65 protein-coding genes (2 of these 65 only partly in view) are annotated in these 56,366 nt (G+C 35.3%); 46 read left to right on the top strand and 19 right to left on the bottom strand.

All coding sequences use genetic code 11. The features are described 5' to 3' along the window. From ICJ84_RS02570 to ICJ84_RS02595, 6 genes are all read right to left on the bottom strand, one after another. Positions 1-703 carry the beginning of a SusD/RagB family nutrient-binding outer membrane lipoprotein gene (locus tag ICJ84_RS02570; protein ID WP_188214792.1) on the bottom strand. Its footprint begins 866 nt before the window's first position, so only the first 703 of its 1,569 coding nucleotides appear in the window; it begins with the start codon at positions 701-703; the stop codon falls past the left edge of the window. 12 nt (positions 704-715) lie between these two features. Further along, positions 716-3,985, bottom strand: coding sequence for a SusC/RagA family TonB-linked outer membrane protein (locus ICJ84_RS02575; protein WP_188214793.1), 3,270 nt, complete (start codon positions 3,983-3,985; stop codon positions 716-718). Positions 3,986-4,194: 209 nt separating this feature from the next. Further along, entirely contained in the window at positions 4,195-4,401 is a 207-nt protein-coding gene (locus tag ICJ84_RS02580) for a hypothetical protein (RefSeq protein WP_188214794.1), read from the bottom strand. Between the two features lie 210 nt (positions 4,402-4,611). Further along, positions 4,612-6,228, bottom strand: coding sequence for a RagB/SusD family nutrient uptake outer membrane protein (locus tag ICJ84_RS02585; protein ID WP_188214795.1), 1,617 nt, complete (start codon positions 6,226-6,228; stop codon positions 4,612-4,614). Between the two features lie 29 nt (positions 6,229-6,257). Then, positions 6,258-9,386, bottom strand: a complete 3,129-nt coding sequence (locus ICJ84_RS02590) for a SusC/RagA family TonB-linked outer membrane protein (protein WP_188214796.1) — start codon at positions 9,384-9,386, stop codon at positions 6,258-6,260. A gap of 163 nt (positions 9,387-9,549) precedes the next feature. Then, the gene (locus ICJ84_RS02595) at positions 9,550-11,244 is read right to left on the bottom strand and encodes a BamA/TamA family outer membrane protein (protein WP_317173640.1); all 1,695 of its coding nucleotides are present in this window, start codon (positions 11,242-11,244) and stop codon (positions 9,550-9,552) included. A 178-nt stretch (positions 11,245-11,422) separates the two neighbouring features. On the opposite strand from ICJ84_RS02595, the gene rpsL reads away from it, so the two are divergent. From rpsL to ICJ84_RS02775, 36 genes are all read left to right on the top strand, one after another. After that, entirely contained in the window at positions 11,423-11,797 is a 375-nt protein-coding gene (rpsL, locus tag ICJ84_RS02600) for a 30S ribosomal protein S12 (protein WP_188214797.1), read from the top strand. Positions 11,798-11,819: 22 nt separating this feature from the next. Then, positions 11,820-12,296 carry a 30S ribosomal protein S7 gene (rpsG, locus tag ICJ84_RS02605; protein WP_188214798.1) on the top strand — a complete coding sequence of 159 codons (477 nt, stop codon included), beginning with the start codon at positions 11,820-11,822 and terminating at the stop codon, positions 12,294-12,296. A 6-nt stretch (positions 12,297-12,302) separates the two neighbouring features. Further along, positions 12,303-14,429: an elongation factor G gene (fusA, locus tag ICJ84_RS02610; protein ID WP_188214799.1), complete on the top strand. Its 2,127-nt coding sequence runs from the start codon at positions 12,303-12,305 to the stop codon at positions 14,427-14,429. Between the two features lie 11 nt (positions 14,430-14,440). After that, the gene (gene rpsJ, locus ICJ84_RS02615) at positions 14,441-14,746 is read left to right on the top strand and encodes a 30S ribosomal protein S10 (protein ID WP_188214800.1); all 306 of its coding nucleotides are present in this window, start codon (positions 14,441-14,443) and stop codon (positions 14,744-14,746) included. A gap of 128 nt (positions 14,747-14,874) precedes the next feature. Then, on the top strand, positions 14,875-15,492 hold the full coding sequence (rplC, locus tag ICJ84_RS02620) for a 50S ribosomal protein L3 (protein WP_188214801.1): 618 nt from the start codon (positions 14,875-14,877) through the stop codon (positions 15,490-15,492). After that, a complete protein-coding gene (rplD, locus tag ICJ84_RS02625) occupies positions 15,492-16,121 on the top strand; it encodes a 50S ribosomal protein L4 (RefSeq protein ID WP_188214802.1) in 630 nt (209 codons plus the stop codon). Before rplC ends, rplD begins: the two co-directional genes overlap by 1 nt. Positions 16,122-16,126: 5 nt before the next feature. Next, positions 16,127-16,417: a 50S ribosomal protein L23 gene (rplW, locus tag ICJ84_RS02630; RefSeq protein ID WP_188214803.1), complete on the top strand. Its 291-nt coding sequence runs from the start codon at positions 16,127-16,129 to the stop codon at positions 16,415-16,417. Between the two features lie 10 nt (positions 16,418-16,427). Beyond that, positions 16,428-17,252, top strand: coding sequence for a 50S ribosomal protein L2 (rplB, locus tag ICJ84_RS02635; RefSeq protein ID WP_188214804.1), 825 nt, complete (start codon positions 16,428-16,430; stop codon positions 17,250-17,252). 3 nt (positions 17,253-17,255) lie between these two features. Then, positions 17,256-17,534: a 30S ribosomal protein S19 gene (rpsS, locus tag ICJ84_RS02640; RefSeq protein WP_188214805.1), complete on the top strand. Its 279-nt coding sequence runs from the start codon at positions 17,256-17,258 to the stop codon at positions 17,532-17,534. A gap of 6 nt (positions 17,535-17,540) precedes the next feature. Then, a complete protein-coding gene (rplV, locus tag ICJ84_RS02645) occupies positions 17,541-17,948 on the top strand; it encodes a 50S ribosomal protein L22 (RefSeq protein ID WP_188214806.1) in 408 nt (135 codons plus the stop codon). Positions 17,949-17,957: 9 nt separating this feature from the next. Next, complete coding sequence (gene rpsC / locus ICJ84_RS02650; RefSeq protein ID WP_188214807.1) at positions 17,958-18,680, top strand: 30S ribosomal protein S3; 723 nt, start codon at positions 17,958-17,960, stop codon at positions 18,678-18,680. A gap of 21 nt (positions 18,681-18,701) precedes the next feature. Next, positions 18,702-19,121, top strand: a complete 420-nt coding sequence (gene rplP, locus ICJ84_RS02655) for a 50S ribosomal protein L16 (protein ID WP_188214808.1) — start codon at positions 18,702-18,704, stop codon at positions 19,119-19,121. Between the two features lie 13 nt (positions 19,122-19,134). Then, positions 19,135-19,326, top strand: a complete 192-nt coding sequence (gene rpmC, locus ICJ84_RS02660) for a 50S ribosomal protein L29 (protein ID WP_188214809.1) — start codon at positions 19,135-19,137, stop codon at positions 19,324-19,326. Between the two features lie 12 nt (positions 19,327-19,338). Further along, positions 19,339-19,596 (top strand): 30S ribosomal protein S17, encoded by a 258-nt coding sequence (rpsQ, locus tag ICJ84_RS02665; RefSeq protein WP_044637136.1) that lies wholly within the window; start codon positions 19,339-19,341, stop codon positions 19,594-19,596. Between the two features lie 2 nt (positions 19,597-19,598). Continuing rightward, positions 19,599-19,967, top strand: a complete 369-nt coding sequence (gene rplN / locus ICJ84_RS02670) for a 50S ribosomal protein L14 (RefSeq protein WP_188214810.1) — start codon at positions 19,599-19,601, stop codon at positions 19,965-19,967. A gap of 15 nt (positions 19,968-19,982) precedes the next feature. Further along, positions 19,983-20,294 carry a 50S ribosomal protein L24 gene (gene rplX / locus ICJ84_RS02675; RefSeq protein ID WP_188214811.1) on the top strand — a complete coding sequence of 104 codons (312 nt, stop codon included), beginning with the start codon at positions 19,983-19,985 and terminating at the stop codon, positions 20,292-20,294. A gap of 2 nt (positions 20,295-20,296) precedes the next feature. Continuing rightward, positions 20,297-20,848: a 50S ribosomal protein L5 gene (rplE, locus tag ICJ84_RS02680; protein WP_188214812.1), complete on the top strand. Its 552-nt coding sequence runs from the start codon at positions 20,297-20,299 to the stop codon at positions 20,846-20,848. 3 nt (positions 20,849-20,851) lie between these two features. Further along, positions 20,852-21,121, top strand: a complete 270-nt coding sequence (gene rpsN, locus ICJ84_RS02685; protein ID WP_188214813.1) for a 30S ribosomal protein S14 — start codon at positions 20,852-20,854, stop codon at positions 21,119-21,121. Between the two features lie 72 nt (positions 21,122-21,193). Beyond that, on the top strand, positions 21,194-21,592 hold the full coding sequence (rpsH, locus tag ICJ84_RS02690) for a 30S ribosomal protein S8 (RefSeq protein ID WP_188214814.1): 399 nt from the start codon (positions 21,194-21,196) through the stop codon (positions 21,590-21,592). An 11-nt stretch (positions 21,593-21,603) separates the two neighbouring features. Next, positions 21,604-22,146: a 50S ribosomal protein L6 gene (rplF, locus tag ICJ84_RS02695; protein ID WP_188214815.1), complete on the top strand. Its 543-nt coding sequence runs from the start codon at positions 21,604-21,606 to the stop codon at positions 22,144-22,146. Between the two features lie 10 nt (positions 22,147-22,156). Beyond that, positions 22,157-22,513, top strand: a complete 357-nt coding sequence (gene rplR, locus ICJ84_RS02700) for a 50S ribosomal protein L18 (RefSeq protein WP_188214816.1) — start codon at positions 22,157-22,159, stop codon at positions 22,511-22,513. Positions 22,514-22,518: 5 nt separating this feature from the next. Continuing rightward, positions 22,519-23,043: a 30S ribosomal protein S5 gene (gene rpsE, locus ICJ84_RS02705; protein ID WP_188214817.1), complete on the top strand. Its 525-nt coding sequence runs from the start codon at positions 22,519-22,521 to the stop codon at positions 23,041-23,043. A 12-nt stretch (positions 23,044-23,055) separates the two neighbouring features. Then, complete coding sequence (gene rpmD / locus ICJ84_RS02710) at positions 23,056-23,235, top strand: 50S ribosomal protein L30 (RefSeq protein WP_188214818.1); 180 nt, start codon at positions 23,056-23,058, stop codon at positions 23,233-23,235. A gap of 15 nt (positions 23,236-23,250) precedes the next feature. Then, positions 23,251-23,703, top strand: coding sequence for a 50S ribosomal protein L15 (gene rplO, locus ICJ84_RS02715; protein WP_188214819.1), 453 nt, complete (start codon positions 23,251-23,253; stop codon positions 23,701-23,703). Between the two features lie 15 nt (positions 23,704-23,718). Continuing rightward, positions 23,719-25,062: a preprotein translocase subunit SecY gene (gene secY / locus ICJ84_RS02720; protein WP_188214820.1), complete on the top strand. Its 1,344-nt coding sequence runs from the start codon at positions 23,719-23,721 to the stop codon at positions 25,060-25,062. A 10-nt stretch (positions 25,063-25,072) separates the two neighbouring features. Further along, on the top strand, positions 25,073-25,288 hold the full coding sequence (infA, locus tag ICJ84_RS02725) for a translation initiation factor IF-1 (RefSeq protein WP_028289261.1): 216 nt from the start codon (positions 25,073-25,075) through the stop codon (positions 25,286-25,288). A 10-nt stretch (positions 25,289-25,298) separates the two neighbouring features. Next, positions 25,299-25,415, top strand: coding sequence for a type B 50S ribosomal protein L36 (gene ykgO, locus ICJ84_RS02730; protein WP_013305171.1), 117 nt, complete (start codon positions 25,299-25,301; stop codon positions 25,413-25,415). Positions 25,416-25,522: 107 nt separating this feature from the next. After that, positions 25,523-25,897 (top strand): 30S ribosomal protein S13, encoded by a 375-nt coding sequence (rpsM, locus tag ICJ84_RS02735; protein WP_188214821.1) that lies wholly within the window; start codon positions 25,523-25,525, stop codon positions 25,895-25,897. Between the two features lie 99 nt (positions 25,898-25,996). Continuing rightward, the gene (gene rpsK, locus ICJ84_RS02740) at positions 25,997-26,389 is read left to right on the top strand and encodes a 30S ribosomal protein S11 (protein WP_188214822.1); all 393 of its coding nucleotides are present in this window, start codon (positions 25,997-25,999) and stop codon (positions 26,387-26,389) included. A 173-nt stretch (positions 26,390-26,562) separates the two neighbouring features. Then, complete coding sequence (rpsD, locus tag ICJ84_RS02745) at positions 26,563-27,168, top strand: 30S ribosomal protein S4 (RefSeq protein ID WP_188214823.1); 606 nt, start codon at positions 26,563-26,565, stop codon at positions 27,166-27,168. Between the two features lie 108 nt (positions 27,169-27,276). Further along, complete coding sequence (locus tag ICJ84_RS02750) at positions 27,277-28,269, top strand: DNA-directed RNA polymerase subunit alpha (RefSeq protein WP_188214824.1); 993 nt, start codon at positions 27,277-27,279, stop codon at positions 28,267-28,269. A 62-nt stretch (positions 28,270-28,331) separates the two neighbouring features. Further along, positions 28,332-28,805: a 50S ribosomal protein L17 gene (rplQ, locus tag ICJ84_RS02755; RefSeq protein ID WP_188214825.1), complete on the top strand. Its 474-nt coding sequence runs from the start codon at positions 28,332-28,334 to the stop codon at positions 28,803-28,805. A gap of 90 nt (positions 28,806-28,895) precedes the next feature. Next, positions 28,896-30,002 (top strand): glutamine-hydrolyzing carbamoyl-phosphate synthase small subunit, encoded by a 1,107-nt coding sequence (gene carA / locus ICJ84_RS02760; protein ID WP_188214826.1) that lies wholly within the window; start codon positions 28,896-28,898, stop codon positions 30,000-30,002. 152 nt (positions 30,003-30,154) lie between these two features. Further along, entirely contained in the window at positions 30,155-31,444 is a 1,290-nt protein-coding gene (gene eno, locus ICJ84_RS02765) for a phosphopyruvate hydratase (protein WP_188214827.1), read from the top strand. Positions 31,445-31,623: 179 nt separating this feature from the next. Further along, on the top strand, positions 31,624-32,910 hold the full coding sequence (locus ICJ84_RS02770; protein ID WP_188214828.1) for a citrate synthase: 1,287 nt from the start codon (positions 31,624-31,626) through the stop codon (positions 32,908-32,910). A 74-nt stretch (positions 32,911-32,984) separates the two neighbouring features. Further along, positions 32,985-33,899, top strand: coding sequence for a dimethylarginine dimethylaminohydrolase family protein (locus tag ICJ84_RS02775; protein WP_188214829.1), 915 nt, complete (start codon positions 32,985-32,987; stop codon positions 33,897-33,899). On the opposite strand, the gene ICJ84_RS02780 is transcribed toward ICJ84_RS02775, so the two are convergent. Beyond that, the gene (locus ICJ84_RS02780; protein ID WP_188214830.1) at positions 33,889-34,791 is read right to left on the bottom strand and encodes a cation diffusion facilitator family transporter; all 903 of its coding nucleotides are present in this window, start codon (positions 34,789-34,791) and stop codon (positions 33,889-33,891) included. The two genes, ICJ84_RS02775 and ICJ84_RS02780, sit on opposite strands and share 11 nt — an antisense overlap. A 151-nt stretch (positions 34,792-34,942) precedes the next feature. Between ICJ84_RS02780 and ctlX the strand changes: the two genes are divergently transcribed. Beyond that, positions 34,943-35,878 (top strand): citrulline utilization hydrolase CtlX, encoded by a 936-nt coding sequence (gene ctlX / locus ICJ84_RS02785; protein WP_188214831.1) that lies wholly within the window; start codon positions 34,943-34,945, stop codon positions 35,876-35,878. A 5-nt stretch (positions 35,879-35,883) separates the two neighbouring features. On the opposite strand, the gene ICJ84_RS02790 is transcribed toward ctlX, so the two are convergent. Then, positions 35,884-37,953 carry a tetratricopeptide repeat-containing sensor histidine kinase gene (locus ICJ84_RS02790; protein ID WP_188214832.1) on the bottom strand — a complete coding sequence of 690 codons (2,070 nt, stop codon included), beginning with the start codon at positions 37,951-37,953 and terminating at the stop codon, positions 35,884-35,886. Positions 37,954-38,433: 480 nt separating this feature from the next. On the opposite strand from ICJ84_RS02790, the gene argS reads away from it, so the two are divergent. Continuing rightward, positions 38,434-40,218: an arginine--tRNA ligase gene (gene argS, locus ICJ84_RS02795; protein ID WP_188214833.1), complete on the top strand. Its 1,785-nt coding sequence runs from the start codon at positions 38,434-38,436 to the stop codon at positions 40,216-40,218. A gap of 56 nt (positions 40,219-40,274) precedes the next feature. On the opposite strand, the gene ICJ84_RS02800 is transcribed toward argS, so the two are convergent. The 6 genes from ICJ84_RS02800 to rsfS form a co-directional block, all read right to left on the bottom strand. Continuing rightward, positions 40,275-40,544, bottom strand: coding sequence for an acyl-CoA-binding protein (locus ICJ84_RS02800; protein WP_188214834.1), 270 nt, complete (start codon positions 40,542-40,544; stop codon positions 40,275-40,277). After that, positions 40,537-41,193, bottom strand: a complete 657-nt coding sequence (locus ICJ84_RS02805) for a phosphatidylserine decarboxylase family protein (RefSeq protein WP_188214835.1) — start codon at positions 41,191-41,193, stop codon at positions 40,537-40,539. The genes ICJ84_RS02800 and ICJ84_RS02805 overlap by 8 nt, the downstream gene beginning before the upstream one ends. Continuing rightward, entirely contained in the window at positions 41,183-42,001 is an 819-nt protein-coding gene (locus ICJ84_RS02810; protein WP_188214836.1) for a phosphatidate cytidylyltransferase, read from the bottom strand. The genes ICJ84_RS02805 and ICJ84_RS02810 overlap by 11 nt, the downstream gene beginning before the upstream one ends. Before the next feature lies 1 nt (position 42,002). Then, positions 42,003-42,611 carry an LUD domain-containing protein gene (locus tag ICJ84_RS02815; RefSeq protein ID WP_188214837.1) on the bottom strand — a complete coding sequence of 203 codons (609 nt, stop codon included), beginning with the start codon at positions 42,609-42,611 and terminating at the stop codon, positions 42,003-42,005. Positions 42,612-42,729: 118 nt separating this feature from the next. After that, positions 42,730-44,673 (bottom strand): ATP-dependent zinc metalloprotease FtsH, encoded by a 1,944-nt coding sequence (gene ftsH / locus ICJ84_RS02820; protein WP_188214838.1) that lies wholly within the window; start codon positions 44,671-44,673, stop codon positions 42,730-42,732. A 5-nt stretch (positions 44,674-44,678) separates the two neighbouring features. Further along, positions 44,679-45,050, bottom strand: a complete 372-nt coding sequence (gene rsfS, locus ICJ84_RS02825) for a ribosome silencing factor (RefSeq protein ID WP_188214839.1) — start codon at positions 45,048-45,050, stop codon at positions 44,679-44,681. A gap of 94 nt (positions 45,051-45,144) precedes the next feature. Here rsfS and ICJ84_RS02830 point away from each other — a divergent pair, with 94 nt between their 5' ends. Continuing rightward, positions 45,145-45,876, top strand: a complete 732-nt coding sequence (locus ICJ84_RS02830) for a biotin--[acetyl-CoA-carboxylase] ligase (protein WP_188214840.1) — start codon at positions 45,145-45,147, stop codon at positions 45,874-45,876. On the opposite strand, the gene ICJ84_RS02835 is transcribed toward ICJ84_RS02830, so the two are convergent. Further along, complete coding sequence (locus ICJ84_RS02835) at positions 45,873-46,268, bottom strand: SRPBCC family protein (protein ID WP_188214841.1); 396 nt, start codon at positions 46,266-46,268, stop codon at positions 45,873-45,875. The genes ICJ84_RS02830 and ICJ84_RS02835 overlap by 4 nt on opposite strands. Positions 46,269-46,307: 39 nt before the next feature. Continuing rightward, the gene (pyrE, locus tag ICJ84_RS02840) at positions 46,308-46,952 is read right to left on the bottom strand and encodes an orotate phosphoribosyltransferase (protein WP_188214842.1); all 645 of its coding nucleotides are present in this window, start codon (positions 46,950-46,952) and stop codon (positions 46,308-46,310) included. 134 nt (positions 46,953-47,086) lie between these two features. On the opposite strand from pyrE, the gene ICJ84_RS02845 reads away from it, so the two are divergent. The 3 genes from ICJ84_RS02845 (at position 47,087) to ICJ84_RS02855 (ending at position 49,936) form a co-directional block, all read left to right on the top strand. Beyond that, on the top strand, positions 47,087-47,671 hold the full coding sequence (locus ICJ84_RS02845; RefSeq protein ID WP_188214843.1) for an NUDIX hydrolase: 585 nt from the start codon (positions 47,087-47,089) through the stop codon (positions 47,669-47,671). 131 nt (positions 47,672-47,802) lie between these two features. Beyond that, positions 47,803-48,168 (top strand): hypothetical protein, encoded by a 366-nt coding sequence (locus ICJ84_RS02850; protein WP_188214844.1) that lies wholly within the window; start codon positions 47,803-47,805, stop codon positions 48,166-48,168. A 100-nt stretch (positions 48,169-48,268) separates the two neighbouring features. Next, on the top strand, positions 48,269-49,936 hold the full coding sequence (locus tag ICJ84_RS02855) for a SulP family inorganic anion transporter (RefSeq protein ID WP_188214845.1): 1,668 nt from the start codon (positions 48,269-48,271) through the stop codon (positions 49,934-49,936). A 53-nt stretch (positions 49,937-49,989) separates the two neighbouring features. On the opposite strand, the gene ICJ84_RS02860 is transcribed toward ICJ84_RS02855, so the two are convergent. The 3 genes from ICJ84_RS02860 to ICJ84_RS02870 are packed head-to-tail and all read right to left on the bottom strand — an operon-like array spanning position 49,990 to position 53,217. After that, positions 49,990-51,738 carry a M14 family metallopeptidase gene (locus ICJ84_RS02860; protein ID WP_188214846.1) on the bottom strand — a complete coding sequence of 583 codons (1,749 nt, stop codon included), beginning with the start codon at positions 51,736-51,738 and terminating at the stop codon, positions 49,990-49,992. Between the two features lie 17 nt (positions 51,739-51,755). Beyond that, entirely contained in the window at positions 51,756-52,211 is a 456-nt protein-coding gene (gene coaD / locus ICJ84_RS02865; RefSeq protein ID WP_188214847.1) for a pantetheine-phosphate adenylyltransferase, read from the bottom strand. Positions 52,212-52,242: 31 nt separating this feature from the next. Beyond that, on the bottom strand, positions 52,243-53,217 hold the full coding sequence (locus tag ICJ84_RS02870; protein WP_188214848.1) for a D-alanine--D-alanine ligase: 975 nt from the start codon (positions 53,215-53,217) through the stop codon (positions 52,243-52,245). 227 nt (positions 53,218-53,444) lie between these two features. Here ICJ84_RS02870 and ICJ84_RS02875 point away from each other — a divergent pair, with 227 nt between their 5' ends. The 4 genes from ICJ84_RS02875 to ICJ84_RS02890 form a co-directional block, all read left to right on the top strand. Beyond that, positions 53,445-53,999 carry a PASTA domain-containing protein gene (locus tag ICJ84_RS02875; RefSeq protein ID WP_188214849.1) on the top strand — a complete coding sequence of 185 codons (555 nt, stop codon included), beginning with the start codon at positions 53,445-53,447 and terminating at the stop codon, positions 53,997-53,999. 3 nt (positions 54,000-54,002) lie between these two features. Continuing rightward, complete coding sequence (locus ICJ84_RS02880; protein WP_188214850.1) at positions 54,003-55,058, top strand: RluA family pseudouridine synthase; 1,056 nt, start codon at positions 54,003-54,005, stop codon at positions 55,056-55,058. Positions 55,059-55,201: 143 nt separating this feature from the next. Next, positions 55,202-55,960, top strand: a complete 759-nt coding sequence (gene yaaA / locus ICJ84_RS02885) for a peroxide stress protein YaaA (protein WP_188214851.1) — start codon at positions 55,202-55,204, stop codon at positions 55,958-55,960. A 106-nt stretch (positions 55,961-56,066) separates the two neighbouring features. Continuing rightward, on the top strand, positions 56,067-56,366 hold the start of the coding sequence (locus ICJ84_RS02890) for a tetratricopeptide repeat protein (RefSeq protein WP_188214852.1). 429 nt of this gene lie beyond the right edge of the window; only the first 300 of its 729 coding nucleotides appear in the window; the start codon lies at positions 56,067-56,069; its stop codon lies beyond the right edge, outside the window.

Consider the following 56,366-nt stretch of genomic DNA (forward strand, 5'->3'; position numbering starts at 1 on the left):
TGCCTCTAATTTTGATTGCGACACGCAATCTTAAAGAGTTTGCAAATTTTTTCCAAAGTTCCATATCTCCATTGTAAATGTTGTCTCCTTTGACTCCTAATTCATTTATTTCTATCATTGCTTCTGCTTCTTGCAACTCTTTTAAAATATCTGCATAAATTTTTGATTGTTCTGCATATTTAGGGGATAAAATTTCTTCGTTCGAATCTGCTAAATTAAGGGCTTGGAAATCAGGATCATCACTTCCGTAGGAATAGTAGGGTATATCTCCCCATGTATCCGCCATAATATTAAAACTAAAAGAAAGAAGTATCCTGGCCACAGCTATTTGGTTATTGTTTGAACCATATATACTATTGACATCTTTAGAATTTTCGTCTGTATTTAGTTGAATGACCTTTCTAATATTTTCTAAATTTCTATAGAAGTCTTCCCATGTTTCTCTTTGAGATTCACGATATACATATCTGTCTTCATCAGCGTAGGCGGTCTGAGTCCAATATTGAACCCCTACTTGGGTGAATCTTCCCATAAACCATTCATCATAGAGATCGTCCATCATTTTTTTTACGGCATCATTAAGTAGTCCTGATGTTGGTGGATCAACAATTTCGTTCGGATTGTTTTCATAATCAACATCACAAGCAAATAACAAAACTAGTAGAGTGATTATGGAGAAATTTTTTATATCTATATTTTTCATGATTTTCTGTTTTTAAATTCCTATTTGTACTTTAAATCCATAAGTTCTAGTTGTTGGTATAAAACTACCTTCAATTCCTTGTACATTACCAGAACCATTAACGGTAACTTCAGGATCTAAGCCTTTGTAGTCTAAACCAAATGTCCATAAGTTTCTTCCGTATAATGAAAAACGTAATGATTTAATATGTTTTAATTTACTAACATTAAGCTCGTAGCCTAGGGCTAGCTCTCTTAGTTTTATGTAATCTGCATCAAACACACTTTGTGCACTGGGCATTCCGAAACCATGATAATGCCTTGCGGCCCATCCTTGTCCGGAAACATATTTTTCATTTGGAGCTGTATTGGATACGGTATAGGTACCATCGTTATTAAACGTAACATCGCCTGTAACTCCATTCAAACGAATACCTCCATCTTCGCTTACTGGATCTCGAATTTCGTTGCCTTTATCATTTACAGCTGCAGTAGGCGCCCAGATACCTGCATAGTGCCCCCACATATGAGAAACAGAATAGAATTTACCACCTTTCTGTATATCAAATAGAAATGTTAAATCTAAATTTTTGTATTTAAATGAGTTTCTTATACCCATGTTGTAATCAGGAATTACAGATCCAAGGGGTACAAGATTTGGTGTTCTTAACCAATATCCATTATCACCAACTAGTTTATTTCCACTGTCATCGTAAAGAAAATCGTACCCCCAAAGTTGACCATAAGGTTCACCTACACTTGCTCTTAATGTTACCCCATCGAAGGGAGCGCTTCCAAGGTCCATTGCGTCGATTCCCTCTAAAATTTCTTTAACCTCGTTATTTATTTTTGTGTAGTTTATGTTAACATCCCAGCTAAAGTTTTCTGTTTTTAAAGGCGTGCCATTTAATGATATTTCAATACCATTATTTGTAATTTCACCTGCGTTGATAAATTTACCATTGTATCCTGATGCTTTCGAGACTTCTAATGGGATAATTTGATCTGTAGTAATGTTGTTGAAGTAAGTGAAATCTATGCCAAGTCGGTTTTTAAACATTTTAGTTTCGATACCAACCTCCCAAGTTTCAGTTCTTTCAGGCTTTAATTCGCTATTAAGTAAGTCTTCAGGGGTAAAGATTCTTGGAGTACCTTGGAAGGTTCCATCAGTGTTGAATCGATAAGTTGAAATAACGTTGTAAGGATCTGTATCTTTGGCTATACTAGCCCATCCAGCTCTTATTTTTCCATAATTTAACCAAGAGACGTTTAAGGGTTCAGAAAATAAAAAGCTTAAAGATACTGATGGGTAAAAATAGGAATTATTATCATTAGGTAAAGCGGAAGACCAATCGTTTCGAGCAGTTAAATCTAGAAATAGCATATTTTTAAATCCTAAACTTGCACTTCCAAAAATACTGTTGATGTTTTTTTTTGTTGTTTCATCATCCACTAATACGTTTCCAGCGGAATTTAATAAATTATATAATCCAGCAACGACTAGGCCTCCTGAGGTTTCTCCTTTGTTCATATGTAGTCTTTGTTTTAGTTTGTTTACTCCAAATAAGGCTGTCATATGAAAAGTTTCACTTAACTTCTTGTCGAAATTTAATGTGGTTTCAAAATTGTATTCGTAATTATTTCTTACAGTTTCAGAAAAATAAGATTGAGCCTGTGAGCCAACTGCAACACGTTCTCTATTGTAGAATGTATATACGTCTCCACTAACTCTACCTCCTAAAGTTAATCCTTCTGTTAATTCATAACTCAAGCTGAAGTTACCAAACAATCGATCTCTTTCATCGTCACTATAACTTTCATATGCAGCCCAATGATGATTGTCTGAATAGTGAGGTGTTGGGTCGTCCCAAGAATTTCTATTCCATGAGCGTTGTGAACCGTCACTATTTAAATATTTACGTGATCGATGATAGTCTATTTGTCTTTGGGTCCATTGGAATAGGGTTTGTCCTAGTGGGCTACCGTATGGTTGGTTGCTTGCAGGGTATCCTAGCAAAGGTCTACCTAACGCGCTTGTTCTTGCGTAATTCATTGATCCAACTACAGTTAATTTGTTGGATATTTTGGTATTACCATTCAGGGAAATATTATTTTTTAGGATTTCTGAATTTGGTGTTACACCTTCCGTTTTTGTATTTGTATAACTAAACCTCAAACCAGAATTAGAATTTGTTTTTGTTATAGAAAGAGAGTTTACAGTAGATACCCCAGTCTCAAAAAAATCACGAACACCGTGTTTAGGCGCTACCCATGGACGAGGCTTTAAATAATCTTCAGGGTAATCCTCGCTAAATGCGTCCCAGTGTAATACAGAAATGTTGGGATTATATCTAGGTCCCCAACTTTCATCAACCCCATATTGGACAACTTTATAATCTGTGCCATTTATATTTGCGACTTCAAAGCCATCAACTCCTCCATTTGCATCGCTAATAACTGCTCCACCACCGTATTTGTTTTGTAAATCGGGCATAAGGTAAACACTTTCAAAATTTACAGATGAACTAATGTTAATGTTGAAAGAATCAATACCGGCTTTACCTTTCTTAGTATTAATAATGATGACACCATTTGCTGCTCTTGAACCATAAAGTGCGGCCGCTGTACCTTTAAGAACGGAAATGCTTTCAATGTCATCTGGGTTTATATCATTTAAAGTGTTACCATAATCAAATCCTCCACTGCCTTCTTGAGTAGCATCATCATTGAAGTTAGAATTGTCTAACGGAAGTCCGTCTAATACAATAAGTGGTTGGTTTTCACCAAAGAAAGAGCTGGCTCCGCGGATGACTATTCTTTTGGAACCACCCATGTTTGAAGAGGATGTAAGTTGAACACCTGATACACGACCAGCAAGTGAGCTAACGACATCTGTTTGTTGCGACTTATTGAGCTCTTCAGAGTTAACTTCCTGTATGGCATAGCCTAGAGATTTTTTCTCTCTAGATATTCCCAAGGCGGTAACAACTACTTCTTCAAGAGATTCTGCAGATTCAGATAATTTGACATCAATAGTGTTTGATGTTCCAATTTTCAATTCCTGATTTGAATATCCAACATAACTAAAAACCAAGGTTTGACCTTGGTTAGCTGTTATGGAATAGTTACCATCAAAATCTGAGGAAGTACCTGTTGAGGTGCCTTTAATTAGGACTGTTGCTCCTGGTAAAGGCATTCCTGTAGGGTCTGTTATTTTACCTGAAATTGTTTTTTCTTGTGCAAATGTTAATTGCACAATAAACGCTATCAGTAGCGTTAGGATTCCACTGAACTTTGTTTTCATAATAATATTATTTGAATTAGTCAAGTGTAATTTCTTAAAATTTTCTTAAAAAAGCAAATAAAATTGTCTGAAATGCAATATAATCGATTGTTTTTTAGCTTTTTATGGTTAAAAGAGGGCTTGTAAACTTAGGTGTATCTTAGAATTTGAGATTTTAAATACGGTATTCTCATTTTTGCCATTGGCTTAATTTAATTTAAAAGTCCTTCTTATGTAAGAATACCGAATCCGAATCCGTAGAGTTTTTCTTTGGTGTTTGTGATTTGGTTTTGGTAGTGAGTGAAATCTGTAATAGAATGAATGTAAATTGCATTGCTAAATTGATAGCGGTATTCTGTATTTATCACATTGAATAGACTAGCATAAATACTGTTTTCTTCAAAACCTCTAATGGAATTGATAAATCCAAATCGCATGAGCTCGTTTTCAAGCTAGCTAGGTGTTAGAGTTTAGAAGAGTGCTTGTCAATATAAAGAACAGGTAGTTGTATTGGTAGTTGGTTTGTTGTTGTTTAGATTTTTGATAGTTTTAGGATGTCTATATTGATTATTTGGTTAATTATACAAAAAAAAAGGGTTAATCATTAAATTAACCCTTTTTCATATTTCTTTTGTATTAGTTAAACCTTAGTTTTGGTCTGCCTCAGTTAGAAATGGATTTGCATCAAGTTCTTTTTGAGGAATTTTAAAAATCCAATTGTCATTAACAGATGGTTTAGCTTGCATAAAACCATCTTGATACAATACTTGTGCAGCCCCTGAATTTGACTGGTCTAAACCTTCATCCCATCTAATGTTATCGTGGTAGCTAAATCCTTCTCCCCATAACTCTACACGTCTTTGCCATTTAATTTCATCCATAAGTGAAGTTTGTGTTGAAAAGGCTGTTTTATCGAAACCAGAGTCCCTAGCAGAACCTAAGATATCCAATGCGTTTTGTGCTCCATTAATGTCGTTTAACATAGCTTTGGCTTCAGCTTCAATTAAAACCATTTCAGAAGAACGCATGTAAATAACATCATCTGGATCTGTTGATCCAGGGTTTTTTAATTGGAATTTCACATTCATGTAAGGATGTGTGTTGTGAGCAGACGTTGCTCCGTACTCCGCTATGATAGCGGCTTTGGCAGCGGCAAAATCAGCAGCATTGTCATAATTAGGGTCTGTTTCGTAACTGCCTCCCTGATCGTTTGACGCGGCAGGATTTGTGTTGGGAGCCAGTGGTAGCCAGGCTTTGTTTCTATAATCGGTAGCAGGAATTCTGTCGTACAATTCTTTACTGATTAATTTAGGGTTACTTCTGTTCTGGCTTCCATTAAAAGAAAAGGCAACATAGTAAAAGTAAGACTGGAAGAAATTAGATTCGGTATCGATCACTTGAGCTCCCCAAATTACTTCAGATAAATCAACAGTGTTAAAACCAGACATCCATCCACTCTCGTCTAAAAGCGGGTAACCACTTCTGGCTAATGCAGCATTATCAGCAGCTACTTTCCAATCTCCTTTTGATAAAGCAATTCGGGCTTTTATTCCATAAGCAGCATTTAAAGAAATATGAGATTTGTCCTCAGGTGCACTAGCATTTTTTAAATGATTAATAGCCATGTCTATGTCAGTATAAATTTGAGTGTATACATCTTCAACGGTTCCTCTAGGGGCACCTTCGTAAGGCGCACCTTCGTTGAGTATTAGTGGTACACCAGGATCTGTGCTTGGGTCTCCAACCAAATATCCTTTAGAAAAAGTAGTAACTAATCTCCAATAAGACCAAGCACGGTATGCATAAGCTTGACCTACAACATTATTAAGTTTTGCCGTTTCTATGAAATTACCACCAGAAACTCTATTGATAATTGCGTTAGAAACTTCTATAAAATGGTAACGTTGGAACCAAAGATTGAAGTTAGTTGTTGCGTTAGGGTTCACATGAGAAATCCATTGTAAATCTGATCTCATCCATCCATTACCCGGTGAAGAGTGAATAATGTTTCCTCCAACAGCATCAAACATTGGTATAAAGTGACTTTCTCCCGATCGGCTGGATTCACCCCCTGTGAGTTGATTTTGTCCATACATCATCCTATGCAGTCCATTAACAACAAGGTACATGTTGTCTTCATTAGAAAGTGCTGTAGATTCAGAGATTGAATCTGTTGGTGCGGTTTCTAGATACTCCTCTGTACAGCCCACAAAAACCATGGCTACAAAGGCAAGCAGGTATATATATTTTTTATTACGTATCATGTTTGTATGTTTTATTATAAAATTTAAAATTAAAATGCCACATTAACGCCTATAGAAATAACTCTATTAGGGTTGTAATCATTCCCTTCTGGTGTACCCGCTAAGTTATACTGAGGGTTTAAACCTGTTCTTTTGGCAAACATTAGTAAGTTTTCTCCGGTAACGAATAATCTTAATTTATCTACACCTATTTGTTCAGCTGTTGATGAACTTAAGTTGTAAGCTAAATTTACATTTCTTAAAGCTAAGTAAGAAGCATCAGTTAACCATCTCGAAGATAATCTTTGTGCTAAGTTGGTATTACTATTTTCCATTCTTGGAACGTTAGTAATATCTCCTGGGTTTTTCCAGGCATTTAAAGCATCAGGGTGAAGTGATTCTCCGTATGCTCCCTCATGCATCATATCTGCATATCCATAATCTAAAATATCACCTCCAATTTGGTAAGTAAATAAGAAGTTAAGATCTATATTTCCAAATGAGAAGTTGTTTGTAATAGAACCAATTAAGTCAGGAACAGCACTTGCTCCCACATAACCTTTACCTGCTTCAGACCAACTGTTGGTTGTTGCATGCGTTCCGTTTTCGTTTAGAACAGGGATACCTACTTTACCATCTATTTCTTCGTACTTATAGTATAAAGCATCACCGTTGCTAGGGTCAACTCCCGCATAGTCATATAAGAAGAAATCAAATCGAGAACGTCCTTCTTCCCAACGTTTAGACCCGTCAATGAATGGGCTAGGAAGATATGTGATTTCATTTTTAAGTGTTGAAGCATTGATTCCTAGGTTCCATTCAAAGTTTTTAGAATCTACAATTAGACCATTTAATCCAATTTCAAAACCTTGGTTGTATAAGTCTCCTACGTTGTCAGGAGCTTCAACTTGTCCTTCTGAAGGAGGAATAGGTACATTATATAATAAATCTGAAGATACTTTTTTGTAGAATTCAAAAGCACCTGTTAAACGGTTGTTAAACAAACCAAATTCTAAAGCAATGTCCCAGCTAGAGGATGTTTCCCATTGTAGTTCGGCATTACCGGTAGTGTCCCATCTAAGTCCAGGAGTACCTGCGTTAGGATAAATTGCATATAATGGTTGAGAAATGTAATAGTTGCCTAATTGATCGTTACCAACCTCACCATAAGAGCCACGAAGTTTTAAGTTGTTTATAAATGAAACATCTTTCATAAACCCTTCTTGGCTAATTCTCCATGATCCTCCTAAAGAGTAGAAAGTCCCCCACTTGTTATTTGTAAACACAGAAGAGCCGTCTCTTCTAGCTGAAGCGCTTAGGTAATACTTGTTGTTAAAGTTATAGTTAAGTCGACCTAAAAAACCTTCAAGTTTATAATCTGTACTACTTCCGCTAGCATCAAGTACTACAGAGAAGTTGTCTAACTCGTAGATTCCGGAAATGGTTTCTGTACTTTTAAAAGCGCTATTTTCAGTATAATTTCTATCGAAATTCTCGTGACCTAAAGTTAAGTCAAAGTTGTGGTTTCCAAAAGATTTGTTGTAAGTGATTAACTGGTTAAAGTTTTCAACAGTTCTTCTGAATCTAGTATCTTCAAAACGAGCGTTAGGTGCGCCATCACCAACTTCCGCATTTTCATAACTTTTGTTGTAGCTATCCTGAATGTCTTGACCGTAAATTAAGCTTACTTTTAAGCCTTCAATGATGGTGAAGTCAGCATTATATCTAAAGCCATAGTTATTTCTTTTCGTTAATTCTTCATTTAGGATTGCTTCTTCTAAAGCATTACGTCCTACGCTTGTAGGTCTTGAAGAAATTCCAAGGGAAGAAATACTTTCGCCGCGATCCCATCTAATGTTACCTGCTTCATCTCTAATGTAATCTCCTGTTGACGGGTCTAGTAAGTAAGGAGAGTAGATAGATCCCATATTTTTGGCAAATCCAAAAACGTTTGCAATTGAGCTACCTCTAGAAGGCGAACCTTTGAATTTCTCACTAGAGAAATTAATATTACCGCCCATAGATAACCATTTAGTCGCATTGAATGAACCACTTAAACGACCTGTTGTTCTATCATACCCACTTTCAATAACATAACCTTTTTCGCTAAGGTTAGAAGCAGAGAAAAATACTGAATGATTTTCTCCGCCACCAGAAACATTAATAGAGTGGTTTTGTCTGCTTCCAGTACGCTCAAGAGCATCATACCAATTAAGATCTCTTGCAATTAGATTGGCATTTGGATTTAATTTACCATCAGTGCCTACAATTTGATCGTTTGGTACATCAAATGGATTTCTTCCTAATCGGTTGAAAATGGTAGCTGAAGCCTGAGTTGCAGCGGCTGCATCACCTCCTAAAGAGTTTTTGTAAGATTGCCACATTAATTCATAATATTCACCAGGAGAAACTGTATCGTATTCGTCAATGGCTTTGGTGATAACACCAAATTGACTTGTAGCATTTACTGTTATTCCAGATGATTTTTTGCCTTTTTTAGTTGTGATAATAACAACACCATTAGCTGCACGTGAACCGTACAATGATGTAGAAGCAGCATCTTTTAAAACTGTGATAGATTCGATGTCATCCTGATTTAAAGTACTCAGTCCTCCTTGAAATGAAACACCATCAACGATGAAAAGAGGGTCTGTATCTCCATTTAAAGTACCAACACCTCTAATAACGATACTTGGAGATGATCCTGGGGAACCGGAACCTGATAAAAATTGAACCCCTGTAGCATTACCTTCTATGGCAGCAATCGGAGACGTAAGTGGTCTAAGCTCTAAACTTTCAGCTTCTACAACACTTGCCGATCCGGTAAAAGCTTCTTTTGTAGTTGTTCCGAAAGCGACTACAACAACTTCCTCTAAGGCCGCAGCATCTTCCTTCATTGTAACGTTAATGCTATTAGATGCTCCAACTGTAATTTCTTGGGTGGTGTATCCAACAAAGCTAAAGACCAGTACGCTGCCTTGGTTAGCTTTAATGGCATATTTTCCATCAAAGTCTGTTGATGTACCTGAAGTTGTTCCTTTAACAACAACTGTGGCTCCTGGGAGCGCTAATCCAGAATCGTCAGAGACAATACCTGAAATTGTTTTTTCTTGTGCATAACTTAAGTGCACGACAAACGCTAGTAATAGCGTTAGAATTCCACTAAACTTTGTTTTCATTTTATAATTATTTGAATTAGTCGGTGGTAAAAGTGATAAATAAAAGTTAATAAAACAATAAAAATTAGTTAATTATCAATAACGTAAAAAGTGTTGCTTGTACTCTTATTACTGTAGTTTTCAGAATTTTTTTGACGAGGAGTTTTGAGGGGTTATTGTTTTCTTAAAAAGTAGCTACTAAACTTATGTGTATCTTAGAATTTGAGATTTTAAATACGGTATTCTCATTTTTGCCGTTGGCGTAATTTAATTTTAAAAGTCCTGCTTTTGTAAGAAAACCGAATCCGAATCCGAATCCGTAGAGTTTTTCTTTGGTGTTTGTGATTTGGTTTTGGTAGTAAGCGAAATCGGTAATAGAATGAATGTAAATTGCATTGCTAACTTTATAGCGGTATTCTGTATTTATCACATTGAATAGATTAGCGTAAATACTGTTTTCTTCAAAACCTCTAATGGAATTGATGCCTCCAAATCGCATCAGTTCGTTATCTAGGTAGGTGTCAGAGTTTAGAATACTGCTTGTTAATTTAAAGAACAGGCTGTTTTTAAAGTTGATGTTTAAAATTTTAAAGGCTTCAATGTTAAAGAGAGATTGGTGAGTTTTTGTGTTGTTGTGTTCGCGACGACCGAAGTTTGTTTCCAAGTAAAATTTTGTGTTAATCGGAAAAAGCGGATCTTCAGTTTGGTAGCTCATAAACTCATAAGCTATATTGTGGTAGTTGGTTTTGTAATCGGTTAGTGAGATAGAGGTGTTTTCAGAAAGCAAGTTGTTAGATTCTGTAAAAGTAACACCAGTATAAATTTTATGTTTAGGATTGATTTGGTAATGTAATTTGGCAGATTGATTTACGGTGGTGAATGATGAATCTTTTTTGAAAATTCTTAATAACACATCTAAACCAATGGGTGTTTTAAATAAATAAGGTAACGAGGTGTTTACTTCAAATGTTTTTTGTTCGTTTTCATCACTCTTATATAATAGTCTTAAAGTTTCCCCGTAGTTTAGATTGTTAGTTAGATTCAGGTTTAAGTATCCGTCAAATTGCAACTGGTTGGTGTCTTCGTTTGTACCAAAGCCTAAAAATCCATCAAACGCATTGCTTTTGGTTTTTTCTAAGTACAGGTATAAGGTTGTGGAGTCTTTAGAAAATAGTACTTCCGGAGATTTGCTTTCAGAGGCAAATCTTAAATTGTTTAGTCGAGCAGTTTTTTCTTTGGTTTCGTTTAAATTAAATGTTTGTCCTGCTTTTATTTTTAGATAATATTTTAAATAGGATTGAGGAAACTTATCGTAACCTTTAATGATAATATTGTTAATTTCTCTTTTTTGATTTTCAGAAGTAGATAGTAATCTTCCTCTTAAACTGTGTTTGTCAGTTATTCTTATGTTGGAAAGTTGTAGTTGCGCAAAAGGGAAGCCTTTTTCGACTTGTTTGGTGTTGATGTAATTTAAAGTTTGTTCAATGTTTGAGAATTCAATTTTAAAATATTCAGGTGTTATTGTTTTGGATAGTGATTTGAGAATCTCTGAATCAATAGTTGTGTCCTTATAATTTAGGTATATAGATTTATACTGTGTTTTTAAATTGAAAATCGTAGAGAAGGTTGAGTCGTTTAATTTTAGAATATCCTCATACTTATTTTCGATGTACCCGAGTTTGTAAAGTTGGTTTTGAAGGCTGTCAATTTCTTTTTTTACCGATAAAAAGTTAGGATGTGTTTTTATGTAGTTTAATGAATCTATAGTTGTGGTTTCTTTTTCGCTACTCCCTGTAATAGTTAGGTGTAAGTTTTGGCTAATCAGTTTAGTAGCTAAAACAAGGTTAAAAAGAAGTAGAATGATAATTTTTTTTATCACAATTAAAGAAAGCGAATTTTTTATGTAAATCTAATTGAAATGCCACATATAAAAATTAAGATGCTATATTTTTTTAAATTCTGTTGAAAATTAATGATTTAGGATTTGAATTTTAAAATTTAATTTCTACCTTTGCAGCCCTCTTAAAAGAGGATTGAAAAATTTATATAATATTTATATGCCAACAATTCAACAATTAGTACGAATAGGAAGAGCCAAAATAACCAAGAAGAGTAAATCGGCTGCTTTAGATTCGTGTCCACAGAGACGTGGGGTTTGTACGCGTGTTTATACTACAACGCCTAAGAAACCAAACTCAGCAATGCGTAAAGTTGCAAGGGTAAGGTTAACTAACGGTAATGAAGTAAATGCTTACATCCCAGGTGAAGGTCACAATCTACAAGAGCACTCGATAGTATTGGTTAGAGGTGGAAGGGTAAAAGATTTACCAGGAGTTAGATATCACATCGTTCGTGGTGCTTTAGACACAGCAGGTGTGCAAGGTAGAACGCAACGTAGATCTAAGTATGGTGCAAAACGCCCTAAGAAGTAATTTAAAACTTTAAGAAGAAGACATGAGAAAAAGACAAGCGAAAAAAAGACCGCTTTTACCAGATCCACGTTTTAACGATCAGTTAGTAACGCGTTTTGTTAACATGATGATGTGGGATGGAAAGAAGTCTGTAGCTTTTAAAGTGTTCTATGATGCTATTGATATTGTAGAGTCTAAAAAAACTGACGAAGAAAAAACAGCTTTAGAGACTTGGAAAGATGCTTTATCTAATGTGATGCCTCACGTAGAAGTACGTAGCCGTCGTGTTGGTGGTGCAACATTCCAAATTCCAATGCAAATTCGTCCAGATCGTAAAGTATCAACTGCGATGAAATGGTTAATTAGTTATTCTCGCAAGAGAAACGAAAAATCTATGGCGCAGCGTTTAGCTTCAGAAATCTTAGCGGCAGCTAAAGAAGAAGGAGCGGCGGTTAAGAAAAGAGTTGATACTCACAAAATGGCGGAAGCTAACAAAGCATTCTCTCACTTTAGATTTTAATAAGAAATGGCAAGAGATTTAAAATTCACAAGAAATATTGGTATTGCTGCTCACATTGATGCTGGTAAAACAACAACAACTGAGCGTATACTTTATTATACTGGAGTTTCTCACAAGATAGGTGAGGTGCACGATGGTGCTGCAACTATGGACTGGATGGAGCAAGAGCAAGAGCGTGGTATTACTATCACATCTGCTGCTACAACCTGTACATGGAACTTCCCATTAGAGAATGGTCAGCCAACGGATGAAACTAAAGGTTACCACTTTAATATTATCGATACTCCAGGTCACGTTGACTTTACTGTAGAGGTAAATCGTTCTTTACGTGTATTAGATGGTTTAGTATTCTTATTTAGTGCGGTTGATGGTGTTGAGCCACAATCTGAAACTAACTGGAGACTTGCTGATAACTATAAAGTACCACGTATTGGTTTCGTTAACAAGATGGACCGTCAAGGATCTAACTTCTTAGCAGTATGTCAACAAGTGAAAGACATGTTAAAATCTAACGCGGTGCCAATCGTATTAAACATTGGTGACGAAGCAGATTTTAAAGGTATAGTTGATTTAGTTAAGAATAGAGCTATTGTATGGCATGACGAAACTCAAGGGGCAACTTTTGATGTTATCGACATTCCAGAAGATATGAAAGAAGAAGCACGTAAATACCGCGCGCTTTTAATCGAAGAGGTAGCTTCATACGATGAGAACTTATTAGAGAAATTCATGGAAGATGAAGATTCTATTACAGAAGAAGAAGTGCACGCTGCACTTAGAGCTGCTGTAATGGATATGGCTATCATTCCAATGATCTGTGGTTCTTCATTCAAAAATAAAGGAGTACAGTTTTTATTAGATGCTGTATGTCGTTATTTACCTTCTCCATTAGATAGAGATAGTGTAGTAGGAACAAATCCTGAAACAGACAAAGAAGAGAGACGTAAGCCTTCTGTAGATGAGCCATTTGCTGCCTTAGCATTTAAAATTGCTACAGATCCTTTCGTAGGTCGTTTAGCATTCTTCCGTGCTTATTCAGGTCGTTTAGATGCAGGTTCTTATATCTTAAACAACCGTTCTGGTAAAAAAGAGCGTATCTCTCGTATTTACCAAATGCACTCTAATAAACAAAATCCAATCGAGTTTATCGAAGCTGGAGATATTGGTGCAGCTGTAGGATTTAAAGATATCAAGACTGGTGATACTATGTCTGATGAGAAACATCCTATCGTTTTAGAATCTATGAACTTCCCTGATCCGGTAATCGGTATCGCGGTTGAGCCTAAAACTAAGGCTGACGTAGATAAATTAGGTATGGCTTTATCTAAATTAGCTGAAGAAGATCCAACATTTACAGTAAGAACTGATGAAGCTTCAGGACAGACTATTATTTCTGGAATGGGTGAGCTTCACTTAGATATTATTGTTGACCGTCTTAAACGTGAGTTTAAAGTTGAAGTGAATCAAGGTCAGCCACAAGTAGAGTACAAAGAGGCTATTACTAAACGTGCAGAACACAGAGAAGTTTACAAGAAACAATCTGGTGGACGTGGTAAATTTGCTGATATCGTATTTACACTTGAGCCAGCTGAAGAAGGTAAAATTGGTTTAGAATTCGTTTCAGAAATTAAGGGTGGTAACGTTCCTAAAGAATTTATCCCTTCAATCGAGAAAGGATTCAAAATGGCTATGGTAAATGGTCCATTAGCAGGATACGAAGTTGATGCTATGAAAGTAACATTAACAGATGGTTCTTACCACGATGTGGATTCGGATCAGTTATCATTCGAATTAGCTGCTAAGTTAGGATTTAAAGCTGCTGCTAAAGCTGCTAAAGCTGTAATCATGGAGCCAATCATGAAACTTGAGGTAATTACTCCTGAAGAAAACATGGGTGACATTGTAGGAGATTTAAATAGAAGAAGAGGTCAAGTAAGTGACATGGGGGATAGAGCTGGTGCAAAAACTGTAAAAGCTACTGTACCATTATCAGAAATGTTTGGTTATGTAACTACATTAAGAACATTATCTTCTGGTCGTGCAACATCAACTATGGAATTTTCACACTACGCTGAAACTCCTTCAAACATATCTGAAGAGGTAATTAAAGCAGCTAAAGGCGTTGAAGCTTAAAATCTAAGAAAATGAGTCAAAAAATTAGAATAAAATTAAAATCGTACGATCACAATTTAGTAGACAAGTCTGCTGATAAGATTGTAAAGACAGTAAAAAATACTGGCGCTGTAGTTACTGGACCAATTCCATTACCTACTAACAAAAAAATCTTTACTGTTTTACGTTCTCCACACGTAAACAAGAAGTCTAGAGAGCAGTTCCAATTAAGTTCTTACAAGAGATTAATGGATATCTACTCTTCGTCTTCTAAAACAATTGATGCTTTAATGAAGCTTGAATTACCAAGTGGCGTTGAAGTAGAGATTAAAGTTTAAGTAGAACAATCGACATGTCCTTAACGACTGGTTAAGGAAAAACGGAAAAATACAATTCAAGGCTGAAACGTATTTTTGGCCTTGAGTTTTTTTAATAACAAATAGTAATAATTAATAAATAATTTAATATGTCTGGGTTAATTGGAAAAAAAATCGGTATGACCAGCATTTTCGATGAAAATGGGAAAAACATTCCTTGTACAGTAATCGAAGCAGGTCCATGTATCGTTACCCAAGTCAGAACCACTGAAGTTGACGGCTATGAAGCTATTCAATTAGGTTTCGATGACGCGACAGAAAAAAGCGCAACTAAAGCTGACTTAGGTCATGCTAAAAAGGCTGGAACTTCTGTAAAGCGTAAAACTGTTGAGTTCAAAGGTTTTGGTGAGGAGTACAAATTAGGTGATGCAATCACTGTAGATCATTTTGTTGAAGGAGAGTTCGTTGATATTTCAGGAACTTCTAAAGGTAAAGGATTCCAAGGGGTTGTAAAACGTCACGGTTTTGGTGGTGTAGGTCAAGCGACTCACGGTCAGCACAACCGTTTAAGAGCTCCAGGTTCTATTGGTGCGGCTTCATATCCTGCAAGAGTATTTAAAGGAATGAAAATGGCCGGAAGAATGGGTAATGATCAAGTGAAAGTTGAAAATTTAAGAGTTTTAAAAGTAGTTCCAGAAAAGAACCTACTTGTGGTTAAAGGATGTGTTCCTGGACACAAAAACGCTTATGTAATTATTAGAAAGTAATGGAAGTAGCAGTTTTAGATATAAACGGAAAAGATACTGGAAGAAAGGCGAACCTTTCTAATGAAGTATTTGCTATTGAGCCTAATAATCATGCAGTATATTTGGATGTTAAACAATATTTAGCAAACCAAAGACAAGGAACTCACAAATCTAAAGAAAGAGCTGAGATTTCTGGAAGTACTCGCAAGATTAAAAAGCAAAAAGGAACAGGTACTGCTAGAGCGGGTAGCATTAAGTCTGGAGTGTTTAAAGGTGGTGGACGTATGTTTGGTCCAAGACCAAGAAACTATAGCTTCAAACTTAACAAAAACGTTAAACGTTTAGCACGTAAATCAGCGTTAAGTATTAAAGCAGGAGAGCAATCAATAGTTGTGTTAGAAGATTTCAACTTTGAAACTCCAAAAACTAAGAACTTCACAGCGGTGCTAAAAGCCTTAAACTTAGAGAATAAAAAATCTTTATTCGTGTTGGGTGCGTCAAATAATAATGTATATTTGTCGTCACGCAATTTACAAGGGTCTGAAGTTATAACTGCTTCAGAATTAAACACTTACAAGATTTTAAATGCAAGTCAGGTAGTTGTTTTAGAAGGCGCTTTAGAAGGAATTGAAACAAATTTAAGTAAATAGAAACCATGAGTATCTTAATTAAACCTATAATCACAGAGAAAGCGACTGCAGATAGCGAGTTAAGAAACTGCTATACTTTCGCAGTGAACACTAAGGCGAACAAGATAGAAATCAAGAAAGCGGTAGAAGCTGCTTACGGTGTTTCTGTTGAAAAAGTTCGTACTATAAATGTCCGTCCAGAAAGAAGAACGCGTTATACAAAAACAGGTCTTCAACATGGTAAAACAAATGCTGTTAAAAAAGCAATTGTACAACTGGCGGAAGGTGAAATGATTGATTTATACAGTAACATGTAATTAAAGACAAATGTCAGTAAGAAAATTAAAACCAATCACACCAGGGCAGCGTTTTAGAGTAGTTAATGGTTATGACGCCATTACTACTGATAAGCCGGAGAAAAGTTTATTAGCTCCGAAAAAAAGGTCTGGTGGTAGAAACAGTCAAGGAAAAATGACCATGCGTTATATCGGTGGTGGTCATAAAAAGAAGTATCGTATTATCGATTTCAAACGTAACAAAGCTGGAATCCCTGCTGAAGTTAAGTCTATCGAGTACGATCCAAACAGAACCGCTTTTATCGCATTATTGAATTATCAAGATGGCGAGAAGAGATATATCATTGCTCAAAACGGTTTACAAGTAGGTCAAACTGTAGTTTCAGGAGAGAACATCGCTCCAGAAATTGGAAATGCAATGCCTTTAAGTCAAATTCCTTTAGGAACAATTATTTCTTGTGTTGAGTTACGTCCTGGTCAAGGAGCTGTTATGGCTCGTAGTGCTGGTGCTTTTGCTCAGTTAATGGCAAGAGATGGTAAATTTGCAACTGTAAAATTACCTTCAGGCGAAACAAGATTAGTTTTAGTAAACTGTTTAGCAACTGTTGGAGCCGTGTCTAACTCAGATCACCAATTGTTAGTATCAGGTAAAGCTGGTAGAACAAGATGGTTGGGTAGAAGACCACGTACTAGACCAGTAGTTATGAACCCGGTTGATCACCCAATGGGTGGTGGTGAAGGACGTGCTTCAGGTGGACACCCACGTTCTAGAAACGGCGTTCCAGCTAAGGGTTACAGAACACGTTCTAAAAAGAACCCAACAAATAAGTATATTGTAGAACGTAGAAAGAAATAAGACATGGCAAGATCATTAAAAAAAGGACCTTACGTTCATTATAAATTAGAGAAAAAAGTAGCTGCTAATGTTGAAACTGGCAAAAAAACAGTAATCAAAACTTGGTCTCGTGCTAGTATGATTACTCCAGATTTCGTTGGTCAAACAATTGCAGTGCACAATGGCCGTCAATTCGTGCCAGTATATGTTACTGAAAACATGGTAGGTCATAAATTAGGAGAATTTTCACCAACACGTTCATTCCGTGGACATGCAGGTGCTAAAAACAAAGGTAAAAAGTAGTAAGCTATGGGAAGTCGTAAAAAACAAATGGCAGACGCTATTAAGGAAGAGAAAAAGCAAGTTGCTTTTGCTAAGCTTAATAATTGTCCTACGTCACCAAGAAAAATGCGCTTAGTAGCCGATTTAGTAAGAGGTGAAAAAGTTGAGAAAGCACTAAACATATTAAAATTTAGCCAAAAAGAAGCTTCAGGACGTTTAGAGAAATTGTTATTGTCTGCAATCGCAAACTGGCAATCTAAAAACGAAGATGCAAGCATCGAAGACGCTGAATTATTTGTAAAAGAGATTAGAGTAGATGGTGGATCTATGTTAAAGAGATTACGTCCAGCTCCTCAAGGTCGTGCACACAGAATAAGAAAACGTTCTAACCACGTAACTATCGTTGTTGGAGCTAACAATAACACACAAAGCTAAGATAGAAGTATGGGACAAAAAACAAATCCAATCGGAAATCGCTTAGGTATTATCAGAGGATGGGAATCTAACTGGTACGGAGGTAATGATTATGGAGATAAGCTTGCCGAAGACGATAAAATTAGAAAATACGTTCACGCGCGTTTATCTAAAGCTAGTGTAAGTAGAGTAATTATCGAGCGTACTCTAAAACTTGTAACCGTTACTATCACTACTGCTAGACCTGGTATTATTATCGGTAAAGGTGGACAAGAGGTAGACAAGTTAAAAGAAGAGCTTAAGAAAATTACTGGAAAAGAAGTTCAGATTAACATCTTTGAAATTAAAAGACCTGAACTTGACGCATTTTTAGTAGGATCTAGTATTGCTCGTCAAATTGAAAACAGAATTTCATACCGTCGTGCAATCAAGATGGCTATCGCTGCTACAATGCGTATGAACGCTGAAGGAATTAAAATCGAGATTAGTGGTCGTTTAAACGGAGCTGAGATGGCACGTTCTGAGCACTACAAAGAAGGTCGTATTCCTTTATCAACCTTTAGAGCCGATATTGATTATGCTTTAGTTGAGGCACACACTACTTATGGTAGATTAGGTGTTAAAGTATGGATCATGAAAGGTGAAGTATATGGTAAAAGAGAGCTTTCTCCGCTTGTTGGATTATCTAAGAAGCAAGGAAAAGGTGGAGCGCCAGGACGTGGTGGAAATTCAAAACCTCGTCGTAGAAAGTAATTTTTTATAAAGTAAAGAAAAATGTTACAGCCTAAAAGAACAAAATTTCGTAAGCAACAAAAAGGACGTATGAAAGGTCTTTCTCAAAGAGGACACCAACTTTCAAACGGAACTTTTGGAATAAAAGCATTAGACTCTGTGTTTATCACGTCTCGTCAAATAGAAGCTGCACGTATTGCTGCTACTCGTTACATGAAGAGAGAGGGGCAACTTTGGATTAAAATATTTCCAGACAAGCCTATCACTAAAAAGCCTCTTGAGGTACGTATGGGTAAAGGTAAAGGTGCTGTAGAATATTGGGTAGCAGTAGTTAAACCAGGAAGAGTATTATTTGAAATTGGAGGTGTGCCATTAGACGTAGCTCAAGAAGCATTACGTTTAGCAGCTCAAAAACTTCCAGTAAAAACTAAGTTTTTAATCGCTCGCGATTACGAAGCATAATTTATTTGATATTATGAAACAATCAGAAATTAAAGAATTATCAGTAGCCGAGTTACAAGAGAAACTTGGTGAAACAAAAAAGAGTTATTCAGACCTAACATTAGCTCATGCAATATCTCCTTTAGAGAATCCAATTCAATTACGTTCATTAAGAAGAACCGTAGCTAGAATTGCGACAGAATTAACTAAAAGAGAATTACAATAATTCTGCTAAAAGATGGAAACAAGAAATTTAAGAAAAGAACGTATAGGAGTTGTTACTAGTAACAAAATGCAGAAGTCAATTGTGGTTTCTGAAGTTAAAAAAGTAAAGCACCCTATGTATGGTAAGTTCGTGTTAAAAACTAAAAAATACGTTGCACACGACGAAACAAACGATTGTAACATTGGAGATACTGTAAGAATCATGGAAACACGACCTTTAAGTAAATCTAAATGTTGGAGATTAGTTGAAATCATAGAAAGAGCTAAATAATTATGGTACAGCAAGAATCAAGATTAAAGGTAGCAGACAACACTGGAGCTAAAGAAGTTTTAGTAATCCGTGTTCTAGGTGGTACAAAAAGAAGATATGCTTCTGTTGGAGATAAAATCGTTGTGTCTGTAAAAGATGCTACGCCTAACGGAAACGTAAAGAAGAAAGCAGTTTCTACTGCAGTTGTTGTACGTACTGTAAAAGAAGTAAGAAGACCAGACGGATCTTATATTAGATTCGACGATAACGCTTGTGTATTATTAAACCCAGCGGGTGAGATGAGAGGAACACGTGTATTTGGTCCTGTTGCTAGAGAGCTACGTGATAAACAATTCATGAAAATTGTATCATTAGCACCAGAAGTGCTTTAATACATTAAAATTAAGATGACAAAGCTTAAAATAAAAACTGGAGATACTGTTAAAGTAATTGCTGGAGACCATAAAGGTTCTGAAGGTAAAGTACAAAAGGTATTAATAGAAAAGAACAAAGCGATCGTTGAGGGGGTTAACTTGGTTAAGAAACACACTAAACCAAGTGCCCAAAACCCTCAAGGTGGTATCGTTGAAAAGGAAGCTCCTATTCACATTTCAAACTTAGCATTGTTAACCGCAAAAGGTGAAACAACAAGAGTAGGTTATAGAGTAGAAGGCGATAAAAAAGTAAGATTTTCTAAAAAATCTAATGAAGTATTATAGTTATGGCATATTCACCTAGACTTAAAGAAGAGTATAAAAGCAAAATAATTGCTGCTCTTACAGAAGAATTTGGATATAATAATGTAATGCAAGTTCCAAAACTAGAAAAGATTGTAATTTCTAAAGGTGTTGGAGCTGCAGTTGCAGACAAAAAGTTAATTGACTACGCAGTAGAAGAATTAACAACTATATCTGGACAAAAAGCGGTAGCAACTTTATCTAAAAAAGACGTTGCAACTTTTAAATTACGTAAAGGGATGCCAATTGGTGCTAAAGTAACTTTACGCGGAGAGAGAATGTACGAGTTTTTAGATCGTTTAGTAACTTCTGCCTTACCTCGAGTAAGAGATTTTAACGGTATTAAAGCAACTGGATTTGACGGACGTGGGAACTACAACTTAGGAATCACTGAGCAAATCATCTTCCCAGAGATTAATATTGACAAAGTTAATAGAATCTCAGGAATGGATATTACATTTGTAACATCAGCTGAAACCGATAAGGAAGCAAAATCATTATTAACCGAATTAGGATTACCTTTTAAAAAGAACTAAGTTATGGCTAAAGAATCAATGAAAGCCCGCGAGGTAAAAAGAGCAAAAACTGTAGCTAAATATGCTGAGAAACGTAAAGCTTTAAAAGAAGCTGGAGATTACGAAGCATTACAAAAGTTACCTAAAAATGCTTCTCCAGTTCGTCAGCATAATAGATGTAAATTAACAGGAAGACCTAGAGGTTATATGAGAACTTTCGGTATCTCACGTGTAACATTTAGAGAAATGGCTAACCAAGGTCTTATCCCTGGTGTTAAAAAAGCAAGTTGGTAATATTATTTTAAATAATCAGATTTAAGGTTCGGCTGCCAACGCCGAAAACCGAAATCACAAAATCAATTCATTATGTACACAGATCCAATAGCGGATTTTTTGACAAGAATTAGAAATGCAGTACGTGCTAACCACAGAGTGGTTGAAATACCTGCGTCTAATTTAAAGAAAGACATCACTAAAATATTATTCGAGCAAGGATATATTTTAAGTTACAAGTTTGATGATTCTACAGTACAAGGAACTATTAAAATAGCTCTTAAGTACAATAAAGAAACTAAAGAGCCTGTAATCAAGAAGATTGAAAGAGTAAGTAAACCAGGTTTACGTAAGTATGCAAGTTCGAAAGAACTTCCTAGAGTTCTTAACGGTCTTGGTATTGCCATCGTTTCTACTTCTCACGGAGTAATGACAGGTAAACAAGCCAAAAGAGACAATGTAGGTGGTGAAGTTTTATGTTACGTTTACTAAAAATATAAGATATGTCAAGAATAGGTAATAACCCAGTAGTAATTCCAAACGGAGTTACAGTTGATGTAAAAGACAACTTAATTACAGTAAAAGGAAAATTAGGTGAGTTAACTCAACCTTTCGAATCTGTAGAAATTAAAGTTGAAGATGCTAATGTTTTAGTAACACGTTCTTCTGATACTAAAGACCAAAAAGCTAAGCACGGTCTTTACAGAGCTTTAGTAAACAACATGATAAAAGGTGTTTCTGAAGGTTGGACGAAAGAATTAGAATTAGTTGGTGTAGGTTACAGAGCTAGCAACCAAGGAAACAAACTTGAGTTAGCTTTAGGTTTTTCTCATAATATTGTATTAGATTTAGCTGCTGAAGTTAAAGTTGAAACAGTATCTGAAAAAGGTAAAAACCCAATTGTAAAACTAACATCTCATGACAAACAACTTGTTGGACAAGTAGCTGCGAAAATTCGCGGATTTAGAAGACCAGAGCCATACAAAGGTAAAGGTATTAAGTTTGTTGGTGAAGTTTTAAGAAGAAAAGCAGGTAAATCAGCTTAATAAGTAAGTTATGGCATTGACAAAATACGAAAGAAGAATAAGAATTAAAAGCAGAATTCGTAAGATTGTTTCTGGAACAGAAGCAAGACCAAGATTAACTGTTTTTAGAAGTAATAAAGAAATTTATGCTCAAATTGTAGATGACGTAACTGGTAAAACTATCAGTGCTGCATCTTCAAGAGACAAAGAGATTAGTTCTGTGAAAACTACTAAAATAGAATTAGCTAAGTTAGTAGGTAAAACAGTTGCTGAGAAAGCTATGAAAGCTGGTGTAGAGACTATCGCTTTTGATAGAGGTGGATATTTATACCATGGTAGAGTAAAATCGTTAGCTGAAGGAGCTAGAGAAGCAGGACTTAAATTCTAAAAATTATGTTTCAAAAATATAAAAGCGCAGAGTTAGTAAAACCAGGTGGATTAGATCTTAAAGATCGTTTAGTTGGTGTACAAAGAGTTACCAAAGTAACAAAAGGAGGTAGAGCATTCGGTTTTTCAGCAATCGTAGTTGTAGGTGATGAGCACGGGGTTGTAGGTCAAGGTTTAGGGAAATCTAAAGACGTAGCAACGGCAATCGCTAAAGCTGTAGAAGATGCTAAGAAAAACTTAGTGAGAATTCCATTAAAAGGAAAAACATTACCTCACGAGCAAAAAGGTAAATTCGGAGGAGCTAGAGTAAACATTATGCCTGCGGCAGAAGGTACCGGTGTAATTGCTGGTGGTGCTGTAAGAACAGTGCTTGAAGCAGTTGGTGTACACGATGTATTATCTAAATCTCAAGGATCATCTAACCCTCATAACGTAGTAAAAGCAACTTTTGATGCTTTATTACAGTTAAGAGATGCTAACACGATTGCTAGAGATAGAGGTATTTCACTTGAACAAGTTTTTAAAGCTTAAAAATTTAAAGAGATGGCAAAAATTAAAGTTACAAAAGTTAAAAGCGCTATTAACAAGCCGCTTAGACAAAAAAGAGTACTTGAGTCTCTTGGATTAAGAAAGATTGGTCAAGTAGTAGAGCATGAAACCACGCCAAATATTCTTGGTATGGTTGCTAAAGTTTCACATTTAGTTTCTGTAGAAGAAGCTTAAAAATATAAACTGAAAATGGATTTAAGTAATTTAAAACCTGCAGAAGGTTCAGTAAAAAACCAAGGGAAAAGAGTAGGTCGCGGACAAGGTTCTGGTAAAGGTGGTACTGCTACACGTGGTCACAAAGGAGCTAAGTCACGTTCTGGATACTCTAAGAAAGTAGGATTTGAAGGAGGGCAAATGCCAATTCAAAGACGTGTTCCTAAGTTTGGTTTTACTAATATTAACCGCGTAGAATATCAAGGTATTAACTTAGATACTTTACAACAGTTAGTAGATGATAACAAAGTTACAGACACAGTAGATTTTGAAACTTTATTCACTAACCGTTTAGCTGGAAAAAATGATCTAGTTAAAATTTTAGGTAGAGGAGAGTTAAAAGCGAAATTAAAAGTATCTGCACATAAATTTACTGCTTCAGCAAAGGCTGCTATCGAAGCTGCAGGAGGTGAAGTTGTAACATTATAAGACCTTATTACAAGTATGAAGTTTATAGAATCGTTAAAGAATGTTTGGAAAATAGAAGAACTAAGAAACAGAATTACAGTTACACTTGGTTTGTTATTAGTTTATCGTTTTGGTGCTCAAGTTGTACTTCCGGGTATTGATGCCGCTCAATTGGAAGGATTGAGTGACAGTACAGACGGAGGTTTATTAGGCTTACTTAATGCCTTTACAGGAGGTGCATTTGCAAATGCTTCAGTATTTGCTTTGGGTATCATGCCATACATTTCTGCTTCTATTGTGGTTCAGTTAATGGGAATTGCTATTCCTTATTTACAGAAATTACAAAAAGAAGGCGCAAGTGGTCAAAAGAAAATTAATCAAATTACACGTTGGTTAACTATTGCTATATGTTTATTACAGGCTCCAGGTTATCTGGCAAGTTTACCGGCATTAGGGATTCCTACAAGTGCATTTTTATTAGGTACAGGACCATTATTCTATTTCTCATCAGTTTCTATCTTAGTAACCGGGTGTATCTTTGCGATGTGGTTAGGAGAAAAAATTACAGATAAAGGTATAGGCAATGGTATTTCATTATTAATTATGGTGGGTATCATTGCTCGTCTACCAGCATCGTTTCTTCAAAACGCAGCGACTAGATTAGAAGGAAATAACGTGATGTTAATTCTTTTCGAACTAGTTATTTGGTTCGCAATTATCTTAGGTGCTATCATGCTTGTTATGGCTGTTAGAAAAATAGCTGTAGAATATGCAAGAAGAACAGCAAGCGGTGGCTACGAAAAAAGCGCTGTAGGGTCTAGACAGTATATTCCATTAAAGCTTAACGCTTCTGGAGTAATGCCTATCATATTTGCACAAGCAATCATGTTTGTTCCTAGTTTAATTGGTGGATCTTCTTTCTTGAAAGAAACTGCTACAGGAATATGGTTACAAACAAACTTTGCAGATATATTTGGATTGTGGTACAACGTTGTGTTTGCTTTATTAATCATAGTATTCACATACTTTTATACGGCAATTACAGTACCTACAAACAAAATGGCTGACGATTTAAAACGCAGTGGAGGTTTTATTCCAGGTATTCGTCCTGGTTCAGAAACCTCAGAATATCTAGATAAGATTATGTCTCAAATTACCTTACCAGGTTCATTATTCTTAGCACTTATAGCTATATTTCCAGCTTTCATTGTTAAGTTAATGGGTGTACAGCAAGGTTGGGCATTATTCTTTGGTGGTACCTCGCTAATCATTTTAGTTGGTGTTGCTATAGATACTATGCAACAGGTAAACTCTTACTTGTTAAATAGACATTATGATGGCTTGATGAAAACAGGTAAAAATAGAAAAGCAGTAGCTTAAATATTATACTATGGCAAAACAGGCAGCAATAGAACAAGACGGAACAATTATTGAAGCATTATCAAATGCCATGTTCCGTGTTGAATTAGAAAATGGTCACATTGTGACAGCACATATCTCTGGTAAAATGCGTATGCACTACATTAAACTTTTACCGGGAGATAAAGTAAAATTAGAAATGAGTCCTTACGATTTATCTAAGGCTCGCATAACTTATAGATACTAATACGAATACGATGAAAGTTAGAGCATCCGTTAAAAAAAGAAGTGCAGATTGTAAAATCGTGCGTAGAAAAGGTAGACTTTACGTGATAAACAAAAAGAATCCTAGATTTAAACAAAGACAAGGTTAAATTGTACATGAGTTATTAGGGCTTAGAAGTTAGATGAGAATCTGTTTGAAATAGAAATGTTTAGGATTCTAACAACTAAAAACTAGCAACTAGAAACTAAAAACAATATGGCAAGAATTGCAGGTGTAGACATACCAAAAAACAAAAGAGGAGTTATCTCTTTAACTTATATCTACGGAATAGGTAGAAGTAGAGCAAAAGAAATATTAGCTCAAGCTAATGTTGACGAAAGTATTAAAGTTCAAGATTGGAACGACGACCAAATCGCTGGTATTCGTGAAGCTGTTGGATCTTTTACTATCGAAGGTGAATTACGTTCTGAGATTCAATTAAACATTAAACGTTTAATGGATATCGGTTGTAATAGAGGAATTCGTCACAGAGCTGGACTTCCATTAAGAGGTCAACGTACTAAGAATAACTCTAGAACAAGAAAAGGTAGAAGAAAAACTGTTGCTAACAAGAAAAAAGCAACTAAATAATTAAAGTCAAGTTAGTATTTAGCTGTTAGATGAATCTGTTTGAAATGTAAAAGTCTAGGATTCTATCACTAACAACTAACAACTAGAAACTAAAATAATATGGCAAAATCAAATACAAAGACTACTAAAAAGCGTAAAGTTATAGTAGATTCTGTTGGTGAAGCACACGTTACGGCTTCTTTCAACAACATTATCATCTCATTAACAAACAAAAAAGGTGACGTAATTTCTTGGTCATCTGCAGGTAAAATGGGATTCCGTGGTTCTAAGAAAAACACGCCGTATGCAGCTCAATTAGCTGCTGAGGACGCTGCTGCTGTAGCATCTGAGGCTGGTTTAAAGAAAGTAAAAGTATATGTTAAAGGTCCAGGAAACGGTAGAGAATCTGCTATCCGTTCTATCCATAATGCAGGTATCGAAGTGACAGAAATCATCGATGTTACTCCACTACCACACAATGGATGTAGACCTCCAAAACGTAGAAGAGTATAATTAATACTCAAAATATTTTATAAAGAAATTAATATCAGCTTCATATACAGCTGGTATTAATTTTTTTTATATATTTGCAAACCGAAAAAAATCAAGTATTAACGAGAGGTTAACGATTATCGGAGGATAAGATTTAGACCTTAATCCATAATCACTCTCAAAATTAATTAGAAATGGCAAGATATACTGGTCCAAAAACTAAAATCGCTCGTAAATTTGGTGAAGCGATCTTCGGAGACGATAAGTCTTTTGAAAAAAGAAATTACCCTCCAGGGCAACACGGAAACGCTAGAAAGCGTGGAAAAAAATCTGAGTACGCAATTCAGTTAGGTGAAAAGCAAAAAGCGAAGTACACTTACGGAATCTTAGAAAGACAATTTAGAGGTTTATTTAAGAAAGCAAGAGCTGCTCAAGGTATTACTGGTGAGGTTTTATTACAACTTTGTGAGTCTAGATTAGATAACGTTGTTTACCGTATGGGTATTGCTCCATCTAGAAGTGGTGCAAGACAATTAGTTTCTCACAGACACATTACTGTAAATGGGGAGTTAGTAAACATTCCTTCTTACCAATTAAAAGCTGGAGATGTTGTAGCTGTTAGAGAGAAATCTAAATCTTTAGAAGTTATCGAGAAATCTTTAGCTAACTCAAGTACAGTTTACGAGTGGATTACTTGGAACGATGATACTAAACAAGGAACTTACGTTTCTGTTCCTGCTAGAATTCAAATTCCAGAGAACATCAACGAGCAATTCATCGTCGAGTTATACTCTAAATAATAAAAATAAATTAATAACCACATTGGTATTGGGCCAAAGGGTTTATTCGTACTTCTTCAAACTTATAAACCGCGCAACCTAATAACAATTAAAACGAAGAACAAAAACATGGCAGTATTTAATTTTCAGAAGCCCGACAAAGTAATCATGATTGATTCAACAGATTTTGAAGGGAAATTCGAATTTCGTCCTTTAGAACCTGGTTACGGTTTAACAGTTGGTAACGCATTAAGAAGAGTACTTCTTTCTTCATTAGAAGGTTTTGCAATTACTTCTGTAAGAATCGAAGGTGTAGATCATGAGTTTTCAACGATTGCTGGTGTAGTAGAAGATGTTACAGAAATCATCTTAAACTTAAAGCAAGTTCGTTTTAAAAGACAAATTGAAGATATCGACAACGAGTCTGTATCAATTTCAATTTCTGGTCAAGAACAAATCACTGCTGGAGATTTCCAAAAGTTTATCTCAGGATTCCAAGTATTAAATACAGAGTTAGTAATCTGTAACTTAGATCCAAAAGTAAACTACAACATGGAAATCACAATTGAAAAAGGTAGAGGATATGTACCTGCAGAAGAAAACAAAAAAGCTGCTGCACCAATAGGAACAATTTTTACTGATTCAATTTACACACCGATTAAAAACGTTAAATATAGTATTGAGAACTACCGTGTTGAGCAAAAAACTGACTACGAAAAGTTAGTGTTCGAAATCATTACAGACGGTTCTATCACACCTCAAGATGCATTAACAGAGGCTGCTAAAACGTTAATTCACCACTTCATGTTATTCTCTGATGAGCGTATTACATTAGAAGCTGATGAAATTGCACAAACTGAAACATATGATGAAGAATCATTACATATGAGACAGTTGCTTAAAACTAAGTTAATCGATATGGATTTATCGGTACGTGCACTTAACTGTTTAAAAGCAGCAGAAGTTGATACATTAGGTGACTTAGTATCATTTAACAAAAACGATTTAATGAAATTCAGAAACTTCGGTAAGAAGTCTTTAACAGAGCTTGAAGAGCTTGTTAATGTTAAAGGTTTAAACTTCGGAATGGATTTAAGCAAATACAAATTAGATAAAGATTAATTACTTCATATTTTGCTCCTCAATAGTGGGTTGAAGCAAGATGGAGTTTAAAACCAAAAGTCATGAGACACGGAAAAAAAGTAAATCACTTAGGTAGACAAACTGCACATAGAAAATCTATGTTAGCTAATATGGCTTGTTCATTAATCGAGCACAAGCGTATTAACACTACTGTTGCTAAAGCTAAAGCTTTAAAACAATTTGTTGAGCCTTTAATTACTAAGTCTAAAGAAGATACAACACACAACAGACGTGTTGTTATGTCTAGATTAAGACAAAAAGACGCAGTAACAGAATTGTTCAGAGATGTTGCAGCTAAGATTGCAGATCGTCCAGGAGGTTACACAAGAATTATTAAACTAGGTAATCGTTTAGGTGATAACGCTGATATGGCTATGATTGAACTTGTAGATTACAACGAGCTTTATACTGCTGGTAAGCCAGAAAAGAAAACAACTCGTAGAAGTAGAAGAGGTGGTTCTAAACCAGCTGCTGCTCCTGCTGTAGAAACTCAAGCTTCAAACGAAGAAGAATAAATGATTAGACGCATTTTAAATATTAAAGGATAAACTATTTTAGTTTATCCTTTTTTTTGCGCAATTTTGCAAAACTTTTTTAGCGAATACATGAAATATCAAAAAAGACAAAAAGCCATCATTCTTTTAGCAGATGGTACCATTTTTTATGGTAAGGCAGTAGGGAATAAGCAAGGAACAGCATTTGGTGAAGTTTGCTTTAACACAGGTATGACTGGGTACCAAGAGATTTTCACAGATCCTTCTTATTTCGGACAAATTATGGTGACTACCAATGCGCACATTGGTAACTACGGAACAAATGCAGAGGAAATAGAATCAGATTCAGTTAAAATTGCTGGACTTGTAGTTAAAAACTTTAGCTACGAATTTTCTAGAGATGCTGCAGATAGTTCTTTAGAGGAGTTTTTAGATAAAAATAATTTACTAGCTATATCAGATGTTGACACGAGAGCTTTGGTTAGCTACATTAGAGATAATGGCGCTATGAATGCTGTGATTTCTACTGAGGTTGACAATATCGAAGGTTTAAAACAACAATTAGCTGAAGTGCCAAACATGGAAGGTTTAGAGTTGGCTTCTAAAGTGTCTACAAAAGAGCCTTACTATTTTGGTAATGAAAATGCAACTTATAAAATTGCAGCTTTAGATATCGGAATTAAAAAGAACATCTTACGTAATTTAGCTAAACGTGATTGCTACATTAAGGTATTCCCATATAATTCTAAATTTGAGGAGTTAGAAGCATTCAATCCAGACGGGTATTTCTTGTCTAACGGACCTGGAGATCCAGAACCATTAGTAGAAGCTCAGGAAGTTGCTAAAGAAATCATCAAAAGAAATTTACCTTTATTTGGTATCTGTTTAGGTCACCAGGTTATTGCACTAGCAAATGGGGTGTCTACATATAAAATGCATAACGGTCACAGAGGGATTAACCATCCTGTTAAGAATATGGTAACAGGTAAAGGTGAAGTAACGTCTCAAAACCACGGTTTCGCCGTGGATAGAGAAGAAACTGAGGCGCATCCAGATATTGAAATTACACACGTTCATTTAAATGATAATACTGTAGCTGGTATTGCTATGAAGAGTAAAAATGTATTCTCTGTACAATACCATCCTGAAGCGAGTCCGGGGCCACATGATTCCTCGTACCTTTTCGATCAGTTCATAAAAAATATTAAAAATAAATAGTATGAAATCCTCAAAAAACATTAAGTTTTTTTGAGGATTTTTTTTACTCAAACGTTTTAGGGAATATTTTAAATATTTCTTAAAAAACATCTTAAAAGAAATAAGATTTAAACGTAAATTTGAATAAATAAAAGATTAAAAAATAACCAATTATGAGTGTAATAATTAATATTCACGCAAGACAAATTCTTGATTCTCGAGGGAATCCTACTGTTGAAGTAGATGTAGTTACTGAAAATGATGTTTTAGGAAGAGCTGCTGTACCGTCAGGAGCCTCAACAGGAGAGCACGAAGCTGTCGAGTTACGCGATGGAGGTAAGGCATATATGGGTAAAGGTGTTCTAAAAGCAGTAGAGAACGTAAACTCTATTATTGCTCCTGAATTATTAGGAGTTTCAGTTTTCGAACAAAACCTTATCGATCAAATTATGATTGATTTAGATGGTACTAAAAATAAATCTAAGTTAGGTGCTAATGCTATTTTAGGAGTGTCTTTAGCAGTTGCTAAAGCTGCTGCCGGAGAATTAGGTTTGCCATTATACCGTTACGTAGGTGGTGTTTCAGCAAACACGTTGCCAGTTCCAATGATGAATATTATTAATGGAGGTTCTCACAGTGATGCACCTATCGCATTCCAAGAGTTCATGATTATGCCTGTTAAAGCGAAAAACTTTACACACGCTATGCAAATGGGAACTGAAATTTTCCATAACCTTAAGAAAGTATTACACGATAGAAATTTAAGTACGGCTGTAGGTGATGAAGGTGGTTTTGCTCCAACTTTAGACGGAACAGAAGATGCAATCGAAACGATTGCTAAAGCTGTTGAAAATGCAGGATACAAGTTTGGAGAAGAAATTAAAATTGCCTTAGATTGTGCTTCAGCTGAATTTTACGAAAATGGTGTTTATAACTACGCTAAATTCGAAGGAGATACAGGTGTAGTAAGAACAAGTAAAGAGCAAGCTGAATATTTAGCAGAATTAGTTTCTAAATACCCAATCATTTCTATTGAAGATGGTATGGATGAAAACGACTGGGAAGGATGGAGTTATTTAACCGAGCTTGTTGGCGATAAAGTACAGTTAGTAGGAGACGATTTATTTGTAACTAACGTAGAGCGTTTATCAAGAGGTATCGAAAACGGAATTGCTAACTCAATCTTAATTAAAGTAAACCAAATAGGTTCTTTAACAGAAACGATTGCAGCGGTAAACATGGCTAAAAATGCTGGATATACTTCTGTAATGTCTCACCGTTCAGGAGAAACTGAAGATAATACGATTGCCGATTTAGCTGTGGCTTTAAACTGTGGGCAAATCAAAACAGGGTCAGCTTCTCGAAGCGATCGTATGGCTAAATACAACCAATTACTTAGAATTGAAGAAGAATTAGGTGATGTAGCTTATTTTCCTCAAGAAAATGCTTTCAAAGTGAAGTAAAACGGTCACGTAATTTTTATTAAAAGGCGATTATTGTTTAATAATCGCCTTTTTTTATACTTAGATTCTAAACAATATGTTAATTGATGAAATCTTTGGTTTGATCTCCTTCATAAGTATATAGATATTTATTAAATTAGCAATCCAATAAAATTAAGTTAAACAATCATTACATACATATGGCTAATACTGCTACCATTGAAATCAACGGTGAGAAACATGAATTTCCATTAATAGAAGGAACAGAGAAAGAAGTTGCAATAGATATTACAAATTTAAGAACAGCGACAAAGGGAGTAATAACTATAGATCCGGGATATAAAAATACTGGATCTTGCGAAAGTGGGGTTACTTTTCTAGACGGGGAGCAAGGAATTTTAAGGTACAGAGGTTATAGCATTGAAGAGTTAGCAGAAAAAGCCGATTTCCTAGAGGTCGCTTATTTGTTAATTTTTGGAGAACTTCCTACAAAAGAGCAAAACGATAAATTCCACGAAGACATTAAAGCGGAAGCTGTTGTAGACGAGGATGTAAAGAAAATTGTGGAATCGTTTCCTAAATCGGCACACCCAATGGGGGTTATTGCATCTTTAACAAGTGCTTTAACTGCGTTTAACCCATCTTCTGTAAATGTAGATTCAGAAGAAGATATGTACAGAGCTATCGTTAAAATATTAGGGAAATTCCCGGTGTTAGTAGCTTGGACATTACGTAAAAAACAAGGTTTACCATTAGATTACGGTGATGATTCTTTAGGTTATGTTGAAAACATCTTGAAGATGATGTTCAAAAAGCCAAACAAGGAGTATACTCAAAATAAAGTATTAGTAAATGCTTTAGATAAATTATTAATCTTACATGCTGATCATGAGCAAAACTGTTCAACATCTACGGTAAGAATTGTAGGGTCTTCGCATGCTGGTTTATTCGCATCTTTGTCTGCTGGTATTTCTGCGTTATGGGGGCCACTTCACGGTGGTGCTAACCAGGCGGTTTTAGAAATGCTTGAAGCTATTAAAAATGACGGTGGAGATACTAAAAAATACATGGCTAAAGCTAAAGATAAAAACGATCCGTTCCGTTTAATGGGATTCGGACACCGTGTTTATAAAAACTTTGATCCTAGAGCAAGAATTATTAAGAAAGCAGCAGACGAGGTATTAGGAGATTTAGGGGTTCAAGATCCTATTTTAGATATCGCCAAAGGTTTAGAAAAAGAAGCTTTAGAAGATGCGTATTTCGTTGATAGAAAATTATATCCAAACGTAGATTTCTATTCTGGAATTATTTACAGAGCTATGGGAATCCCAACTGATATGTTTACTGTAATGTTTGCTTTAGGACGCTTACCAGGTTGGATTGCGCAATGGAGAGAAATGCGTTTACGTAAAGAACCAATTGGTAGACCAAGACAAATTTATATTGGAGCAACCGAAAGAAAATTTGTTCCGGTTGACGAAAGATAATATTTGACATATTAGTGTGGAAAAAGAAAGGCTTTATAAGATTTACTTATAAAGCCTTTTTTTATATTTACAGCATGCTAAAACTAAATATACAAAACGAAATTTCTAAGCTAAAAGCTGTAGTATTAGGAACAGCTGAAAGCAACGGACCTACGCCAAAGGTTGAGGAGTGCTACGACCCTAAAAGTATAGAGCATGTACTTGCTGGAACCTATCCAAAAGAAGAAGATATGATTCTGGAAATGGAAGCTTTGGCTAAGGTTTTTGAAAAGTATGATGTACAGGTTTTTCGGCCTGATGTTATTAAGGATTGTAATCAAATATTTTCTAGAGATATTGCTTTTGTTATTGAAGATAAATTGATTCGAGCTAATATTTTGCCTAATCGAGAAAAGGAGGTTCGAGCTATAGATTATATCTGGAATCAGGTGGAAGAAGAAAACCGAATCATTCTACCTGAAGAATGTCATGTTGAAGGTGGTGATGTTATGCTATGGGATGATTATATTTTCGTTGGAACTTATTCTGGAGACAATTATCCAGATTTGATAACAGCACGCACCAACATGGATGCGGTGATAGCTTTACAGGAGTTGTTTCCTGAGAAAACCGTTAAACCTTTCGAATTAAGGAAATCCAATACTAATGCCAAAGAAAACGCATTGCATTTAGATTGTTGTTTTCAGCCGTTAGGAAAAGGGAAAGCGATACTTCATAAAAACGGATTTTTAATTGAGCGCGAGTATCAATGGTTGGTGGACTTTTTTGGTGTCGAAAATATATTTGAAATTACAAAAGATGAAATGTATAATATGTACAGTAACGTCTTTTCTATTTCAGAAGACGTGGTAATCTCAGAGAAGAGTTTTACTCGATTAAACGATTGGTTACGTAGTGAAGGTTTTACTGTTGAAGAAGTACCGTATTCAGAAATTGCAAAACAGGAAGGCTTATTACGTTGTTCTACAATGCCTTTAATTAGGGAATAATATGTTTGCAGTCATCCAAACTGCAATCGTTTGGCTCGATGTGTATAGAGATGTTTCCTAAATTAGTGATTTCGCTATGCAGATAGTCTTTGAGTTCATGCGATAAATCATGGCCTTCTTTTACCGTTATATAGCTATTCACCATGGCGTGTAAATCCACGTGATAACGCATCCCCGATTTTCTGATATAACACTTTTCCGTACCTAAAATACCCGGAACTTCAAGCGATTTTTCTCTGATATCAAGAATTAAATCGTCGTAAAGATGTTCATCCATAATCTCACCCAAAGCAGGTCTGAAAATTAAATAACTGTTATAAAGAATGAAACCTGAGGCAAGAAGAGCTGCCCAGTCATCTGCAGTTTCGTAACCTTCCCCAAAAATAAGTGCAATTGAAATTCCTACAAAGGCCATAACTGAAGTGATGGCGTCACTTCGATGATGCCAGGCATCAGCTTTCAAAGAGGAACTGTGAGTTTCTTTGCTCTTTCTCATAACGATTTGAAATGAAACTTCTTTCCATATAATAATAGCGCCCAAAACAATTAATGTCCAGGGTTTTGGTGTTTTGTGAGGTGTTTGAATGTGCTCAATACTTTCGTAGCCAATAATAGTTGCTGAAGTGACTAAAAAAGCTACGACAATAAAAGTGATGAGTGGTTCTATTTTTCCATGCCCATAGGGATGGTTATCATCGGCAGGTTTCTTTGCATATTTAAGGCCGAGTAAAACCAAAGCTGAAGAGAAAATATCAGTAGTCGATTCAATAGCATCGGCGATTAAAGCATACGAATTACCAAAAACTCCAGCAAGTCCCTTTAATAAGGCCAAACAGGTATTCCCTATAATGCTGAAATAAGTGGTTTTTATGGCGGTTTGTTCGTTGCTCATCAGACTGTACTAGGCTTGGCTTAAATGAAATATTTAGAATAACGAAGGTAATTTTTTTATAGCTAAAATCATGAACCTTCTTTGTTAAATCCCCAAACAGATGTGTTTTTATCCTGTAAATAATTATACTTTTGTATTGAAATTTATTGATATGCAACAGACAACCAATACTATTTTAATGATTCGTCCAATTAATTTCAGGATGAATGAGCAAACCGCTGTGAATAATTATTATCAAAAGGTAATTGAAAATCTATTACCGCAAACGGTAAATGCCAAAGCACAGATGGAGTTCGACGCTTATGTTGAGAAATTACGAGGTATTGGTCTAAATGTTATTGTTGTAAATGATACCGAAGAGTTTGATACACCAGACTCTATTTTTCCAAATAACTGGGTGTCCTTTCATGAAAACGGAACGATAGCCTTGTATCCCATGTTTGCGGAAAACAGACGCTTAGAACGTCGAGAAGAAGTTTTAGAGGCTGTTGAAGCGGCAGGTTTTGTAATTAACGATGTAGTGGATTATACAGAGGCTGAAGACGAAGGAGTGTTTTTAGAAGGGACCGGAAGTTTGCTGTTGGATCGCGTGAACAGAAAAGCTTATTGTGCTTTATCACCGCGAGCAGATGAAGATTTGTTTATTGAGTTTTGTGAAGATTTCGAATATTTCCCGGTAATCTTTACTGCAAATCAAACAGTAGATGGTAAAAGAAAAGCCATTTATCATACCAATGTGATGATGTGTCTTGGTGAAACTTTCGCTGTGGTATGTTTAAATTGTATCGATGATAAAAAGGAACGCAAAAATCTTTTAACACATCTAAAATCTGATGGTAAGGAGGTGATTGATATTACCGAAGAACAAGTGAATAATTTCGCGGGCAATATGCTTCAGGTGAAAGGAGCCAATGATGAACTTTATTTAATCATGAGTGAAGCGGCCTATGCATCTTTGACAGAACAACAAATTAGGCGACTTGAAAAACATACGAAAATTTTATCTAGCTCACTTGATACCATTGAAGCTTGTGGAGGAGGAAGTGCCCGTTGTATGATGGCTGAAGTTTTTCTACCGAAGGCCTAAAATTTTTAAGCCGGTTTAGATTTTGGTAATTGCACATAGAATGTCGTTCCTACATTTAGAGTGCTTTCAACCCAAATTTTACCGTCATTTAACTCTACTAATTCCTTACAAATAGAAAGCCCTAGTCCGGTACCTTTTTCATTATTGGTTCCTAAAGTTGTGAACGAACTGTTTTTAAACAGTTTATCCATGTTCTCTTTAGAAATACCAATACCGGTATCGGCAACACTAATAATACAACTGCCATTGCTAATATGATTAGAAATGGTAATGGTATCTCCATTTTTACAGAATTTTATCGCGTTGGCAAGTAAATTTTGAATCACGATTTCAATCATGCTTCTGTCGGCATAAGCAAAATCACGTAATGAATGATCAACCAATTCAATGCCTTTGCTTTCCATGCGTTGTTCGATTAATTTAATTTTAGATTCAAATACTTCCTGAATATCAAATAGTGATGGCTTCGGATCCAATGATTGCATTTGCGACTTAGACCAATTTAGCAAATTGAATAAAAGTAAAGAGGCGTTATTGGCATTTTCGCTTAACTCTGGTATTAAGTTGTCAAATTCTTCGCGGGTTAAGCTACCTTCTTTTAGTAAATCGATAAACCCATTAATAGAGGATAATGAGTCTTTTAAATCATGTGAAATAATTGAGAATAGTTTATCTTTTACATTATTAACACTTTCAAGATGTTGCGTTTGTTCGGCAAAAGCTTCATTTTGCAATTGAATTTTAATGTTTTTTTCTTCCAGTTCCTGAGTGTATTTTATGTTGCTGTTACGCTTCACATAAATAAGAATCAGGAAAGTAGATACAATGGCAAGTGCCGCTAACAAACCGTAAAGAACAACTTTAAATTTATTAAGGCTTGGCTGGGTTTCAGAAGTTGTATTTTTTAAGTTATCAACAGATTCCAGAACGGGTGTTGAAATGTCTTTGTCGAAATCTGGATTGAATTCTAAATCGGATACTTTTAGAGGTTTAATAGTATTTGATGCCGTTTGATTGAGTGTATTTTTTAAATCATAATATTCACGTTGCCAAACGTAGGCTCTGTCAAATCTACGTTTGGTAGAATCCAGATCTTTCATGAGTTTGTAGTAGGTTAATAACTCATCGTTGTTATCAATACTTTTTGCAAGTGTTCCGGCTTCGTAAAGTTGCTGTTCAGCCAGATTTAAACGGTTTAAACGCAAATTAAGGTCTCCTAAACCATTTAAAGCCAGTAGTAAACCGGCTTTATTGTTAGAATCTCTATTTAAAGTTAAACCTTCAATGAGGTATTGAGAAGCTTTGTCGAAGTCGTTGAATTTCAAATATTCCCGACCGAGTTTGGGGTAAACCCTGCCACGTAAGGAATCATTGTCAGTACCGGCCCGGTTGAGGACGGTTTCATAGAACTCTATGGATTTTCGGTATTCTTTATTACTCGAATATAATTCGGCTAATTGCAGATTGGTTTTTAAAATACCTGCTTTGTCGATTAGCTGTTCTAAAACATCAAGCGCTTTAATATTAAATTTTATGGCATAATCGGTCGCACCTATGTTATAGTAAGCATCTGCTAAATTGGTATAGGCGAGCGATAAGTCCTTTTGCAGGTTTAAACGTTCTAGTTCTTTAATAGCTGCCAGACAGTATTGTAAGCCTTCAGAATAATTCCCTCGTTTAATTTCTAAAAGTCCTATGCTGTTATTCACTTTTGCTACTCCTGTGGTATCATTTAAATTCTGATAAATTGATTTTGCTTTCTTATAACCATTAACCGCATTAATATAATCACCTTTTTGGGCGTAAATTAGGGATTTGTAATAGGTGCTTGTCGCGATACCTTTTTCGTAATTTAAATTGTTGGATAGCTTTTCACTTTCAATAATGTACTTTATGGCCTTGTCGTAGTTTTTATTATTGTAAAGTAATTCAATAATTTTAAGTGAGGTTTCAACTTTTAAAGAATCCTGAGTTTCAAAAGCCAATTGTATGGAAAGACTATCTAACTCCTGGGTTTGCGAAAAACCAAGTAGTGTAGATATAGTAAGTACAATTAAAGTAATTATTCTCCTCATACAATATTCAAGTTACAAAAATGAATAAAGCAGTAACAAAAGTCATCTTTATTGAGGGAATTAAAGATTGCTTTATTAAGCTGTAATGTTAATATGTTTGTTTTTGTTTAGAGTCTAAATAGGACTTGGATTAATAGCTTTACATAACAAAATTAGGAAAAGCTATGTTATAATCTAATTTCTCTGTTTTAATACCAATATTTTAGATAAACCGACATCATGCTATTTTGGAAAATATCGACGAATAGATGAACGGTAAAAATCATGGAAAAACGACATGTTTGTCGATGAAATGCACCTGTGTTTATTGGGTCTCCCACTATTTTTTAATAATTATCTGTAAACGAGTATTTTGCGGGTTTTGTTGTTTTGATGACTCAAATTTTTGTTCAGTAATTACGCTATCTAATTTTTAAAGCCGATTTATGTCAAAATCCTTTCAGAAAGTTTTATCTTTGCTGACCTAAAAAATGACCATAAATGAGCCTTCAACAGACTTTACAAAATCAAGTAAAACAAGCGGTTTTAGCATCGTTTGATGTATCGATTGATAGTGTAGAATTTCAAGCTACTAGAAAAGAATTTTCCGGAGATATTACGGTGGTAATCTTCCCAATGTTACGCTATGTAAAAGGGAATCCTGTGCAAATAGGAGAAACCATTGGAAACTATTTGGTAGAACATGTAGACGAAGTGAAAGCCTTTAATGTGGTAAAAGGTTTTTTAAACATTGAAATTAGCGATCGTTATTATATGAATTTTTTCAATGCTATTAAAAATGCTGTAGATTTCGGTTTTGTTACTCCAAATCCGGAAGAGAAAGCCATTATGGTCGAGTATTCTTCACCGAATACCAATAAACCATTGCACTTAGGGCACATTAGAAATAACTTGCTAGGGTATAGTGTATCTGAAATTTTAAAAGCTTCCGGAAAGAAAGTTTATAAAACACAAATCATCAACGACCGCGGAATTCATATTTGTAAAAGTATGTTGGCCTGGGAGAAATTCGGTAACGGAGAAACACCTGAAAGTACTGGATTGAAAGGTGATAAGTTGGTAGGTAATTACTATGTGAAATTCGATCAGGAATATAAAAAGGAAATAGAAACTTTAGTTGCTGCTGGAAAAACAGAAGAGGAAGCTAAAAAGGAGACGCTGTTATTATTGGAAGCGCAGGATATGCTTCGTAAGTGGGAAGCTGGAGATGAGAAAACAGTTGCACTTTGGAAAACCATGAACGGATGGGTTTATGACGGATTTGCCGAAACCTATACCAACATGGGGGTAGATTTTGATACCTTATATTATGAAAGTAATACCTATTTATTAGGAAAAGAATTCGTGGCTGAGGGATTAAAATCTGGTGTGTTCTTTAAAGAAGATGATGGATCTGTATGGTGCGATTTAACCGAAGAAGGATTAGATAAGAAAATCGTACAGCGTGCCGACGGAACCGCTGTTTATATGACGCAGGATATTGGTACGGCGATTCAGCGTATTAAAGATTTTCCTGATGTTGGTGGTATGGTTTATACTGTTGGTAATGAACAGGATTATCACTTCCAGGTATTGTTCATTATCCTTAAGAAATTAGGTTTCGACTGGGCTAAAAATCTGTATCATTTAAGTTATGGTATGGTAGATTTACCTAGCGGAAAAATGAAGAGTAGAGAAGGAACAGTTGTGGATGCCGACGATTTAATAGAAGAAATGGCAGCAACGGCGGAAGAGATTTCAGAAGAGTTAGGGAAACTGGATGGCTATACTGAAGAGGAGAAGAAAGCGTTGTATAAAACCATTGGTTTAGGGGCTTTAAAATATTACATCTTGAAAGTAGATCCTAAGAAACGTATTTTATTCGATCCTAAAGAGTCTATCGATTTTCAAGGAAATACTGGACCTTTCATTCAGTATACTTATGCCAGAATTCAGGCGATTTTAAGAAAAGCCGATTTTGATTATACTAAAGATATAACGACTACAGAAATAGCATTACACGATAAGGAGAAGGAATTACTAAAGCAATTAGAGTTATTCCCTGAAGTGATTCAAAATGCAGCAAGTCAACATAGTCCAGCGTTAATTGCAAACTACACCTATGATTTAGTAAAAGAGTTTAACTCGTTTTATCAAAACGTATCGATTTTAGGTGCTGACAACGAAGATGAAAAAATATTCAGAGTACAGCTTTCTAAGCAAGTTGCTAGTACGATTAAAAATGCATTTAGTGTATTAGGAATTCAAGTTCCGGAACGTATGTAGTATATGCAAAAGGATATAAAAAAAGTGCTTAATTGCTTAAGCACTTTTTTTATGTTTTACTTTCCGTAAAGGAAATAATGATTGGCCAAATCTATATATTTTCGCTTAGCTTCATCTTCACTTAGGTTTTTTACCTGAAACAACGCATTGGTTTTAAAGGCGTTTATTATGGCTTTTTTACCTTTAGGTTTACTGTAGTTATTAGTCGCTTTTTTGTAATACGCATAAAGATTTAAAAGCACGTCGGCCGGAAAGGGATCAGTATATGCATTTACACGATCTACAGCTTCTTGAAACTCTATATCTAAATCTTTTGTACTACTCATTGGATTCTGCAATAATACTTTCTCCACCTTTTACTTTTTGATTTAATTTTACTTTAATTTTAGTGTCCAGAGGTAAAAATAAATCTACTCTCGATCCGAATTTAATAAAGCCTGAATCGTCACCTTGTATCGCAGCATCGTCGACTTTAGCATAATTAACAATACGCTTAGCCAATGCTCCGGCAATTTGCCTGTAAAGTACCTGACCATAGGTTTTGTTCTCCACTACAACGGTTGTGCGTTCATTCTCCTCACTAGCTTTAGGATGCCATGCTACCAAGTATTTTCCGGGATGATATTTGCTGAAAATAACTTTACCGCCAATAGGATAACGTGTTACGTGCACATTTATTGGCGACATAAAAACACTTACTTGAAGACGTTTTTCATTAAAGAATTCTTTTTCAAACACTTCTTCTATAACCACAACTTTACCATCTACAGGCGAAAGTACCTGTTTGTCGTTGGGTTTTGTGTGTCTTTTAGGGTTTCTGAAAAACTGTAAAATAAGTATTAAAAACACCAAAAGAATAAGCTTAAGCGCTAATCTCAACCAATCTATGGTTACAAAATTATCCACTAATAGCGTACTGGAAATTACCAGTATAAACGTAACAATAATGATTTTATAGCCCTCTTTATGAAACATACTGTAACAATCTTAAAAATAAATATATAAAAGGCGCAGTGAATATAATGCTATCTAATCGGTCTAATAATCCTCCGTGTCCAGGCATAATAACTCCGCTGTCCTTAACGTTAGCTTGTCTTTTAAATTTAGACTCTACTAAGTCGCCTAAAGTGCCAAAAACACTAATAATAATGCTTAACACTAACCAGCTTGTAAAGTTTAAAGTTTCCGCAAAGGTACTAATAAAATAACTTGCTATGCACGAAAAAAAGAGTCCCCCCATAAAACCTTCCACAGTTTTTTTAGGTGATATTTTTTCAAAAAGTTTTTGCTTTCCAAAATTCTTTCCAACTAGATAAGCAAAAGAATCGTTAACCCACACTAAAAGAAAGGATCCCAATAAAATATTTGGATTATACGTCTCATGATAATCGGCAATGAGTATTAAAAACACAAACGCACTGGAGAGGTAAAACGTTGTTAATAAAAAACGTTTTGAGCTGAATAAGGGGATGGTTTTTTCTGAAAACAAGTCTTTAATCAAGAACAAGTTAACAAAAATACTCAGCACCATAAGTATTTGTGTTGCTTCATCAAGACCTTTAGCATTAATGATTAAATGCCAGTACCCAAAAACGGTGTACAGTATCAAAAATATGATATAAGGGATGTAGCTTTTAAGTTGAATAAGTTTTTTAAATTCACCAAGGCATACTAAACCAAAAATGAAGAATAAGCCAATAAGTAAGTGCTCGTATTGCAAGCAGACAAGCAAAAGCAGGACGTAAAGCACGCCGGAAAGGGATCGAATTAGAATTTCTTTCATTCTATAAATCTTCTAAAAGGAGTAAGTATAAGTTTTTTGCACTACTACCGTAGCTAAGAAAATCTTTTTCGTGACTCGATTTAAAATGTTTGATGGTCGTAATATTGGTTGGTATTTTTTGTTTGTTTTTAGCTTTAATGCCTCTTAAACCTTCACCAATGTTCTCGACAATCTGGCTGGTTGTAGCAAAGACAACAAAGTTTTCAGGCAATTCGGGTAATTTCTTTTCGAAAATTTGTTTAGAGGAAATCAATAAAGAGCCGTCGTTGGCAATTAAATTTTCGCAAGTGGTTAAGAAAAATGTGGCCTCATTTACTTTGTTTGACATTTTAAAGCTGAAACTTTTAAATTTTGAGACTAAATGTTCGTCGACAACCAAAGCCGTTTTGTCTTCCCAAGCATTCTCTTCAAGGATACTTTGCAGGTTTTGAAAAATTTCATTAAGGTTCTCACAATACAGAAATTTGCCACCATTAGCTTTAAAGTTTATGGTAAACCTTTCATCTATAGGAAGTTTTATTTCGGGCATGTATTTGCCTCTTTCCTCAGACCTTAGTTCGTCGTCTGACGGATTAGATTTTGAACCAAAAATTTTTCTAAAAAGACTCATTAGTAAGCTTGCTATTAATACATTTTTCTTTGAGGACAACCAAATATAAAAAATCTTAAATTAACCGTACGGTTAATTTAAGATTTTTGCTAAAACGTTTATAAAATAAGGAAAAGACCTAGTCTTGCTTAGTTTCAATTTCTTCTTTAACAAACTGACGCTCTCCGAATATCTTTTCAAGGTTATCCTTAAAAATAACCTCTTTTTCAAGAAGAACTGTTGCCAGTTCGGTAAGTTTATCTTTATTTTCCTCTAGTAATTTAATAGCACGTTGATATTGAGTTTCTATAATTTCAGAAATCTCTTTATCAATTAATTCTGCCGTTTGCTCACTATAAGGTTTCGTGAAACCATACTCATTTTGTCCAGAAGAATCGTAATAAGTTAAGTTCCCAACTTTGTCACTCAAACCATAAATTGTTACCATGGCTCTGGCTTGTTTGGTTACTTTTTCTAAATCACTTAACGCTCCTGTTGAAATTTTGTTGAAAATGACTTTTTCAGCAGCACGACCACCAAGGGCAGCACACATTTCATCTAGCATTTGTTCCGGACGAACAATTAAGCGTTCTTCAGGTAAATACCATGCAGCTCCTAAGGAGCGACCACGTGGTACAATAGTTACTTTTACAAGAGGCGCAGCGTGTTCTAACATCCAACTAACGGTAGCGTGACCAGCTTCGTGGAAGGCTACAGCACGTTTTTCACTAGGGGTAATGATTTTGTTTTTCTTTTCTAAACCACCAATAATTCTATCAACGGCATCTAAGAAATCTTGTTTGTCAACCGATTTTTTACCGTTTCTCGCCGCAATTAAAGCTGCTTCGTTACAAACATTTGCAATATCAGCACCAGAAAAACCTGGGGTTTGTTTTGATAAGAAATCTAAATCTAAATCCTGTGCCTTTTTTAGCGGACGTAAATGCACTTCAAAGATTTCTTTACGCTCACGAATATCAGGAAGGTCAACATAAATCTGTCTGTCGAAACGACCGGCACGCATTAAGGCTTTATCAAGAATATCGGCACGATTGGTTGCAGCTAATACAATAACGTTTGTATTGGTCCCAAAACCATCCATTTCTGTTAATAACTGGTTTAAGGTATTTTCACGCTCGTCATTACTACCTGACATCGCGTTTTTACCTCTGGCACGACCAATAGCGTCGATCTCATCTATAAAGATAATTGATGGTGATTTTTCTTTGGCTTGTTTGAATAAATCTCTAACACGAGAAGCACCAACACCAACGAACATTTCAACGAAATCTGATCCTGATAATGAGAAGAACGGTACTTTGGCTTCACCTGCTACAGCCTTAGCTAATAAGGTTTTACCTGTTCCTGGAGGTCCAACCAATAGAGCACCTTTTGGAATTTTTCCTCCTAAAGTGGTATATTTTTCTGGGAATTTTAAGAAATCTACAATCTCTTGTACCTCTTCTTTCGCTCCTTCCAAACCAGCAACGTCTTTAAAAGTCGTTTTAACTTCAGTATTCTGATCGAATAATTTCGCTTTCGATTTTCCGATGTTGAAAATTTGTCCACCTGCAGCACCACCGGCACCACCAGACATACGTCGCATAATAAATACCCAAACCGCAATCAATAAGATAAACGGAAGAATACCCATTAAAAGGTTAGACCAAGTATTATCTTCCTCTTCGAACTTAACAACAGGTTTCTTTGTTAAATCTTCCTTTGCAGCATCAATATCTTCTTCAAGTTTCTTTAGGTCACCATATTTAAAGGTGTAATTAGGTGACTTTGTTGCCGAAGGAATAAAGCTAGTGGGTTTTGAACTTTTATGAATATCTTTTTCTAAGGCATCATCAGTTAGATATACTTTAGCCAATCTTCGGTTTGTGTATATATCAACTTTAGAAACATCTCCATCTTCTAAATATTTAAAAAAATCGGAAGGAGTTATTTGATTAATTTCTTGATAACTACTATTTCCAAATAATTGAAACCCTAAAAAAAGAGCAATTAAAATCCCGTAAATCCAGTACGGACTGAATTTAGGTTTATTTTCTTTAGTATTTTTTTTGTTGTTTGCCATGCGTTTTAGTAACTCGTTTCTATAACTGTTGTTTTTGCATCTCCCCAAAGACTTTCAATGTCGTAATACTGTCTTATGTGTTTTTGGAAAACATGTACAACAATGTTAACGTAATCAATTAACACCCATTCAGCATTGTCTGCTCCTTCAACATGCCAAGGGTTGTCTTTAAGTTCTTTGCTTACTTTTTTCTGAACAGAATTTACTATAGCGTTTACTTGCGTATTTGAAGTACCTTCGCAAATTATAAAGTAATCACAAACCGTATTTTCAATTTCTCTTAAATCTAAGATACTAATACCTTGTCCCTTTACGTCTTCAATACCACTAATTATTGTTGATATCAATTGGTCTGCGCTTATGTTTTTTTTCGCCATTAAATTATTTTGAGTTTATGCAAAGTTATTATTTTTTTATTTCTTTATACCTTAAAAAAGTATTAAGATTTTATCTACTAATAATAACCCTTACATGCCTATAATCAAACTTAGTGCCATCGATTCTACAAATACCTATTTGAAGAGACTTTGTGCCGAAATGCCTGTTGAAGATTATACGGCGGTTATTACAGAACATCAAACCAAAGGGCGTGGTCAAATGGGAGGCGTATGGAATTCGGAATCTTCCAAAAACCTTACCTTTAGTGTGTATAAAGGACTTTTAGAATTTCAGTTAGAGCATCCTTTTTACGTGAGTATGGTTGTTTCGTTAGCCGTTTTAAAAGCTTTGGAATCGTTTGCGATTCCGAAATTAAATATAAAATGGCCAAACGACATTTTGGCAGAGAGCAAAAAGATTTGCGGTATTCTAATTGAAAATTCGATTAAGCAGGGACAGTATGCCAGTACGGTGATTGGTATGGGGTTGAATGTGAATCAAACACAATTTGATAATTTGCCCAAAGCATCATCCTTAAAATTAATTTCTGGAAAGGATTTTGACTTAGATGAAATTGCTCATAGAATTATAGAGCAGCTACAGGTTTATTTTGAAATTTTAAAACGAGTTGATTTACAGGTTTTAAAAACGGAATATGAAAACTATCTGTTTAGAAAAAATAAACCTTCAACATTTAAAGATGCTGAAGGTTCTGTGTTTTTAGGTATTATTAAATCGGTGTCCGATACAGGTATGCTTCAGGTGTTGCTAGAAGATGACGTTGTAAAAGAATTCGATTTAAAAACGATTACGTTATTGTATTAAATTGATTTTGGAATACTGGTAGCCAGAGTTTCAATAAACTTTTTAATTGGGCCTTTAATCATCATGGCCATCATTGGGTTAAAGTCTCCACTAAACTCCAATTGCACCTCACTAGAAGCGTCATCAATTTTATTGATGTTTCCAACAAGTTCAAAGTCGATTTTTCCTCCAGCTGCACCTAAAACAATTTTGTTAGGTGGTATTACCTCCTTTTTTTTTAGAGTAATTTCAGGCATGCCACTTAAAGCAAAAAGAAAGGTGTCATCGCTTAAAAGTTCAAATTTACTAATGTTTTCAGGCATTAACGATTCGAAATTTTTTATGTTTTCTAAAAAGTTAAAGATGTCTTCCTGAGATTTTTCAACTTTAACTTTCGGAGATTCTAAATTCATAGGTTTTTAATTTTCTTGTTGTTGAATAAGCTTAAAATCTTATTCTGCATTCCACTCACTAGGATTAGAATTCCATACAGAAAGGGTTGCTAAGTCTTTTTCAGAAATGTAATTGGTTTCCAAGGCTTGTTCTAGAAGCACTTCGTAGCTACCAAGTGTTTGTAAAAACACGTCTTCTTTTTCAAAATTTTCAGAAGCTACATCAAAACCGTAAGTGAAAATGGCAATCATACCTTTTACATTAATACCGGCATCTCGTAATGCTTTTACAGCATTTAAACTGCTTTTTCCAGTGCTAATAAGGTCTTCGACAACAACAACGTTTTGACCGCTTTCTATAAAGCCTTCAATTTGGTTTTTTCTACCATGACCTTTAGCATCAGGTCTTACATAAATAAAAGGAAGCCCCAAATACTCGGCAACAAGCATTCCTATACCAATAGCTCCGGTAGCGACACCTGCAATAGCATCGGGTTTGCCATATTGTTTTTCGATTTGTTTAGCCATGGTTTCGCGAACGTAATTGCGAATAGGTGGAAAAGATAAAATAATACGGTTATCACAGTAAATAGGTGATTTCCATCCAGAAGCCCAGGTAAAAGGCTCTTTCGGACTAAGCTTTATAGCATTAACCTGCAATAAGACTTCAGCCGTTTTTTTAGCGGTATGTTTATTAAATATCATAGCTGCAAAAATAATGATAAATTTAATTTTTTTATAGGATTACCATCATACTAATGAAAAATATTTTTTCGGGATTGTAATAGGTTGTGCCTAAAAATGATATTTTTACCAACAGTAACACATTAAAGCAAAGTATGTATAAAGTTTTTGTTGGCGATAAACCGATAATTTTAACGACTCAAATAGAGGAGGAAACCAACTTTAAAAATTATTTACTTGATACTGTAAATATAAGAAAGGTAATTAAGGAATTAAATACCACGAATTTACAGGAAGTTCGCTTGATACATAAAAAAGAAGATAAGCTTTTGAAAAAGTTCTTAAAGAAATTGCCTAATGTGGTTGCTGGTGGCGGAAAAGTGTATAACGACGATAATGACATTTTATTTATATACAGAAATGATAAGTGGGATTTGCCTAAAGGCAAGGTGGAAGGAGCTGAAACGATTGAAAAAACAGCTATTCGAGAAGTATCTGAAGAAACCGGTGTTGCCGGTTTAGAAATTACAAAACCCTTAGAAACAACCTATCACATTTTTAAACGTAACGGACGTTATAAAATTAAAATTACCTATTGGTTTGAAATGAAAACCAGTTTTAAAGGGAATTTATATGCTCAGGAAGAAGAGGGAATTACCAAAGTTGCTTGGTTGGGTTCTCAAGAAGTGAATGAAGCCTTACAAAACTCCTATGCTAATATCCAGGCTTTAGTTAAATAGTTTTAAAAATCCTCTTATTTATTAGGGTTGATGATAGAAACTCATTAGATTTGGGCTTGGTTTTTTTAAGAAATTATTGCTATTATTTCAAGTGTTTATCATTAATAAAAGTCTCTCGAATTTAAATTTATATGAAAGGATACAAGTTGTCTTTTGGAGAGATTATCATTCATCGGAATAATTTAGCTGAAATTATTATTGGTGAAGGAGTTATTATGTGTGAACTCAAGGTTGATGAACTTCACGATTTTCTGCTTACTAATTTAGCAGCTCCATTTAAATTGTTAGTAAATAAGAAGTGCTCTTACAGCTACACGTTTGAAGCTCAGAAAAACATAGTGTGTTTAAAAGAAATTGAAGCCATTGCTTTTGCAGTATATTCTCCAAGTGCATTAATGTCTATTGAAACTATTATGAATGTTAATAAAAGGGATGTGTGGAATACTAAAATGTTTCGTTCCCAAGAGGCTGCTTTACTGTGGTTAAATCACTGTTAATTTACTCAAACGTTATAGTGCTTTAGCGTTTAATTAAAAGATTATCCTGTTGCTTATCTGTATTTAAGCTGTAAATTTGCACCCTTAAAAACTGATAAGCATGACAGATTTTATTCGAAAAATCACTCCCAATTCTAAAGATGATGTATTGGCAGGAATTACGGTCTCTTTGGCTATGATTCCGGAAGTGGTAGCTTTTGCCTTTGTGGCACAAATAGATCCGTTAGTAGCCCTTTCGGGAGCGTTTATCATTGGTTTAATTACAGCTGTTTTTGGTGGTCGACCAGGATTAATATCTGGTGCAGCGGGTGCTGTGGCCGTTATTTTTGTAAATTTAATATCTGAAGGACATACGAAAGGCATGTTGTTTGAACAGCCTGTTGAAAACATGGGGTATTTCTATCTTTTGGCAGCGGTTATTTTAATGGGAGTTATTCAAATCTGTGCCGGTGTTTTTAAGTTAGGGCGTTTTGTGCGTTTAATTCCCCATCCGGTAATGCTTGGGTTTGTAAACGGTTTGGCTATTGTCATTTTTATGGCGCAGGTGCGTATGTTTTCACATAAGCAATTGCAATTAACTGCCGAAGGTGTAAAAGAATATATCAATATTCCCATGCAAGGCGGAGAGCTTTGGACGATGATTGCTCTAGTGGCTTTAACTATGGGGATCATTTGGTTGTTGCCTAAAATTACAACTAAACTTCCAGCTGCATTAACAGCAATTTTAGTGACTACAGGTGTGGTTGTTTTTGGGGGATTGGACGTAAGTACGGTTGGATCTTATATTATTGAAGGAGGAGGAAACGGTTTAAAAGGGGAATTTCCAACGCCTAATTTAGAGTTGTGGCAAAATCTACCGTTCAATCTCGATACTTTAAAATTCATTTTACCATATGCTTTTTTAGCGGCTTCAGTTGGATTAATAGAGTCATTAATGACTATGAACCTTGTTGATGAATTAACAGAAACCAGAGGTAACGGAAATCGTGAGTGTATTGCTCAGGGAGCTGGAAATATGGTAAGCGGACTCTTTGGAGGAACAGGTGGTTGCGGTATGATTGGGCAAACTGTTATTAATATTAATGCCGGAGGTCGAGGAAGATTATCAGGAATTATGATGGCTTTAACCTTGTTAACCTTTATCTTATTTACCGACAAATATATCGAACAAGTGCCAATCGCAGCTTTGGTAGGAGTGATGTTTATGATGGTGATTGAAACCTTTGCTTGGTCAAGTTTTAGAATCATGAGAAAAATTCCTGTTTCAGATGCTGTGGTTTTAGTTATTGTTTCGGCGGTAACCGTAATTTATGACTTAGCGATAGCAGTATTTGTAGGTGTTATTATTTCAGCTTTAGTATTTGCCTGGGAAAATGCCAAACGCATTCGTGCCAGAAAGCGTTATTCTGAAGATGGTAAAACAAAAACCTACGAGATTTGGGGGCCATTGTTTTTTGGATCCATTCAGGCATTCAACGAGAAGTTCGATATTAAAAACGATCCAGATGAAGTGATTATCGATTTTGTGGAATCGCGCGTAAGTGACCATTCTGCTTTAGAAGCGATTTTTAATCTGGTAAATAAATATGAAGCAGAGGGTAAAATTATTAAGCTGAAACATTTAAGTGAAGACTGTAAAGTGTTGTTGTATAAAGCGAGTCCGAAATTCAAGGAAGTTATTGTCGAAGCTGTTGATGATCCGCGATATCATCTGGCCGAGAATCCAGAGGAATTTCCGAAGCCTTTATCTGAATACAAGTTTTTTTAAAATCGAAAAAAATAATAAAAAAAAAGCACATTCAAACGATGTGCTTTTTATGTTTAAAATACTTTATAGATTGGTAATTGTAAATAAGCATCTTCGTAATGCGGAGAATTTTTATAAATAAATTCTAATTGAGCATTCGGGCTTTTAGCAAAAGCTTCATCGGTTGCTAGTTTTTGTTCAAAATCAGCTTTTAACTGAGGAGATTCCTTTAAATAGTTTTCTGCAAGGTCTTCAAAAACATAAGCCGAGAAATGTTCCTTTTGTTGAAGAATGGTGTCGAAAAAATTCCAGTTAAAAAATGAATCCGTCGCTTCGGCTTCTAATGTTTCCAATAAATATCTAACACCATTTTGGTTTGTTGGAATATAAAGGTCCCCTTTTTTAAAGGTCACCGATTTTGTTGCTTTGGTTAACGAGGTGTTATGATGTAAATAATGACCTTCGAAAGGTGTTGACACCGTTTTGTAATCGGCAATGTGGTTTGTTTCCACTGTTAATGTTGTGTCGTTTTTAAATTTTGAAAATTCAATTTGATTATTTTTTAGTCGGTCAATAATATCGTGCCAGCCTTGTTTTAAAATATAGGCTTTGGGTATGCTTATAGTTTGACTAGGTAAGAAGTTGTTGTAATACTTTATGGTTTTGGTATAGGGTTGATTTTGGTCATAAAATAAACGTTTCCCATTAGTAACATTACTCTCTATGTAGTAGCCCTCGTAACCTTTAAAATTTAAAGTTGTAAAATGGGTGGAGTCTATTTTAAAACTAATTGGATATGTTTTTTGCGATACAATATCTTGAAACGCATTTTTACGTAATGATTTTATGGTTTTTGAGTTTTTTTCGGTAAAATCAAAAGTTGAAAGCATCAATTCATAGGTTTGTTTTACACGAATATCATAGGGTTTAAGCATGTGGGTTTCTACCATTAAACCTAAGGTGTTAAACAGCGTGGTGTAACCTGTGGAATATCTTGGGGAATCGAAAAATTGAGAAAATCCAACTTCCGGAGTGTTACCCCAAACATTTACATAAGGTGTAATGATGATATCTTTATCATTCAAGGAATGCTCTATTTCAGGACGCATCTTGTGTTCAAGATAATCACCTAAACTGCCGCCTAATTTATTGTGTTGCGTGAACAGATGGGTAATTGCATATTGATAGTCTGCACCATTACTAACATGATTATCTATAAAAACATCGGGGTTGATACTATGAAAAATTTCAGCAAAAGCTGCAGCGTTTTTCGAATCCTGTTTGATGAAGTCACGGTTTAAGTCAAAGTTTCTGGCATTGCCTCTAAATCCATAACTTTTTGGGCCGTTTTGGTTAGCTCTGGTATGAGAATTTCTGTTTAAGGCGCCGCCAACATTATAAACAGCAATGAAAGCTATAATAGAATTTTGATAAGCCTTTTTTAAAGAATCGTTTTGAACAATATCTCTTAATAACATCATTGAGGCGTCGATACCATCTGATTCTCCGGGGTGAATACCATTGTTAATAAGTATCCTGTTTTTAGAAGAAGACTTAATATCTTCCAATTTCAAAATAGGCGAACTGTTGTAAACAGCAACGTGAAGAGGATTCCCAGAGTCGGTTTCGCCTACTTCAAAAACGGAAATTTCAGGATAAGCATTGGCTAATTCCTTGAAGTAGGCGATAACATCTTTGTATTCCGGAGTTTCTGTGCCATTAGATTTTTCAAAGAGAGTTGTAAAATCATTATGAGAATCGATATGAGATTTACAAGAAATAAAACCTAAAATTAAAGCAAAAAGCAGAAGTGTTTTGGGCATTTTTTTGAATACTTGTTTTAATTAATGCGAACACTATCTGGAACAAACTTGGTATAATCTCCATGGTTTTTAATGACATCTCGAACAATTGACGATGATATAAATGATGTTTTGGCTGAGGTTAGTAAAAATACCGTTTCAATGGTTGCCATACGCCTGTTAGCATGAGCAATAGCTTTTTCGAATTCGAAATCGGCTGGGTTTCGTAAACCTCTCAAAATAAATTCGGCACCGATGTCATTACAGAAATCAACAGTTAACCCGGTATAGGTTACCACTTTTACTTTGGGTTCATCGGCAAAAGCTTGTTCAATAAAGGCCTTGCGTTCTTCTATTGAAAACATATATTTTTTATCGGAATTCACACCAATAGCTACAATAACTTCATCAAAAAGGGTAACACCTCGTTTGATGATGTCGAAGTGCCCCAAAGTAATGGGGTCGAAAGAACCAGGAAATAAAGCGCGTCTCATTTTAAATACTTTGTATAAAGATAGTTATAAATTATTTTAAAGCTTCTTCAATGGCATTATCGAATAATTCGCTCAAACTAATCCCGGCTGCAGCAGCTTGCTGAGGTAAGATACTTTCGCGTGTTAATCCCGGAATGGTGTTCATCTCTAAAAGATGAGGCTCGCCATCTTTAAAGATGTATTCGCTACGGCTAAAACCTTTCATTTTCAGTATCTCATAAACTTTTTTGGCAACAGTAGTCACTTGAGCTTCTTCTTCAGGAGTCAGTCGGGCAGGTGTTATTTCCTGTGATTTTCCTAAATATTTGGCCTCATAATCGAAAAAGTCATTTTCGCTTACTATTTCTGTAATTGGTAGCACTTTGGTTTCGCCTTTAAACGAAATCACCCCAACAGAAACTTCTGTGCCATCTAAAAACGATTCGATAATAATTTCATCGTCTTCTTTAAAAGCAACAGCAATGGCGTTTTGTAAGTCTTCTTTTTTATGTGCTTTACTTACGCCAAAACTACTTCCAGCTTTATTGGCTTTCACAAAACACGGTAAACCTACTTTAGCAATAATCGCGTCTTCATCAATAACATCGCCTAGATTCAGATAAAAAGAATCCGCAGTTTTTATACCATAAGGTTTAAGTACGCTTAAACAGTCCCGTTTGTTGAAGGTTAAACTGGCCTGATACATGCCGCAACTGGTATGCGGAATATTAAGGAGTTTAAAATACCCTTGCATAAATCCGTCTTCCCCGGGAGAGCCGTGGATGGCATTAAACACACAGTCGAAGGTGATTTTTGTGTTGTTAACGGTAACCGAAAAGTCATTTTTGTTAACCGGGAATTCTTCATTATTGCCATCAACATAAACCCATTTGTCTTTAAAAATGTGAATTCGGTAGGCATTGTATTTTTCAGGGTTTAATGTATCATATACTACATTTCCACTTTTTAATGAGATTTGATATTCACTCGAATAGCCTCCCATAATAATGGCAATATTCTTTTTCATGCGTTGATATTTACTAGTGTTTTAAGGTGACATGGAAGACCAAGTAATTATTTACTTTGCGATTAAAGTACGGTATTGAGTGTTCCATTCAGGTATAAATAGTTAAGTGTGCGTCTAAAAATGGATAATAAAACGTATCTATTATTAGTAAAGCTAAAATATCACTTAAATTGCAAAAGAAAAAACAGTTCTGTTTTTATATATTTGCCTAATTGAAAATTTTATAAATGAGCCTCATTAAATTTCTAACAAGTAAAGCGTTTTTAAAGCAAATAATAATAGCCGTTGTGGCTGTTTTTGTTTTGGTTTATATCATTTTAAAATGGTTGAATGTAACCACCAATCACGGCGAGTTTGAAACAGTTCCGGAGTTAAAGGGGAAATCGATTAGTATTGCTGAAATGGAACTTAACGATAATCATTTAGTGATGCAAATTCAGGATTCGGCCAATTACAATCCCGATTATCCTAAATTTTCAGTAATTGATCAGGAGCCACCGGCAGGCAGTAAGGTTAAAGAAAATAGAAAAATATACATTACACTTAATCCTTCAGGCTATCGAAAAATAGTCGTGCCAGATTTAAAGGAGCGTACTTTTAGGCAAGCTAAACCAACTTTAGAAGCCTTAGGGTTTAAGGTCGGGAAGTTAAATTATGTTGATAACATAGCTAAAGATGTGGTTCTTAAAATGCAGCACAAAGGCGAGATTTTGAATGCAGGAGATAAGTTGCCTAAAACCTCTACAATTGATTTGGTTTTAGGAAATGGTAACAGACCATAGTTTATGCAAGATTATACACCAGAGAATTTTGATGAAGAAAGCGAAATGTATGAACATTTTGCCTTCACAGTAAAGGAGGGACAAAAACCACTTCGTGTCGATAAGTATTTAATGAATTTTATAGAGAACACAACCAGAAATAAAATTCAGGATGCAGCAAAAGAAGGCGGAATTTTTGTTAACGATGTTGCTGTAAAATCGAATTATAAAGTCAAGCCAGGCGATAACATTCGCGTGATGTTTGCGCACCCCACCTACGAAAATTTATTGGTAGGTGAAGATATCGATTTAGACATCGTTTATGAAGATGACGATGTGTTGGTTGTTAATAAACCGGCTGGAATGGTAGTGCATCCGGGGCACGGGAATTACTCAGGAACCTTAATTAATGCGTTGATTTACCGATTCGATAATCTGCCAAACAATTCCAGCGATCGTCCGGGATTGGTGCATCGTATAGATAAAGATACCAGCGGACTTTTAGTAGTTGCTAAAACCGAACAGGCTATGACGCACTTGGCGGCTCAGTTTGCTGAAAAAACCAGTGAGCGCGAATATGTGGCTATTGTTTGGGGGAATATGGAAGAAGATGAAGGCACTGTGGAAGGAAATATTGGGCGTCATCCTAAAAACCGATTACAAAATACGGTGTTTTTGGATGATGAAGGAGATAAGGGAAAACCAGCAGTAACACATTACAAAGTGTTAGAGCGTTTGGGTTATGTTACTGTGGTTTCCTGTAAACTTGAAACAGGTCGTACACATCAAATACGTGTACATATGAAGCATATTGGGCACACTTTGTTCAATGACGAGCGCTATGGCGGTGAGAAAATACTAAAGGGAACTACATTCACGAAGTACAGGCAGTTTGTTGATAACTGTTTTAAAGTGTTACCACGACAAGCACTACATGCAAAGACCTTGGGGTTTGAGCACCCGCGTACTGGTGAGTTTTTACGATTTGAAACTCCGATTCCGCAGGATATGGAAGATTGTATTGAAAAGTGGCGTGTGTATTCTAAACATCAATCATTAGAAACTGATTCCGACGAATAGAGATTTTTAAATTGATTGTAGCATATCTATAATATCTCTCTATAGTTGTATCGTAAATAATTGTTGCTTCTCTTTTAAAATATTGGACAGTAGTTGTAAATTTGGATTGAAATTATAAGTCATTAAAAAATAGATTTAAACTGATGAAATTAGTCTTATCTCCAGCCAAGTCGCTTGATTTTGAAACTCAATTACCAACAACAAAAACTTCAGAAGCTCAGTTTTTAAAACAATCAGAACGTATCAATAAGCTTTTAAAGAAGAAATCGGCTAAAAGCCTGTCTCAGCTTATGAGTATTTCTGATGCTTTAGGTCAATTGAACTACGAACGCAATCAGGCTTGGGAATTACCATTTAATGCTGACAATGCCAGACCAGCGGTTTATGCGTTTAATGGCGATGTGTATAAAGGACTGGATGCTTATAATATTAAAGAAGATCAATTAGATAGTCTGCAAAATACCGTACGTATTCTTTCTGGGTTATATGGTTTGTTAAAGCCTTTAGATTTAATTCAGCCGTATCGTCTTGAAATGGGTACTAAATTTCCGGTAGGAACTAAAAAGAATCTTTACGAATTCTGGAAAAAAGACATCACCAAAGCTTTAAATGAAGAACTAGAAGATGGCGAATTGTTCTTAAATCTGGCAAGTAATGAATATTTTAAAGCCGTTGATGTAAAAGCGTTAAAAGTACCTGTGATTACGGCTAACTTTAAAGATTTTAAAAACGGAGAGTATAAAGTGATTTCGTTTTTTGCTAAAGAAGCACGAGGACTCATGGCGCGTTATGTGGTTGAAACCAATGCGCAAACCGTAGATGACTTAAAAGGATTTAATTATGAAGGTTACGGCTTTAGTGAAGCCATGTCTACCGAAACCGATTTAGTCTTCATCAGATAAACAATATCAGGCGAAAGCTTTTTTTATATTGAAATAATCTTTTAATTTAGAGAAGAAATTTAAGGTTTTAAGCAGAACTTAAATTTCTTCTTATTATTTTATTTCAATGTTATACTATCTCATTTTAGCCTTTCAGGCATATTGTATTTATCACTTGTTTAAAAATGGAAACGCATACTATTGGGTATTTGTCATTCTGTTTTTACCGGTGTTGGGTTCGGTGATTTATTTGCTGACACAGGTTTACAATAAGCGCGATGCTGAGAAAATTCAGAATGGCATAGTGTCAATTATCAATCCTACGAAAAAGATTAAAGATTTAGAGCAACGACTTCGATTTTCTGAAACCTATCAAAACCGAGTAAATCTTGCTGATGCTTATCTGGAAAATAAAGATTTTCAGAGT

Source organism: Aestuariibaculum suncheonense (assembly GCF_014596935.1).
Lineage (GTDB): Bacteria > Bacteroidota > Bacteroidia > Flavobacteriales > Flavobacteriaceae > Aestuariibaculum > Aestuariibaculum suncheonense.

Bases quoted from the DNA above. Each gene is read 5' to 3' on its own strand.
- ICJ84_RS02810 (WP_188214836.1), bottom strand. From the start codon at position 42,001: ATGAAAGAAATTCTAATTCGATCCCTTTCCGGCGTGCTTTACGTCCTG.
- ICJ84_RS02585 (WP_188214795.1), bottom strand. From the start codon at position 6,228: ATGATACGTAATAAAAAATATATATACCTGCTTGCCTTTGTAGCCATG.
- rpmD (WP_188214818.1), top strand. From the start codon at position 23,056: ATGGCAAAAATTAAAGTTACAAAAGTTAAAAGCGCTATTAACAAGCCG.
- rplP (WP_188214808.1), top strand. From the start codon at position 18,702: ATGTTACAGCCTAAAAGAACAAAATTTCGTAAGCAACAAAAAGGACGT.
- ctlX (WP_188214831.1), top strand. From the start codon at position 34,943: ATGCAACAGACAACCAATACTATTTTAATGATTCGTCCAATTAATTTC.
- ftsH (WP_188214838.1), bottom strand. From the start codon at position 44,673: ATGGCAAACAACAAAAAAAATACTAAAGAAAATAAACCTAAATTCAGT.
- rplE (WP_188214812.1), top strand. From the start codon at position 20,297: ATGGCATATTCACCTAGACTTAAAGAAGAGTATAAAAGCAAAATAATT.
- rplF (WP_188214815.1), top strand. From the start codon at position 21,604: ATGTCAAGAATAGGTAATAACCCAGTAGTAATTCCAAACGGAGTTACA.
- ICJ84_RS02800 (WP_188214834.1), bottom strand. From the start codon at position 40,544: ATGAGTAGTACAAAAGATTTAGATATAGAGTTTCAAGAAGCTGTAGAT.
- rpsC (WP_188214807.1), top strand. From the start codon at position 17,958: ATGGGACAAAAAACAAATCCAATCGGAAATCGCTTAGGTATTATCAGA.
- rpsM (WP_188214821.1), top strand. From the start codon at position 25,523: ATGGCAAGAATTGCAGGTGTAGACATACCAAAAAACAAAAGAGGAGTT.
- rpmC (WP_188214809.1), top strand. From the start codon at position 19,135: ATGAAACAATCAGAAATTAAAGAATTATCAGTAGCCGAGTTACAAGAG.
- rplX (WP_188214811.1), top strand. From the start codon at position 19,983: ATGACAAAGCTTAAAATAAAAACTGGAGATACTGTTAAAGTAATTGCT.
- ICJ84_RS02775 (WP_188214829.1), top strand. From the start codon at position 32,985: ATGCTAAAACTAAATATACAAAACGAAATTTCTAAGCTAAAAGCTGTA.
- rpsN (WP_188214813.1), top strand. From the start codon at position 20,852: ATGGCTAAAGAATCAATGAAAGCCCGCGAGGTAAAAAGAGCAAAAACT.
- ICJ84_RS02850 (WP_188214844.1), top strand. From the start codon at position 47,803: ATGAAAGGATACAAGTTGTCTTTTGGAGAGATTATCATTCATCGGAAT.
- rpsS (WP_188214805.1), top strand. From the start codon at position 17,256: ATGGCAAGATCATTAAAAAAAGGACCTTACGTTCATTATAAATTAGAG.
- rplR (WP_188214816.1), top strand. From the start codon at position 22,157: ATGGCATTGACAAAATACGAAAGAAGAATAAGAATTAAAAGCAGAATT.
- ICJ84_RS02875 (WP_188214849.1), top strand. From the start codon at position 53,445: ATGAGCCTCATTAAATTTCTAACAAGTAAAGCGTTTTTAAAGCAAATA.
- ICJ84_RS02790 (WP_188214832.1), bottom strand. From the start codon at position 37,953: ATGAGGAGAATAATTACTTTAATTGTACTTACTATATCTACACTACTT.
- ICJ84_RS02575 (WP_188214793.1), bottom strand. From the start codon at position 3,985: ATGAAAACAAAGTTCAGTGGAATCCTAACGCTACTGATAGCGTTTATT.
- ICJ84_RS02815 (WP_188214837.1), bottom strand. From the start codon at position 42,611: ATGAGTCTTTTTAGAAAAATTTTTGGTTCAAAATCTAATCCGTCAGAC.
- argS (WP_188214833.1), top strand. From the start codon at position 38,434: ATGAGCCTTCAACAGACTTTACAAAATCAAGTAAAACAAGCGGTTTTA.
- rpsK (WP_188214822.1), top strand. From the start codon at position 25,997: ATGGCAAAATCAAATACAAAGACTACTAAAAAGCGTAAAGTTATAGTA.
- ICJ84_RS02830 (WP_188214840.1), top strand. From the start codon at position 45,145: ATGCCTATAATCAAACTTAGTGCCATCGATTCTACAAATACCTATTTG.
- fusA (WP_188214799.1), top strand. From the start codon at position 12,303: ATGGCAAGAGATTTAAAATTCACAAGAAATATTGGTATTGCTGCTCAC.
- rpsH (WP_188214814.1), top strand. From the start codon at position 21,194: ATGTACACAGATCCAATAGCGGATTTTTTGACAAGAATTAGAAATGCA.
- ykgO (WP_013305171.1), top strand. From the start codon at position 25,299: ATGAAAGTTAGAGCATCCGTTAAAAAAAGAAGTGCAGATTGTAAAATC.
- rpsL (WP_188214797.1), top strand. From the start codon at position 11,423: ATGCCAACAATTCAACAATTAGTACGAATAGGAAGAGCCAAAATAACC.
- ICJ84_RS02880 (WP_188214850.1), top strand. From the start codon at position 54,003: ATGCAAGATTATACACCAGAGAATTTTGATGAAGAAAGCGAAATGTAT.
- ICJ84_RS02590 (WP_188214796.1), bottom strand. From the start codon at position 9,386: ATGAAAACAAAGTTTAGTGGAATTCTAACGCTATTACTAGCGTTTGTC.
- pyrE (WP_188214842.1), bottom strand. From the start codon at position 46,952: ATGATATTTAATAAACATACCGCTAAAAAAACGGCTGAAGTCTTATTG.
- rpsE (WP_188214817.1), top strand. From the start codon at position 22,519: ATGTTTCAAAAATATAAAAGCGCAGAGTTAGTAAAACCAGGTGGATTA.
- secY (WP_188214820.1), top strand. From the start codon at position 23,719: ATGAAGTTTATAGAATCGTTAAAGAATGTTTGGAAAATAGAAGAACTA.
- rpsD (WP_188214823.1), top strand. From the start codon at position 26,563: ATGGCAAGATATACTGGTCCAAAAACTAAAATCGCTCGTAAATTTGGT.
- ICJ84_RS02750 (WP_188214824.1), top strand. From the start codon at position 27,277: ATGGCAGTATTTAATTTTCAGAAGCCCGACAAAGTAATCATGATTGAT.
- ICJ84_RS02780 (WP_188214830.1), bottom strand. From the start codon at position 34,791: ATGAGCAACGAACAAACCGCCATAAAAACCACTTATTTCAGCATTATA.
- yaaA (WP_188214851.1), top strand. From the start codon at position 55,202: ATGAAATTAGTCTTATCTCCAGCCAAGTCGCTTGATTTTGAAACTCAA.
- coaD (WP_188214847.1), bottom strand. From the start codon at position 52,211: ATGAGACGCGCTTTATTTCCTGGTTCTTTCGACCCCATTACTTTGGGG.
- ICJ84_RS02855 (WP_188214845.1), top strand. From the start codon at position 48,269: ATGACAGATTTTATTCGAAAAATCACTCCCAATTCTAAAGATGATGTA.
- rpsG (WP_188214798.1), top strand. From the start codon at position 11,820: ATGAGAAAAAGACAAGCGAAAAAAAGACCGCTTTTACCAGATCCACGT.
- ICJ84_RS02770 (WP_188214828.1), top strand. From the start codon at position 31,624: ATGGCTAATACTGCTACCATTGAAATCAACGGTGAGAAACATGAATTT.
- rplN (WP_188214810.1), top strand. From the start codon at position 19,599: ATGGTACAGCAAGAATCAAGATTAAAGGTAGCAGACAACACTGGAGCT.
- ICJ84_RS02805 (WP_188214835.1), bottom strand. From the start codon at position 41,193: ATGTTTCATAAAGAGGGCTATAAAATCATTATTGTTACGTTTATACTG.
- carA (WP_188214826.1), top strand. From the start codon at position 28,896: ATGAAATATCAAAAAAGACAAAAAGCCATCATTCTTTTAGCAGATGGT.
- rplW (WP_188214803.1), top strand. From the start codon at position 16,127: ATGAGTATCTTAATTAAACCTATAATCACAGAGAAAGCGACTGCAGAT.
- infA (WP_028289261.1), top strand. From the start codon at position 25,073: ATGGCAAAACAGGCAGCAATAGAACAAGACGGAACAATTATTGAAGCA.
- rplQ (WP_188214825.1), top strand. From the start codon at position 28,332: ATGAGACACGGAAAAAAAGTAAATCACTTAGGTAGACAAACTGCACAT.
- ICJ84_RS02845 (WP_188214843.1), top strand. From the start codon at position 47,087: ATGTATAAAGTTTTTGTTGGCGATAAACCGATAATTTTAACGACTCAA.
- rplV (WP_188214806.1), top strand. From the start codon at position 17,541: ATGGGAAGTCGTAAAAAACAAATGGCAGACGCTATTAAGGAAGAGAAA.
- rplD (WP_188214802.1), top strand. From the start codon at position 15,492: ATGGAAGTAGCAGTTTTAGATATAAACGGAAAAGATACTGGAAGAAAG.
- rsfS (WP_188214839.1), bottom strand. From the start codon at position 45,050: ATGGCGAAAAAAAACATAAGCGCAGACCAATTGATATCAACAATAATT.
- ICJ84_RS02580 (WP_188214794.1), bottom strand. From the start codon at position 4,401: ATGCGATTTGGATTTATCAATTCCATTAGAGGTTTTGAAGAAAACAGT.
- ICJ84_RS02870 (WP_188214848.1), bottom strand. From the start codon at position 53,217: ATGAAAAAGAATATTGCCATTATTATGGGAGGCTATTCGAGTGAATAT.
- rplC (WP_188214801.1), top strand. From the start codon at position 14,875: ATGTCTGGGTTAATTGGAAAAAAAATCGGTATGACCAGCATTTTCGAT.
- eno (WP_188214827.1), top strand. From the start codon at position 30,155: ATGAGTGTAATAATTAATATTCACGCAAGACAAATTCTTGATTCTCGA.
- rpsJ (WP_188214800.1), top strand. From the start codon at position 14,441: ATGAGTCAAAAAATTAGAATAAAATTAAAATCGTACGATCACAATTTA.
- ICJ84_RS02860 (WP_188214846.1), bottom strand. From the start codon at position 51,738: ATGCCCAAAACACTTCTGCTTTTTGCTTTAATTTTAGGTTTTATTTCT.
- rplB (WP_188214804.1), top strand. From the start codon at position 16,428: ATGTCAGTAAGAAAATTAAAACCAATCACACCAGGGCAGCGTTTTAGA.
- rpsQ (WP_044637136.1), top strand. From the start codon at position 19,339: ATGGAAACAAGAAATTTAAGAAAAGAACGTATAGGAGTTGTTACTAGT.
- ICJ84_RS02835 (WP_188214841.1), bottom strand. From the start codon at position 46,268: ATGAATTTAGAATCTCCGAAAGTTAAAGTTGAAAAATCTCAGGAAGAC.
- rplO (WP_188214819.1), top strand. From the start codon at position 23,251: ATGGATTTAAGTAATTTAAAACCTGCAGAAGGTTCAGTAAAAAACCAA.